We start from the raw sequence: 42,500 nt of genomic DNA, 5'->3' as shown, positions 1-42,500 counted from the left end.
GCCGGCGGGCGCCGTTGTCGTGTGGGTGTCTATGCTGTGCGGGCTGCCGTTGAGCGACCGGGTCTGTGCTCTACAGCGAGTCGATAAAGCGCTGCTGGGCGGCACGTCCCGCCTCGTCCCACTTAAAGACGCCGGCGTTGTCGAGCACGTGGCCAAACACCACGCCGACCTCCTCGTGCAGGATATCGATGGCGTTGTCGGCCGTAAGCTCGTCGGCGCGGCGGGCATAGACATCCTCGGCCCATGCGGCGTGGCTGCGGCAAAGGTCGTCGCCCTCGAGCGCGCCAGCAAGGTCGTAGCTGGCATCGGCCTTGGCTGCCAGCAAGTGCTCGCGGACAGCGCCGAGCTCGGGAACCAAGCGCGGCGGCAAAATGGCCAGGCCCATGACCTCGATCAGGCCGATGTTCTCCTTTTTAATATGGTGATACTCGGCATGCGGGTGGAATACGCCCAGCGGATGCTCATCGGTCGTGATGTTGCAGCGAAGCGCAAGATAGGCCTCGTAGATCTCGCCACCGGCGTTGCCGCGGGAGTCGACGCGGCGGATGACGGGCGTCACGGTGTTGTGCGCCACGCCATCCGCTGTGTGCGCGATGACGCCCACCGACTCATCGGTCCACTCGCGCCAGGCAAGGATAATCTTCTCGGCGGCGTCGAGCAGCTGGGCGCGGTCGTGCGAACGCAGTCGCAGCACCGAGAGCGGCCACTGCAACACGGTACCGCTGACCTGGTCAAAGCCGGGCACGCTAAACTGCGAGACCTCAGCGGCGTGCATCATGGGGAACTCGTGTGCGCCGCCCTGGAAGTGGTCGTGCGACAAGATCGAGCCGCCCACGATGGGCAGGTCGGCGTTGGAGCCAATAAAGTAGTGCGGGAACAGGTCCACAAAATCGAGCAGGCAGGTCAGACCCTTGCGGTCGACGTGCATCGGACGATGCTCGGAGCTCATAGCAATGCAGTGCTCGTTAAAGTACGCGTACGGGCTGTACTGGAAGCCCCAGCGCTCGCCGTCGAGCTGGATAGGGATAACTCGCAGGTTCTGACGGGCGGGATGGGCACCGCCGTCGGCTGCGGCGGAGCGTCCAGGGTAGCCCTCGTTCTCGATGCACAGCTGACAGGCGGGATACTTCTCGCTCGTGTTTTTGGCGGCACCGGCCGCGGCAATATCGCGCGGGTCCTTCTCAGGCTTGGACAGGTTGATGGTGATCTCCAGGTCGCCCCAGTTGGTGGGGGTGCTCCATTTGATATTGCGCGCGATGGCGGCGCGGCGCACGTAGCCGGCGTCGCAGCATAGACCGTAGAACCAGTCGGTTGCGGCGCGGGGCTCGTTGACACCAATGCGGCCGTTGAATTCCTCGTTTACAACCGAAGGCCTCGGCATCAGCACGCCCATGATGCGCATGGCGATGCGATCGCGGCCCGATGCCGTGTCCTCGGCGGCGCCGTTGGCAACGGCAGCCTCGGAAAGCGCGGCAAGCGTGCCTTCAAGGTCAAAGTTGGGGAGTGTATCGGGGTGCAAGAGCGAAATCTTCTCGGTCTTGAGCGCCCAGGCCATGTCGAGTGCGGGGCCCGTGGCGCCGATGCACTCCAGAATGGTGTTGTAGGCCCAGATGCGGTCGTCCTGTCCGATCATCGATCGGTGGATAGCATATTCGATGAGGCCCTGCGCAGCCTCGCGCGCGTCAGTCATTACAGCCATGCCGCGTAAGCCCCCTTGTCAGAAATTGCGTAGTGGCGGGCAGAGCCCTCGCCCAGCCAGCCGTTCATCTTGGCAATGAAGGTGTCGACCAGGTCGAGCGGCACGAAGGCCTGGATGGTGCCACCAAAGCCGCCGCCGTGGATGCGGACGGCGCCGCGGCCGTCGAGCACATGCTCGGCCAGTGCCAGGGCATACATCGAAGGCTGCTCGGAGCCCAGCTTGGCAACGACATTCTGCAGGTACATGGCAGAGCTGGCGCCGGACTCGCGCGTCAGGACCAGGAACTGATCGATGTCGCCGGCGTTGAGCGCTGCCCAGCGCTTGTCGACCAGGCCGTTTTCGTACCAGTAGTGAACGGCGCGCAGGCAGGCACGGTCGCCCAGCTTGGCGCGCAGCTCGGGGAGTTTGGCGTCAAAGTCCGCCACATTTACCTCGCACAGGCGCGCCTTGCCAAACTCGGCAGCGACGTCTTGCATCTCGCGTGGAACGGCGGCGTAGTCGTCGGTGGCGGCCACATGGTCGGCGCCAACCTTAACGAGCACGAGCGCATAGCCGTGATCCTCAAAGTTGAGTTCGAGCTTCTGGGTTTTAGGCTGAGCCTGGTCCTCAAAGTCCATGTAGGCAAGGCCGCCCAGGCACACAGCGGCCTGGTCCATCAGACCGCAGGGCTTACCATAGTAGTTGTTCTCGGTGCGCTGGCTCATCTGGGCGAGTGCGACGGGCTCGATGGCGGGTGCGCCCCAGAGGGTTTCCATGGCACGACCGTATGCGGCCTCGACAGCAGCAGAGCTGGAAAGGCCGCCGCCAGAGGGGACAGAGCAGGTGAAGGCGAAGTCGAAGCCCTGGGGCTCAACGTCCAGAGCAGCGATTTCGTGGGCCATGCCGCGGACGAGGCTCGCGGACGTGCCCTTCTCGGACGCTTGAATATCCAGCGTGTCGAGCGTGATCTCAAAGGCGGGGTAGCCCTCATCGGCAACGCGGACCTTGTTGGTGTCGGTTGCCACGGCGATGCCGTCAACGGCGACATCGAGCGAGCCGGCGATGACGTGGCCACCCTCGTGGTCGGTGTGGTTGCCACTGATCTCGGAACGGCCGGGCGCGTGCACGTAGAGCACCTGGCGGTCGCCGATGGGACCAAACTCCTCCTCAAACAGCTTGGTGAGCATGGCGAATGTCTTTTCGTCGGGGGTGGTCATGGGAGTCCTTTCCTTGGCGCGCACGGGTGAGTTTTGCGTCGTTATGAGTACGTTAACAACTTGAAGCGGCATGAACCAAGTGTTCTCGACACCGCACGTTACAGGCTATGTTAACGTACTCATAACACATCGCTTGTCACTTTTTGAGAATCTGGTAATCGGTAGAAATACAGCCGTGAACGGTACTGCCGTGTGGACTTATAAAGCAGAAGAGATTCAGATAGAAAAAGTAGAGTACGTTAACATGCGTCCGACGATAGCGGGCCTCGGCGCGGGGTGTATTTCTGTCCGGGCCGGCATGCACGCTATTCACATCTCGCAAGGGTGAAGGTGATCCTGTGGCAAGGCGCCCGTCCAACGATACCAGTTCGCGTCCGGTCTCCATGGCCGACGTCGCCCGCGCTGCCGGCGTTTCGCAGCAGACGGTTTCGCGCGTCGCCAACGGCTTGCCCAACGTTAACGAGCAGACGCGCCAGCGCGTGCAGGCCGCTATGCAAGAGCTCGGCTTTCGTCCGAGTTATGCCGGTCGCTCGCTGCGCGACGGCCGTTACCATTCGGTCGGCCTGTGCGTCAACGATGTCACCAAGTTTGGCAACCTCTCAATGATCGACGGCATCGCCAGCGCTGCTCGCGAGCATAATTGCGCTATCACGCTGGTCGAGATGTCCAAGACCGAGGAGTTTTCGCTTGCCGAGGCCACGCGTCGTATGGCGGCATTGCCGGTGGACGGCATCATCATCGGCATGAGTCGCATGGCACCCGATTTCGAGACGTTTGATCCACTGCCGGGCATTGGCACGGTCATCGTTACCATGTACGCGCACCCCCGGGTGACCACGGTCGATTCCGACCATTACGGCTGCTCGCTATTGCTTATGGATCACCTGTTTGAGCTGGGGCACGAGCAGATTCGCTATATCGGCGGCCCGTCGTTCTCGGTCGACGAGCAATTTCGTCGCGCCGGTTGGCAGGATGCGCTCGAGCGTAAACACATCGAGCCGGCAGAGCCGCTCGAGGGCGACTGGTCTGCCAACAGCGGCTACGAGGCCGGCAGGTACCTGGCCGAGCACGATCACACCATGACGGCGATCTATGCGGCAAACGATCAGATGGCAAATGGCGCGATTGCCGCGCTGCGTGATAGCGGCCTGCGCGTGCCCGAGGACGTGAGCGTGGTGGGCGTCGACGATTCGCTCGATGATTTTGTGGCACACAACGAGCTCACGACCGTGCGATTCGATCTACATCAGCGCGGACGCGAGGTGTTTGAGCATGCGGTTCCCGAGGCGGGTACGGCGGGCAAAAACGTTGCCATTCGTATTCCCGGTAAGCTCATCGTTCGACATAGTACGGCGGCACCGCGCGCATAGTTTTCGCAGGTCAACGGTAATATGTTGAACATCAATAACAATCGGTAAGGATGTCGGTAGATAGCTGTTGGGATGTAGCCGAGTGCTATGATAGACGGGCTCTTTTGTCTATCTAGGAGGCTTTGCCTGATGGAGATCACCAAGGATATCCGCTACATTGGCGTCGACGATCACGACATTGACCTGTTCGAGGGCCAGTACGACGTGTCCGAGAACGGTATGGCATATAACAGCTACGTTATCTTGGGCGACAAGATCGCTGTCGCCGATTCGGTCGACGGTGGCTTTGTCGACGAGTGGCTCGGCAACCTCGAGGCCGCGCTCGATGGCCGTACGCCCGACTACCTGGTTGTTCATCACATGGAGCCCGATCACTCCGCCGGTATCGCTGCCTTTATGGAGCGCTATCCCCAGGCACAGATTGTGGCCAGCGTGGGTGCTTTCCGCATGATGGTCAACTACTTTGGCACCGACTACCCCGAGCGTAAGATGGTCGTCAAAGATGGCGACGTGCTCGACCTGGGCGGCCACAGCCTGACGTTTGTCGGCGCCCCCAACGTTCACTGGCCCGAGGTACTCTTCTCCTACGAGTCCACCGATAAGGTGCTCTTTAGCGCCGACGGCTTTGGAAAGTTTGGCGCCAACGACATCGAGGACCCCGAGGGTTGGGCTTGCGAAGCGCGCCGCTACTACTTTGGCATCGTCGGTAAGTTCGGCAAGTTCGTGCAGGCCGTGCTCAAGAAGGCCGCCGATCTGGATATCCAGATCATCTGCCCGCTCCATGGTCCTGTGCTGACCGAGAACCTGGGCTACTACCTCGACACTTACAACACCTGGTCGAGCTACCAGCCCGAGGACGAGGGCATCACGATCGCCTATGCGAGTGTGTATGGCCATCTGAAGGCTGCCGTTGAGGAGCTCGCATCTGCGCTCGAGGCCCGCGGCCAGAAGGTCTCCGTCTTTGACTTGGCTCGCGACGATATGGCCGAGGCCGTTGAGGACGCGTTCCGCTATGACCGTCTGGTGCTCGCCTCCATTACCTATCAGGGCGAGATCTTCCCGTTCATGAGCACCTTTATCCACACGCTTGCCGGGCACGCCTATCAGAACCGTACGGTGGCACTCGTCGAGGCCGGCTCTTGGGCGCCCACCGCTGCCAAGGTTATGACCAAGGAACTCGAGGGCATGAAGGACATCACTCTGGCGCAGAACAAGGTGACCGTGCTGGGTTCGCTCAACGACGCCTCGCGCGCTCAGATCGAGGCCCTCGCCGACGAGCTTTCCAAGTAGCGATATTTCGCTTTTAACGAGCAAACCACCACAAAGGGGACAGGCACCTTTGTGGTGGTTTTTGTTTAAGCGCCGGCGATGACGAGATTTGGGCGGGCGTCGTCGACGATTTCGGCGATTGAGGCGGCGACGGCATGATCGGGGTCACGGTCCATCACGATGGCGTCGACGTCGGCGAGCTCGGCAAAGCGGTACATGCCACGTCCGTTGACCTTACTGGCGTCCATGAGGGCGACAGTTTGACGGGCGGCGCCGACCATAGCCGCTTTGGTCTCGGCCATCTGCGGAAAGTCGGTCGTAAAGCCGCAGCCGGGAACAAAAGCTCCAGGGCACATGACGGCAAGATCGGCGTAGACCATTTGGAGCGCCTGCATAGTGAGCGGTCCGTACAGATAACGATGGCCTTTGCGCAGCGCCCCGCCCGGCATGACGACATCGACTGAGGGCATGCTCTCGTCGATGTAATCGGCAATGGTAATGTCGGCCGTGATGACGGTGATACCGTTGCGCTGATCGAGGAGCCGGACGAACTCGAGCGCCGTGGTGCCCGAGTCGACGAGCAACGTGTCGCCGTCACCGACGAGCTCGATGGCGCTTTGCGCGATGGCCTGCTTGGCGGCGACGTTGACATTGATGCGGCGATCCTGCGTGGAGACGGTTAGGCGTTTGTGGAGCGACACAGCGCCGCCATGTGTACGGCGCAGCTTGCCTGCTTCGGCGAGCGCGTCCAGGTCGGCGCGGGCGGTGACGGAGGACACGCCAAAGGTCTGGGCGATTTCTGCTACCTGCACCGAGGCGTTATGCTCGAGCATTTCCATGATGGCGGCACGACGCTCATCGGCGAAGGCTCGGGTTGTTACATGGGCCATAGCTGCTCCATCCTCAACTGAAATTTGCAGGAATTGTGTTGAGTCCATTTTCGTTCATTTTCTTTTTGAGTAAGAAAACACCTTTCGATTACTTATCTTTTCTATAAAAGAAAGATGATTCGCTTGAAAACTGCAATGTTGTATAGAGGGATCCGGCGCGAATCCCTTCCGTTTGCTTTTCAAAAACGAGTGTCTTGACCTGTGTGCCGGTGATATCTCATACGTGCGACGCCGTCGATTTTCATACAATGGGCGCAGCAAAACGCAAGGTAATAGGCCTTGCGGACACGTACGCCCGATGTCCAGATGCGGGCGAGGGAGAGGAGCAAACGCTCATGGCACTTGTTACCACCGAAAAGATGCTCAAGGACGCTCAGGCCGGCCACTACGCTGTTGGCGCTTTCAACGTCGAGAACCTCGAGTTTGTTATGGCCGTTCTGGCCGCTGCCGAGGAGACCAAGTCCCCCGTCATCATGCAGACCACCCCGGGCACCATCAAGACCGCTGGTCTGGACTACTTCTACGGCATGGTCAAGGCTGCCGCCGAGCGCGCTTCCGTGCCCGTCGCTCTGCACCTCGATCACGGCGATGGCTATGACCGCTGCATGCAGGCTTTCCGCACGGGCTACACCTCTGTCATGATCGACGGTTCGCACGAGTCCTTCGAGGACAACATCGCCCTGACCAAGTCCGTCGCCGACGCTGGCCGCGCCATGGGCGTGCCCGTCGAGGCCGAGCTCGGTAAGGTTGGCGGCAAGGAGGACGACGGTCCCGCGGTTGAGGGCGAGAGCCCCTACACCGATCCTGCCGAGGCCAAGGAGTTCGTTGAGCGCACCGGCTGCACCTCGCTGGCCATTGGCGTTGGCACCAGCCACGGCGTTTACACGAGCGATCCGCATATCGAGCAGTCCGTGGTCAAGGCCATCCGCGACGCCGTCGACGTGCCGCTGGTTCTGCACGGCACCTCCGGTGTGCCCGATGAGCAGGTTGCCGAGGCTGTGAAGAACGGCATCTGCAAGGTTAACTACGCCACCGAGCTGCGTCAGGCCTACACCAAGGGCTTCATGGCCTACATGGCCGAGAACCCCGCCTGCTTCGATCCCAAGAAGCCGGCCAAGGAGGGCATGCGTGAGATCACCGAGCTGGTTAAGATCCGCATGACCAACCTCAACTCTGTGGGCAAAGCAGAGTAACAGCAAGGGTACTCCGACTCGCTACATATCCCGGGGAGGGACGAGGGCTTAGTTCCCCAATCGTCCTCGGGCATGCAAAAAGCCTCGCTGCGCACTTCGTGCGGCGAGGTTTTTTGCCCCCTGCGGAAAGATTGGGGAACTAAGCCCTCGTCCCTCCCAGGTTGACCTACTCGAGGTCGTCGCCCTTGTGGCGTTAGGGCGGAAAATAATAAGAAGCCTTCGCGCTGCGGAATGATTTTGGAAACTAAGTACGGGACCCGCCCAAACCGTCCTGCTCAATCGCCCTTGTGGCGTTGGGGCTGAAAGGGTGGGACGCGTGGGTTATTTGGTTGTTAGGGTTAGTAGGTCGTTGGGGGTTTTGAGGTTGTAGGTGGCGTTTGGGATATCTTGGTGTGATCCCCATGCTGCTCGGGCAAAACTGACCCCTGCCGAAGTTGCGCATTGTTCGTCGTAGACGGTGTCGCCAACGTAGACGACGTTGCCAGGATTCGCGCCCGTACGCCGGAGATATTCGAGCATGGGAGCGGGTGCGGGTTTATGTTCGGTTGTGTCTTCGACAAGGATGATGTGCTCAAAATACTTATCGAAACCAAGGGGTGCAATTTCTTTTGCGTATTCGTCGCGCGCACGTGAGGAGACGATGCCAAGTTTGCAGCCGCTATCGGCGAGTGTTGCGATGACTTCAAGCAAACCTGGAAACACGCTGATGGTGCTTTTAAAGCTGGCGGCAACTTGGCACCAGCGATCCAACGTTGCCTGCGAGTAGATTCCAAGTTTCTCAAGGGCATCCTTGCCGGGTATGCCGAGGGCAAATTCAAGCTCGTGTCGGGGGAGCGTTTTGCCGGTCTCTTCTTGGACAATCTGGACAAGCGATGATAGAACGCTTTCTTCTGTATCTGCCAATGTCCCATCAACGTCAAACACGATATAGTCAAAGTACTTCATATAGTAGCTCCTATCCGTTGTTTGCCTGCAAGTTTGATGCAGTGACAGAAGAAGGGCTAGCGGGATTTCTGTCTGGTACTATCGAGATTCTGCCTCGCTGCTCGATAGCTCGAAGGAGTGCATCCCATTTGTTCTTTAAATACCTGGCCAAGATGGCTTGCTGTTATAAATCCGCATTGGCGCGCGACTGTCTGTACCGTTCGCGTGGTGTGTGCCAAAAGTTCGCAAGCACGGTTTATGCGGTATGCGCGTAGATATGCCGCCGGGGTCGTTCCTGCACAAGTTTCGATAATGCGGTAACACTCTCTTTCGCTTACGCCGGCTGCAGATGCCATCTGGGGCACATCTATAGCGGCTGCATAGTTTGCGCGGATAAAGTCCAGGATTGCCTTGAACTGTACGTCGCGGCTGGTCATCCAAGAGGCGCCGTCGGAAGAAAAGAGCGGTTCGGTCTTGGCGTTAATCTGAATCCAGAGCTCTGACAAACTATTTCGAAGCGCCATCTCGTTCTGCGGCCGTTGAAGGTCGTGGCTAAAGGAGCTCTTCAGCAAATCGATAAAGGGCATATCGTCGGGATTGGTGGGCGACCATTTGAGCACATCGACGCCTCGACATTGAAGCAATGGGTTGATGTAGCGCTTTTGGAGACGTCCCGCGGGATCGCCGAGCATCGACGGCTGAAAGATATGCAGCATTTGAATGGCTGGTGCCGAATTGGGTGATTGCAGCGTGCTGTGCAAAACGCCGCCGTTGATAAAGCCGGCGGACCCTTCCTCAAAGCGTACGTGCTCATGAGCCGCGCGCGTTCGATAGTCAATCGCTCCCTGCTCCATGTAGAAAAGCTCAACTTCGGAATGCCAGTGCCAGGGGACGGAATTGCCCGGATAGCGAGCGAATTCTGCGCGTTCGGCAATATAGGGCCAGTCTTCGGCGGTCTCGGGAAACGCTTCCTCGCGTCCTCCGCGGTGCAATTCTATGTGATCCATGTTTCGCATGGCATCAGTATAAAGCGCGATGGGCTTAGATTGCTCTTGCCTGTTCGGGGAACGCCTTGTCTAGGGATGCTTGGAGCTTTTCGAAGGATGCTCGTAAGTTGAGGCTCTGATCGGCTGAGCGCTTGGTTTTTGTGGTGGGGGAGTCGAGGAGGCCGTTTCTCTGTGTCGGGGGGAAGGAGAAAAGGTTTGCATGATTTAGGGATGGCTGCTGTGCTGCGTCGTTGGAAGAATGCATGCTTATGCGGCCTCCTCGATGTCCACCAAAAGGTTGCGCTCGGGGTATGCTGCTAGGTCCCGTGCGTTGGCAGTATTATGCCGCGGCTGCTGCAAAGAAGCGCTAAAGAAAGGCTTAACCTGGTTTGGTGTTACGATGAAACCGCAGGTCAAGGCTATTGAGTAACACTTTTGAAAGGTTTTGAGCTTAAGGGCTTTCTAAGGTTTGTGGCGCGGATGTGGCTCGCCTGTGTGGGGCGTGTGGACGGCTCGTTCCTAGCGCTGCGGTGCGGCGGCGCGTACTTGTTCGATGACCTTTTCCATCGTGGCGTCGATGCGGTCTTTTTTGAGCTCGCATTCCCAGATGGTTATGGGCGTCCAGCCCATTTGAGTGAGCGCTGCCACGGCGGCGCGATCGCGTTCGACGTTGCGACGGAACTTTGCCTCCCAAAACTCAACGTTGCGCTTGGGCTGGCTCGGATTGCACTTGGGGCAGCGGTGCCAAAAGCAGCCGTTGACGAAGATGGCGATCTTGCGTCCGGGGAAGGCGATATCGGGCTTGCCGGGTACCTTCCATTCCAAACGATAGCCCGTAAGGCCCGCGGCGCGCAGGCGCTGGCGAACGAGCAGCTCGGGTTTGGTGTTCGCACGCTTGTTGCCCTTCATGGACTTTTTGATGGCGGCGCGACGGCGGACCAGTTCGCGCTCGTCAGCGGAGAGGTCCGAGGTATCGATGCCGTCGAGCAGGCCGGGCTTGGGACGCTTCTTGCTGCGGCGCTTAGGTGCGCGCTTGGGTTTGGTGGCGGGTTTGTCGGCTGTGTTGGGCACGGCGTCATCGGCGGAGCTTGTCTCGAGCCGGTCTTCCTTCAGCTCAATCAGGGCATCAATGAGCCCCTTGTCAGCGGGCATCCATTCCACCGTGGCAAGTGAGGTGCGTGGAATCCAGCGGATATCGAGCTGGCGGTCGTGCTTCTGGGGCTCATCGGATTCATCGGCGAGCGAGCAGTAGTAGCACTCCATGGAAAGATGAAAATCGGGGTAGTCATACTCAACGGTATAGAAATCGCGCAGGTTGGTGACTTTTACCTGCAGCTCTTCCATAAGTTCGCGTCGCACGGCGTCCTCGGGTGTCTCGCCGCGCATGAGCTTGCCGCCGGGAAACTCCCAAAGTCCCTGCATGTCGCCGTAGCCGCGCTGCACGGCAAGCAGCTCGTCAGATCCTTCCTTGCGAATGATCCCAGCGGCAACATGAACAGTCTTCAACAGGAGTCCTCTCTCAACATCAACACGTGACAGGGTAGCTACCCCTACCTTACACAACGGTAAGGCAAGCGTAAGCCATATCGATGGTAGCCGACTCATCTTCTTGCGACTATAGATGCCGTAGACTAATTGCAAGAAAGGACTCGGTATGCAAACCACGCACATGGCGACCCCGGTACTGGAGGTCGCGCATCTCGAAAAGGTATATGGAGCGCTGGGCAACGTGACCCGCGCGCTCAACGACGTCAGCTTTACGGTCAACCGCGGCGAATTTGTTGGCATCATGGGCGCTTCGGGCTCGGGCAAGTCGACGTTGCTCAACTGCGTGTCGACCATTGATAGCGCCACGAGTGGCACGATCCGCATCAACGGGCAGGACGTGACGCGCATGAAGCAGGCTAAGCTTTCGCAGTTCCGCCGCGAGGAGCTCGGCTTTATCTTCCAGGACTCCAACCTGCTCGATACGCTTACGGCACGCGAGAACATCGCCCTGCCGCTCACCATCGCCCGCACAAACTCGGCAGAGATCTCGACCCGCGTGCAGGATGTGGCAGCGCGCCTCTCCATCAGTCAGGTGCTCGACAAGTATCCCTACCAGATGTCCGGCGGTCAGCAGCAGCGCGTTGCCGCGGCTCGCGCGCTCGTCACCGACCCCACCATGATCATGGCCGACGAGCCCACCGGCGCCCTCGATTCTAAAAGCGCTCGTCTGCTGCTCGAGAGCCTGGAGGCCCTAAACCGCCGCCTACGCGCCACGGTGCTCATGGTCACGCACGACAGCTTTGCCGCCAGCTACACGAGCCGTGTGCTGTTTATCCGCGACGGCAAGATCTTCACCGAGCTGCGCCGCGGCGACACCGACCGCCGAGAGTTCTTCGACCGCATTATGGAGGTCGTTGCCATGATGGGCGGTGAGGGCTCCGATGCTCTGTAAACTCGCTTGGGGCAACGTCCGCCGTGCCGGCCGCGACTACCTCGTCTACCTTTTGACGCTCACCCTGGGCGTCACGGTCTTCTATGCCTTTAACACCATCTCGATGCAGGTCGACATCGCCGGCATCGATGAAGAGGGCTTGGCGCAGGTTATGGGCAGCATGCTCGGCGACCTGACGTACTTTTTGGCCGGTGTCATGGCCTTTTTGATGGTGTACGCCAATAACTTCATCATGAAACGCCGCAAAAAGGAGTTTGGCCTGTACCAGGTGCTCGGCATGGGGCGCGGGCGCGTCGCCACGATCATGGCGCTCGAGACGGTGATCGTCTCGGTGGTGGCCTTTGTCGCCGGCATTGTGCTGGGTGTGGGACTCTCCCAGCTCATGACGTTCTTTACGGCCTCGCTCTTTAAGACACAGATCGCCAATTTCCACTTCTTTTTCTCGGTGCATGCGTTCAATCTGACCCTTGCCTGCATGCTCGTAATGTTTGTGCTCACGCTACTGCTGAACCTTCGCGCCGTGCGTCGTACCAAACTCATCGAGCTTATGGGTGCCGAGCGTCGCAACGAGAGCATCAAGACACGCAACCCCTGGATCGCGATTGCCATCTTTGTCGTGGGCGTGGTGCTGGTGGGCGTGGCCTATTACCGCCTGCTGCGCGACGGGTTCCCGCTAACTGCGACGGACAGCAAGCTGCAAGAGGCCATGAGCCAGTTTGGCATTACGACCGCTATGGTTACAGTGGGCACCTTTGCGCTGTTCTGGGGACTCTCGGGCATGCTCATCAAGCTGCTGCAGAGCCTGCGCAGCGTGTATTGGCGCGGCCTCAACATGTTTACCGTGCGCCAGCTTGCGGCCAAGGTCAACACGGTGTGCTTTTCGATGGGCGTTATCGCGATGATCCTGTTTCTGGCCATTACCTCGGTGGCCTGCGGCATGTCGATCGCCAACGTGATGAACGAGAACCTGGAGCGCTATACGCCGGCGGATATGTCGCAGACGTATATCTATTACGCGTCCGATAGGCTCGACTACTACAAGAAGTATGTCAATCCTTCCGAGGCCGATCGCATGGTGCTGGCAGACGCAACGGTCGATTTGTACTCTGCATGGCACGGTGACCGTATCGATCCCGATAACGTTGCGGAAAGTATCAAGGGCAAGTCGGCAGATAATGGCAACGAGGCCGGAAAGAAGGTCAATATCGCCGATGTTGCCGGCGAGCATGTGCAGATTGATTCGTATCTGAGCTATACGCTTGGCGGCTCGGATCCTTCGGTGACGGCGGGCGAGATGTGCAAGGCCATGGGCGAAAAGCTCCCCAAGGCGCTCGAGGGTAGCAATGCCGATGATATGGGCCTGTTTGTGACGCCGGCGAGCCAGTACAACAAACTGCGCCAGATGATGGGCGAGGAGCCGGTGAACATTGGCCGCGACCAGTACTTGCTTACGTGCGATATGGGCGGCGAGTTGGGCGACCTGTACACCAAGTACATGGCTGGGGGCCATACCCTCACCTTGGGCGGACATGAGCTCAAGCCCGCAGCCGATAAGTCGGACGAGGACACGGCTGCCATCGCCAACTCGGCACTCGGCAGCAATCCCGGTACCGTGGTCGTAGCCGACGAGCTGCTGTCCCAGCTTAACCTGCAGCCGTATTCCAGTAATCTGCTCGTTAACTACAAGCAGGGGATGGATGTGACCAAGGCAGACGAGAGCATTAAATACACCATGCTCGACAATCTGCTCGTTGACGGCAAGGAGCCGGGGTCGTGGGGAATCTTCATGACACGCTCCGAGATCTATACGCAGGCGGCGCAGATGAACGGCATGATTAGCTATCTAGCCATCTATATTGGCTTTGTACTGGTCGTTGCATGTGCGGCAATTCTGTCGATCCAGCAGCTCTCCAATGTGGCCGACGGAAGCCGCAGCTATCGCGTGCTGGCGCAGATCGGCTGTGACGACCGCCAGATTCGCCATTCGGTGATGGCGCAGCAAGCGGTGTTCTTCCTGTTCCCGCTGACAGTGGGTCTGGCGCACTCCTTTGTGGCGCTCAAGGTGATCATCGAGCTGGTGAGCACGTTTGGCAACATGAGCATCGGCGGCACGGTGGGCCTCACATGTGCGATTTTCCTGGCAGCCTATGGCGGCTATTTCCTGGTGACCTACCTCATGAGCACCGGCATGGTGCGAGCCGCCATCGCCACCCGCTACAGCGAGTAGCAAGCGGGCAAAACCGTCGCAAAACCAACGCAAACAACCGCCGCGGAGGGAGTCGGCCCCCTTCCGCGGCGGTTTTTTTGTCTATCGGATGCCTCTCAGATGCAAGTGAGTAGACTTTTTTGGATCTGTCGAGCACACCACGACAAGTGCTCAATAAAACCGCAGGTCAGCGCTGTGGCGATTCGGGGTGTGCTCGGCCTCCTGCAAAAAGTCTACTCACTTGGTTTTGGCTGCTAGAAGACCGCCGTGAGGGAAGGCAACTTCCTCGCGGCGGTTGGCGTTCGCCCAGATAAAACCTGCCAAAACAAACCTGTCCCTTTTTAGCAGGTTATCGCTTCCAAAAGTGGAGGATCAGCGTGGTGCCTTTTGGTGGAGGGGGGATATTGATTAATTCGGGTAACATTTTTTTAACGCCGGGAACGATGTTAAAATACCCAAAATGCTATCTAGGAGCTTTGATTTTATGGCAACCGAGGCAGCTACCCTGCAAAACGTGACGCGCTCGTTCCTCTGGCATTCAATTATGTTGTTTATAGGGGCGGCTGGTCTGTATTGTGTGGCGCCAAGTATTTATACGGGCCTTTCTGGCACCGTTCTTATCGGTCTGCATCTGTTTTCGGGCTTCTGTGTGGGCCTCATCTCTCGCCCTGTGAGACCGGGTATTTCCAAAAGGCTTTTTGGACTTATGCTCGTAGACATTGCACTTCTTGTGATGTACACGATATCTCTTAATGTCTTTCATCAATTTCATGTTGTGGTTTCGGCGCTCGCGTTCATTTTGTTGTTACTAGCCCCCTTGCTTGTCGCTTGCTGTTCTTGGGTGCTTGGCGGTGAATTCGCAAACATACGTGCGGGATTAAAGGGGAAACATGTGGCCGATGGCTCTGCTCTCCACGGGTATCCTGAGCTCGCACTTTACAGCCCCGTTGTGCTCTTGATTGCTTTGCTTGTTGGCCTTCAGTTTCTTCTCGTCCCGTTGATGGACTCCATCGGTTCTTTCCTTTCCGTTAACGCCGAGATGGGGGTTGCTGCCTCGCTCGTCGAACCTCTTGCGTTTGGTAATGCCGCCGTTATTCTCGATACGGATTGTTTGTTTTCGCGCAATATAAACATCGGGGCTGTGCTCCTGAGCTTTGGTGGGCATCAAGAGATCGTATTGCTTCTGGTTACCGTTTTGGGCAGTATCCTTGCCAGGGCCATAACGCGATTTTTCCCCGACTTAACGAGCGCTTTTTCTGCGGCCGCCAAATTAGGAGGAAAACACTCTGCAGTTGCCGATATCCTTACGGCTTCGGGTTTTTCTCAAAGGGAGTCCGCGGTTTTCTCTATGAGGATAGAGGGAAAAACGTACGAGGAGATTGCTTCTGCCTTGGACATTTCCCCGTCTACTGCCCGTACCTATTTGTCGCGGGCCTTGACTAAAACCGGATATAAAAACATTTCAGAGGCGACGGCTGGACTTCTCTTGTCAAAGGATGCGTGGCATCTTGACGCAACAAAAGGCCATGATCACCGTTCAGAATCGCTGGGGTCCTCATCGTTCAATCAGAACTGCAGGATAGTCTTCGTCTGCTTCCTGTTTATGTATGCGTCTGGAATGGGCATCGAGGAAATCCTCGTATGCTTCGGCTTTGAGCATGATGCGATAATCCTATCGATAGCTATAGTGCTTGTGGCCCTGTGTTGCCGTGCGGCTATACGGTGGATGTCTGAAATGCACTTGTGCCTTTCGCCTGAACTCACCCTTTCTTCGGTGTCTGTGGGTGCTGGAGCAGCGTTCTGGGTTCACGATGTGGTAAGTCGACTGTACATTTTCTTTGAGTCCGTTGGGAGCGGTGAGGCCGTTGGCGGCCTTATGCCTGCCTTACGCGTGACTGCGTTCCTTGTCGTACTTATCCTTATGGCTAATTCGCTGCTATTCTTGCGTTCGAAAGATACGGTTCGGGTGGGTGATCGACGCGATACCGTGCGTGAGGCCTTCTTGAGGCTTGGTTTCACGCCGCTTTATGCCGATATCATGACATGCGTTTTTGATGGCAATAGAACCACCGAGATTTGCGCACATCTTAACGTTGCTCGGGGAACCGTCAAAGAGGCCAAGAGCAAGAGCTATGCCTTGCTTGGAGTTCACTCGGAGCGTGAACTTAGAGATAGGGTTTTTAGTCTTATGGCAGATGTTATAGAAAATAGCAGGTAGAAGCCTGTAGACAAATAAGATTGTAAATCCATCCTACACGTCTACAGACAGTTCTGACGATGAAGGCGATACTTCCGGACAACGGGTCCGACGACTCGTGTGTTGCGAACCGGAGGTGCTTGCTGTGAAGACCTGTGATTGCCTCACATATGTACGGCTTAATTTAGAAGTTCTTGCGCGCAACCGGGGAATTATGTTGCTGACGGCGCTGCTCGCGCTCGTATTCTGCATCCCGGTATTTCTATCCGTTCCAACGGGAGCAGATTATCTATATGGTAGAGCTTCCATCGAAGACCAGAGAGCCCTTTTGGTCTCTCAAGTCTCTGACGGCGTTTATGACACTGCCCCACAGGAGCTCAACAGCATCATTGCCGACGAAAGGGCGTGCCTTGATCGGGCGCTTGAAAGCAAGGCGGACTCCAGAGAGTATTACGATGCGATTGCCGATTACGACAATCTATTGCTCAAGGAATACCGACTCGGTTATTTGAATGGTGTTGATTCGGAGTTATCGCTTGAAGCCCAAGAACGTCTTCCCCGAGCCATATCGATGCTGGCCCATCCGGAATCGTACGACTCAACAACAAAAATGCCCGGGATGATCCTTCTCGCATATTATTGCGGCGCTGTTCCTGCAATAGCGTGGCTTTTGGTCCCGGTCCTCGTCCTCTATATGTCGCTTGAGGGGGATGGAAAGCGGTTCTACGATCGAGCGTTGTTGTCAAAGTTAGAGATGAATGCATGCCGCGTTCTCGTCTCTGGTATTGCATCGATGCTGGTTTTGGTTCTGGCGTTGGCTCCCTGTTTTGTATTGGCAACGGTGTTTAACGGTGTAGGTCAGACAGAGTACCCAGTCGTATTCATTCAGTATGGTGACGTAGTCGAAAGAACTGTGTTAGTTCAGCTAGGGCTATTTGCCGTCTTTGAAGCTGTGCTGTCGATGATGTTTGCTTGCTTGGGCGTGTGCGTGTACGCCGGAAGCAGAAACAGGGCCATTTCGTCCATGGTGATCGCTCTTGTGGGGGGCATAAGCCAGCTTCCGTTTTATGCGAGCAAAGATGCTCCATGGCATGCGTTGCTGCCGTATATGGTGTCGAGCTATTCTGCCTCTTCGTTTGCGCTCGGCGGCGCATCTTACGCCAATGGAGCGGAGGTATCTCTCGTTCCTGAAGCCAGTGCATCGCACTGCCTCTTTGCCGTGATGGGCGCGTTTGCTGTTTGCGCGTTGGGGGTCATTTCGTTTTCGCGTCTAAAAAGCAAGAATCGCTGGGCCTGGAACCATATTCGCCCGGATAGTTTGGGCGAGAAAAGCTTGCTCTCTCTGTCGCTGGATGCGTTGACGGTTGGAAAAAACCAGCTGGTAAAGGGATTGCAGTTTGATATGCCCGCTGGCCAGATATGGGGTCTTGTCGCGCCAAATGGACATGGCAAGACTACGCTACTGAATACTCTTTGGGGAGATGCTGGGCCATCAGTGCGCGTGTCAGGTTCTCTCTGTTTTCATGCAAAAGTATGCGTCGACCGTGAGGAAATGAGAAAGGTATTCTTTTTGGTTCCGAATAGGCCGTCGCTATTGATTCCATACATGACCGTCGCTTTTCATCTCGACCGATGCAGGAGAATTTGGCATTCACCTCGCACTTTGGACCAAGTGCTTGATCGCTTTGACTTGACTGGGTTGAAGAATACGCCCGTATCTAGGCTGTCTGATGGAAATAGACAATTACTTAATGTCGCGATGGCGTATATGTCCTATTGCGAAGTCGTCCTTTTGGATGAGCCCATGAATGCACTTGATGTGAGACACGTTGCGATTGTTTCGAATGCTCTTAGAGATGAAGCGGGTAGAGGAGCACATGTCATTATCTCTTCTCATCTTATCGGAAACCTCGAATCGCTCTGCGATGCCTCCGTATTGCTCACAGGGGATGACTCGCGTGTCGTTACCAGAGAAATGGGAGGTGATTCGAAGTGGATCGGTAATGTATACGCGCAGCTTTTCAAGACGAACGACAGTAAAACTAGGAAAGGAAGATAACCATGAAACGCAATGTACGAAGAACTTTGTGAAGGCAATGTTCGCATGTTTTATGCTTACCCTGTCGATGGTCACAATTCCCGTTTGTGCGACGGCGAAACCAGATGCAGGTTCTGTCGCGCCTTGTCGTCTTGTGACAGCGGACGTCTTGGACACTTACAAGTCGTTCTCCACTGCGAACCACCCGAGCGAGAATGTTGATTGTTTCGACCAGACATACAAGAGGCTGTCTTTCAAAACTTCGTATTCTCGTACGGGGCAAACGATTCTCTATACGGGTGCCGCGTTAAGCCCACGCGGCAACGGGATGCCCGGGTTTGAGACAAAATATCAGTGCACATATCGTACCTGGTAGACAACTCTAGGATCGGATCTCTCCGAATAACTTTGTGGCGGACTTGTTTAACGCTACCGCTCCTTCGTTTATCTCAATCTGTAACATCTGACTGGCAAAAACGCTTCTACCTGTTACAGATTGAGATTAGTCGACGCGCGTTCTGTAACTCGTCTCGATCTGTAACAGTAAGACGGCGATTTGGTCTCCATATGTTACAGATTGAGACGAAAGAAAGCGTGAGCTAGAAAACCGCCGCGAGGGAAAGTAGCTCCCTCGCGGCGGTTTTTGGCGTTTACCCAGATAAAACCTGCCAAAATAAACCTGTCCCTTTTTGGCAGGTTATCGCTTCCAAAAGTGGAGGATGAGCGTCGTGCGGTTTTGCTGTTCGGTTTTGACCAGGATGTTGTGGATGTGGGTCTTGACGGTGCCCACGGCAAGGAAGAGCTCGTCAGCGATCTCTTGGTTCGATTTGCCCAGTACGACCAGACGCATAACTTCGGTCTCACGGTTGGAGAGCTTGTAGGCGTTGCGATAGAAGGGCATCTGCTCTTCGATGTGTCGATCAAGATCGCTGACGTTCTTTTCCTCGGGCGCCTCCTGCATGCGAATCGAAAGCACGTGATAGGCGTAGATAATGAGCAGGATCGCAAAGTAACACGCAAAGATGTTCTCGCTAAAGTTGCGCTCGGATAGGTACAGCTGCAGCCAGGAGGGCGCCAAGCTCATGGGGACCACCAGAATGTTGTAGAAATCCTCGGCAACGATGCAACCGACCAGAATAGCGCCGATAATCAGGTGCTTTCGTTGGTTGTTAACGCGTGCCTTCAGCTCGACTTGTGTGCTCTTGCGTGCCGTCCAAAAGATATATAGCCCCACGAAAACAAGGAATACCTGACGCATCGTGTAGTAGAGCCATTGATGAATGGGGCCGTAGGGGACAGCGACGATAATCAGCAGCTCGCTCAGCAAGAACGTTGCGACGGGAATGACAAACTGCTTTTTTGAATGCTTGTCGAGCAAATCCATGGCAATGAGCCAAATAAAAGCCTGCGAAGCGGTCGCCACAAAGGTCCGCAACACAGGCATGGTAATTGAGTAATAGTCGCTGGCTGGAAAACTCTGGTTTTGCAGCGTGTATTCAAAAAAGAAAATCTCGGTCATCTCGATGGCATAGCAGATAAATACGCCGCTGCCATAGATAAAGAAGCGTCGACGGGACGAGGCATAGGCGGCAAGCGAGAGCACCGCCGTCACAATACAGATCACGAGTATCGCTAGGGTATAGAAGAACATCAGGGTGTTCATCTGTCACCGTCCCATCTCATTTATTCTATGGCCGAGTTCTGTATACCTTGTGGGATATAGACGTCTCAACCCTTCGTTTCATTGTGGATTAGGCGCCGAGATACAGCATAGCCGTATACCGTTCGTGGTTCTAGATGGTAAACCCCCTGTAAACTCTTGACCTGCGGGTTTATATTGGTTTAGAGGGGGTGTAACTCCGTGAACGGTCTTTAATCCCGAATAAACTAGGTAAAAATTGCATACGGGTGAATGATGGTCTTGTCAACACGAGGCGTGATGTTCGAGCGCCTCATAGTAATAGTCGGCAAGACCGGCGGAAAGGAAATCGACATGGCACTGCCTAAGGATTTCATCGACACCAACGACTTCACCAAAGAGCAGATCCTGGCTATCGAGGATCTTGGCCTGGCAATGAAGAAGGCCATCAAGGTTGACGGTTATTATCCGCACCTGCTCCGCAACAAGAGCCTTGGCATGATCTTCCAGCAGGTCTCCACCCGCACTCGTCTTTCCTTCGAGACCGCTATGACCGACCTCGGCGGCCATGCTCAGTTCTATGGCCCTGGCACCATCCAGCTCGGCGGCCACGAGTCCCTGGGCGACACCGCTCGCGTTATGGGCTCGCTGCTCGACATCATGATGGCTCGCGTTGACCGTCACAAGGACGTCGTCGGCCTCGCCGAGGGCTCCGCTGTGCCCGTCATCAACGGCATGTCCGAGTTCAACCATCCCACGCAGGAGATGGGCGACCTCATGACCATGCTCGAGAACCTCCCCGAGGGCAAGAAGATCGAGGACTGCACTCTGGCCTTCATCGGCGACGCCACCCAGGTCTGCGTCTCCCTCATGTTCATCGCTTCCAAGGTCGGCATGAAGTTTGTCCAGTTTGGACCTAAGGGCCACCAGATCCCCGACGGCGGCCTGCACGTTGGCACCGTCGAGGAGCGCGCCGAGTTCGGCAAGCAGATGATGGCCATCGCCGAGGAGAATTGCAAGGTCTCCGGCGGCTCGGTCGTCATCTCCGACGACATCGAGTGCATCAAGGGCGCCGACTTCATCTACACCGACGTGTGGTATGGCCTGTACGACGAGGAGGTCTCGGGCGAGAACTACATGGACGTGTTCTATCCCAAGTATCAGGTCACCATGGACATGATGAACTTCGCCGGCCCCAACTCCAAGTTCATGCACTGCCTGCCGGCCACCCGCAACGAGGAGGTCGTCGACGAGGTCATGGACGATCCCGAGCGCTCCCTGTGCTGGGTCGAGGCCGAGAACCGCAAGCACTCCATCCGTGCTCTCCTTGCCGCCCTGGGCAAGCGCACCCCGCTCAACGACGAGGGTGTCGAGTACTCCGCCAAGGCTGAGCTCCACGCCGCTCTCGAGGCTCTCGAGCAGCTCTAAGCCTCAAGGCTTCTAAAAGCACGTTTGCGGGCGGCGGATGCTCGTCTCCTGTCGCCCGCTCACCGAGGCCCAAGCAATTGCCTTAATACCTTAGGGCCTCGGATCTGTCCAAGACTGAGCGAAGGAGCTCATCATGAGCGACGGAAAGAAAAAGCTTTCCTTCTTGACGGTCATTTCGACCATCATCTGCGTCGTCTTCGTTTGCGAGGCCGCCGCTCCTGCTGCTGCCATTGGCAACCAGCAGTTCTTCTGGTGGATCTTCCTGATCCTGACCTTCCTGCTTCCCTACGGCATGGTTGTCGCCGAGCTCGGTACCACCTATGACGGCGAGGGCGGCATTTACGACTGGGTACGCGATGGCCTGGGCGACAAATGGGGCGCCCGCATCTCGTACTACTACTGGGTCAACTACCCGCTGTGGATCGCCTCGCTGGCTACCATGTTCCCCGACATTTTGGGCATGGTCTTTGGCGTCGAGTTCAACTTGATCGCCAAGATGGGTATCGATCTTGCCTTTGTGTGGATCGTCTACCTCATGGGCCGCTCCAAGGCGGCCGACTCCGAGTGGGTCCTTAACGGTGGCGCCATCATCAAGGTCGCCGTCGCCGTTATCGTTGGCGCTTTGGGCATTTGGTATGCCATGGAGAACGGTTTTGCGAACGACATGTCCGCTGCCACCTTCCTGCCCGAGCTCACCAACACCAACGCTCTCGGCTACCTGTCGATCATCATCTTTAACTTCATGGGCTTCGAGGTCATCTGCACCATGACCGACGACATGGCCGATCCCGCTCGCGATATCCCCAAGGCTATCATCGTCGGTGGCCTGTCCATCGCCGTGATCTACCTGTTCGCTGGCTTTGGCATCGGCGCCGCCGTGCCGGCCGACTCCATCGATCCCGACTACGGCATGATCGTCGCAGTCCAGACCATGGTGGGCGACTCCATGATCTTTAAGGTCATCTGCATCGCCTTCCTGATCACCCTGTTCGCCAACATGGCCGCTTGGTCCTTCGGCGTTAACTCCGTTGCTCGCTACGCTGCCGAGCACGGCAACATGCCCAAGGTCTTCGCCTCGATGATTTCGGATGACGACATGCCCAACGGCGCCAACCTGGTCAACGCCGTCGTTGCCTCCCTGGTGCTGTGCCTGCAGCTCGTTCCCATCGACGCCATCTCCAACGGCGTCTTCTGGATGCTCTTCGGCACCTCCGTCGTCTTCCTGCTGCTGACCTACATCCCGATGTTCCCGGCGTTCCTCAACCTTCGCAAGAACGACCCCGACCGCGAGCGCATCTTCACGTTCCCGTTTAAGGGTGCCATGATGAAGGTCATGCTGGCCATCCCTTGCATCGAGCTGATCCTGGCCATCGTTGCAACGCTGGTGCCGCTCTCTGCCGCTGAAATTGGCGACAAGCTCCCGATGATCGTTATCTTCATCGTGCTTCTGCTCATCGGCGAGGTTGTCCGCGTCGTCAGCGCTAAGGGCCGCGAGACCGAGTACAAGGGCCTCACTCCCGAGCTGGCAGCTCAGCGTCTCGCTGAGGAGGCTGCCGAGGCCGAGGAGAACTAGAGCTCCCGGATTCGGGGCTCCAACCTTCCAATTGTCTAACCATTCCTTGGGGCGGGTGCGAGCGATAGCTCCGGTAACCACCGCCCGCCCCAACCTCTCTCTTTCGTATCCTTCGTGCGTTTTGTCTCCACGCACTTGGTTACGTTGCCGCTCGTCGGTGCGGCTCCGTGAAAACCGGCACCGGGCGCCCCGACCTTTGCCGGGGGACGGGCGCCCACTATCTCTTGGTTTTAGGCTGCGGGTAATCCGCCCGCGGCAAACGATCGTTCGATTTGGAGGAAATCTTATGCGTACGATCACCGAGTCCGAGTCCACCCCCAAGGCCGACGGCTTCTTTATGCCCGCCGAGTTCGCCCCGCAGGATCGCGTGTGGATGGGCTGGCCCCACCGCACCGACACCTGGGCCCACGGCGCCAAGCCGGCTCAGAAGCAGTATGCCGCCATCGCCCGCGCCATCTCCGAGTTCACCCCGGTCTATATGTGCGCCAACCAGGTCGACTATGCCAACTGCAAGGCCGTCTTCGAGAACGACGAGAACGTCACCGTTATCGAGATGACCACCGACGACGCTTGGTTCCGCGACACTGCCGCCACCTACGTCATCAACGGCAAGGGTGAGAAGCGTGCCAACCACTGGCACTTCAACGCCTACGGCGGTCTCGTCGATGGCCTCTATTTCCCGTGGGACAAGGACGAGCAGATCGCCCTTAAGATGGCTGAGCTCTCCGGCTGCCGTCGCTACCGTCCCGATGACATGATTCTCGAGGGCGGCTCCATCACCGTCGACGGCGAGGGCACCCTTGTCGTGACCGACCAGTGCCTGCTTTCCCCGGGCCGCACCTGCTCTGCGGTGCTCGAGGAGGAAGAGGATCCCGAGTCCATCTGGCCCAAGTTCCACAAGAAGTTTGAGCCCTGGAGCGAGGAGCTTCGCGCCTACATGGACGAGCACCTCAAGGATTACCTGGGTGTCGAGAAGGTCATCTGGGTCAAGGAGGGCATCGACCCCGAGGAGACCAACGGCCACATCGACGACGTCGCCACGTTCATCGCCCCGGGCGTCATGGCCTGCATCTGGACCGACGATCCCGAGTATCCGTTCTACGAGCAGTGCCACGCTGCCTACGAGACCCTCTCCAACGCCGTTGACGCCAAGGGCCGCAAGATGAAGGTCTACAAGCTCTGCATGCCCGTGAACCCGCTGTTCATGGACCAGGCTTCCTGCGACACCATCGACGCCGACGAGAACGCCGAGCCGCGCGTTCCCGACGAGCCGCTGATCGCCTCCTACATGAACTACCTGGTCACCAACCACGGCGTTATCGTCCCGCAGTACGGCGACGAGAACGACCAGCTGGCCGTCGACACGCTCCAGAAGATCTACGACGAGGTCTGGGGCGAGGGCGTCTACAAGTGCGTCGGCGTCCAGTCCGAGCAGGTCGTCTTCGGTGGCGGCAACATCCACTGCATTACCCAGCAGGAGCCCTCGGCGTAACTCAGGCACGCCACCTTGGCGTTCACTCGTCGCTTACGTAGCGTCAGTACGCTACGCTCCTCGTTCGCGCCAATCTGGCGCACCTGAGCACGCCGAGTAAACGTCTGACTTTCCGAGCCGTGATGCTTCGGGAACCCAGCCGATCAATCGGACGGTCGGTGAATCGGACCATCTCGGGGCATTGATGGTCGGTTTATTCGATGTCTTGGTCGGTTGGGTTTTTCTTTGGGCACTCCGTTGCCTCCACTTCGGAGTGCCCTTTTCTTTGATTGAGTACGCGTCTGGCCTGGGATTTTTTGCGGGTTAGGCCAATTGTTCGCTTGAATTTCCCAGGTCAGACGCGTCTTCAATTGCCGAAAGTTATCGGTCGTGAACGCGGCCGTTTTGATCGGAGTATCTATGTACCAGCGTATCGTTATCTACACGCGCCTGTTCCGCGAGCGTTGGTCCAACAAATGCATCCTCTCCTCTCTCTGGGATGGCACCTGCACCGGTGACGCGGCCTGCAACCCTACCTTGGGCTGCGCCTTCGGTACAGATGCCATCCTTTTTGCTGTAGGGGGCGCGCGCCATGGCAGGTAAAAAGTTCTCCCTGATCGAGGTCATCCTTTCGGTTATCTGCGTCGTGTTTACCATCGAGGCGGCGGCTCCGGCATCTGCCATGGGTAACGTACAGTTCTTCTGGTGGATTTTCCTTATCATTACGTTTTTGCTTCCCTATGGTCTGGTGGTGGCCGAGCTGGGTACGGCGTTTGATTCCGAGGGCGGCCTGTACGATTGGGTTCGCTTGGGCCTGGGCGACCGTTGGGGCGCCCGTTGCTCTTGGTGCTACTGGGTTAGCTTTCCGCTGTGGGTGGCAAGTATCGCCTGCATGTTCCCCAGTGTCATTAATGCGGTGTGGGGTATCGAGTTTTCACTCGGGATCCGAATTGCCATCGAGATTGCCTTTGTGTGGGGCGTCACGGTCATGGCAATGCAGCCGGTGGCGGAGGCCGATTGGGTTATGGACGGCGGCGCCGTCATCAAGGTGCTCATTACCGCTGCGGTGGGAATCGTCGGCATTTGGTTTGCCTGCAATAACGGCTTTGCCAACGACATGTCGTTTAAGACCTTCATTCCAGATCTGGGCGACACCAATTCGTTGACGTACCTATCGATTATCCTGTTCAACTTTATGGGCTTCGAAGTGGTCGCGACCTTTGCCAGCACGATGAAGAACCCGTCGCGTGATATCCCCAAGGCGGTTATTGCCGGTGGCGTGGCCATTGCGGCGATCTACATCATCTGTGGCATTGGCATTGGAGCCGCGGTTCCCACCGAGCAGCTTTCACTCGATTCGGGCATTGTGGACGCAGTCGCCGCTATGGTGGGGCGCACCCACCCGCTGACGATGGTCGTGGGCGTGGCCTTTTTGGTGACGCTGTTCGCCAATATGATCTGCTGGAGCTTTGGCGTCAACAACGTAGCGAGCTATGCCGCACGTCACGGCAACATGCCGCGCCCCTTTGCGCTGGTGTCCAAAAAGACCGGCATGCCCAACGGCTCGGCGCTCATTAACGGCTGTTTTGCCAGTCTGGTGCTGCTGCTCCAGATTCCGCTGGGTGAGGGTTCCGACGTCTTTTGGGTCTTCTTCTCGATGAACGTCGTCTTTCTGCTCATGAGCTATATTCCCATGTTCCCAGCGTTTTGGCGTCTGCGCAAGCACGATAATCGCTCGCGTGTGTTCCGTGCGCCTTTCGAGGGCAAGGTGCTCGCGGTGGCGCTTGCGATTCCCGTGGTGGAGCTCGTGCTTTCGATTGTTGCTACGATTGTGCCGCTCAACAGCTCACCTGCCGAGATGGCAAAGTTGCCGATTCTCGCGGGCGTAGTGATTGGCCTGTTATTGGGCGAGGTTTCGCGCCTCATATCGCGCCGCGGCCGAAGCGTCGACAATCCCGGCGTTGGTGCACGGGGGTCAGGTTACTTTGCACCAAAACAGTAAGCGCCGCGAGTTACGCAGCGCTTGGTGCATCTTGGATTACTGTTCGCGGTGCTCGGGATCGGAAACGAGCTTAGGCGCAAAGTAGGGGACGTGGCCCAGGTACGGGCGGCTGTCCGAACGCTCCTCGGCGATGCAGGGGACCTCATCGTAAGTAAGTGAGTCGCTCAGGTGGGCGATGGCCTTGGCGGCAGGAGCGACGAGCATCTTGAGCGGTGCGATAGGCGCCATGGCATCTCCTTTCATCGGTGAGACACAGCTTGTTTATCTAAACGATACAGTACGTTTAATCGGTGAGTCTAATCTTGCGGCAAAGAATCTGTCAACATCCTCACGGCATCTAGACAGGGGAGGCGGGCATGAGTTTCGCGTTCTATATCTACACCACGATTATCATGGGTGTGGCTCTGGTGACCAGTGCCGTGGCGTTGGTGGTTTGGCTCATGACGCGCCGTCGCGACAGCCTGGTGGCCGCGGCGGGCTTTTTGCTCTACATGCTCGATATGTCGGTCATTTTTTTTGACGAGTACAATCGGCTCAAATACGACTACGCTGTTACCTTTAGCGAGCCGTTGCAGCACCCCTTGCTGCGCTGCGTGCTCGGTATTGCCATCTATGCCTGCGTGGTACTGTGGATGTTTGCGCGCTTGCGCAAAAGGCCGACGTCGCGCATGCTCGGACTTGCTATCGTGCCGTTTTCAATCTTGCAATTGGTGCTGGTGCCTCGCAGCGGTGCTGCCGGAGAGATGCAGCAGTATCTCTTTTGGCTCACGCGTGACCTGGGCAATGTAGGATGTCTTGCCTATGCCGCCTGGCATTACCGGCACAGGGCCACGCGTGTTGAGAAACTCGACCTCGACCGCTCAAAGCTCTTTTGGAAGGTGGCACTCGTTCTTGCGTTTTGCGTAATCGCCGAGGACACCTACATGATTTTGCTCTGCCGCCCCGACTCTCAAAACCCCGTCATCAGCCTCTTTTTGTGGTATCTGTCCGAGCGCAATATCTCCGAAAACGTGCTGCTCGTGGTATGCGCGGTCCAACTCTTTTGCCAGTTTAGCCATATCCTGCGCGTGTATGCCCGTCATCCGCGTGCCGATGAGGACGTAGCGGCCGAGAGCGCACGCTCTGGGGACGATCTAGCATCACGCGTTGTGATCTATGCCGATGCCCATAAGCTGTCGCGGCGCGAACAGGAGGTGCTCACGCTGGTGCTGAAGGGCAACGACGCCCAAAACATCGCCAGTGAGTTGGTCATCAGCCCTGGCACTGTCAAGGCGCACTTGCATCGCATCTACGTTAAAAGCGGTGTCTCCAACCGAGATGACCTCATAGATGCCTTTTGGCGTTCCTAGTCCTATTCTTCCTTGCATGCGGGTCCTGCCGTGTGGGCGGGCACGCCGTTGGGCGTAATGACGCGGTAATAATCTCAGACAATAAACCTGCAGGTAAAGCGTGTAAACCTGCTTAAACTGACCGTTTGCGGTCCCTGGCCTTGGCACGGATTTGCCCCTGTGTATCAATGGGTGTAGCGCGAAGCCGCGGACGTGGGACAGACGTCCGAGCACGGCTTGTAGGCACGCGCCGATGCGGGAGCGCTACGCTCCCAACCGAGTGCCCACGCGGGCGGTGCGTCCGCGTTGCAACCAAAGATGCCTGAGGAGGCTCACATGGACAAGGCTGATGTAGTTATCAAGAGCAACGCCGTCTTTACCGGCGATGGGCTCGAGCCGTTTAAGGGCGGCGTTGCCGTGCGCGGTGATAAGATTGTTGCCTGCGGTGACGATGCTCACCTGACACCGTTTATCGGTCCCGATACCGAGGTGCGCGACTTTGGCGACCAGCTCGTCATGCCCGGCCTGATCGACTCGCACACGCATTTTGCCCAGGGCGCGTTTATGACCGACCCCGATTTTGCCGTCAACCTCATCGACTGCACCAGTTTTGAGATGGCGATGGAACGTGTCGTGGCGTTTGCGGCCGACCATCCCGATAACGAGTGGATTCTGGGCTGCCAGATTATCCAGTTCCAGTGGGATATCCCCGAGATGCCCACAGCCGCGATGATCGATGAGTACATATCGGACCGCCCGGTCTTTCTGCAGCAGGTTGACCTGCATACCTTTAGTGCCAATACCTGCGCCATCAACAAGGTGGGAGTAACTTCGCAGACGCCCGATCCCGCAGGCGGCAAGATCCTTAAGGATGCCGAGGGCAATCTGACGGGCGTGTTTTCCAACAACGCCGGCGTCTTCTTTATGGACGAGGTCTACGACCCAGCGCCCGAGGTTGTTGACGCGTCGTTTGCAAAAACCGCCCGGCGCGCCAATGCCCTGGGAATCACTACGGTCGGCATGGTCAATCCTACGTTTGTGAGCATGGAAAACCCGTATGCGGTGTTGGCAGGTCTTAATGCCAAGGGCGACTTGCCACTGCGCGTGTTCCTGTACACCGACCTGTTCGAAAACGAGTCCTTAACGCTCGAGCAGATCAAGGAGAAATACGCCTTCCCGGGTACGCAGGTGGGGTGGCACGGCTTTAAGCAGTTCCTTGATGGCGTGTGCTCCGACCACACCGCCTGGATGCTTGAACCCTATAGCAATGCGCCCGATACCTGCGGTGAGCCCGCGGAGGAGCCAGAGCGCATCCGCGCTGCCATCCTCAGGGCGCAAGAATGGGGTGTTGACACGCGCATCCATACGATCGGTGATCGCTCGGTGCGTTTTGTGCTCGATTGTTTTGAGGAGGGCGAGCGCTTGCATGGCAAGCGGGATTGTCGCCACTCCATGGAGCACAACGAGACGGTTGAGCCCGAGGATCTGCCGCGCTATGCCGAGCTGGGTATATGCCCTGGCATGCAGCCGTGGCACATGCTGCTCGATATGGCTGACCTTGCCAAGGACGATGCCGTGGGCCCCGAGCGTGCTGCGCTTTCGTGGCCCCTGCATAGCCTGCTTGCCAGCGGTGCCGTGGTGCACCTGGGCAGTGACTTCCCCGTTGTGGGCTTGGAGCCCATGGAGGAGGTGTACGGCGCGGTCTTCCGCATGCTCGAGGATGGCTCCAACCCCGAGGGCTGGTTCCCCCAGGAGCGCATTACCATGGCCGAGGCTCTGCGCGCCTACACCTACGGCAGCGCCTACGCCATGCATGCCGAGGATCGCATCGGTACGCTCGCATGCGGCAAACAGGCTGATATCTGTGTGCTCGACCGTAACCTCTTTGACTGCGAACCGGCTGAGGTCCTCGAGGCCACGGCGTCTCTCACGATGATTGCCGGCAAGGTGGTCTACGAGGCCTAGCGGGGCTGCTGCATCGCTGGGCGGTGCCGCAGCCTGTGCGTGCCGCCCATCCATTCATGCATCCATTCATCAATCTCTCATGGAAAGGGGAGAACAATGGCAGAAGAAACGACCGCCGCTGTTGAGGAGGAGCGTGAGCTTGCCTCGCAGCCGATTCCCGGCCTGGTGCGCAAGTACACCATCATCACCGGCCAGGGTATGCTCGCCCAGATTATCATGGTGGTCCTTGAGGGCCTCGTGATGGGTTGGGGCCTGGGTGCACACGGCCTGGCCTGTGTTTCGATCATCATGTCGGTCGAGTACATTAACCTGGCCTTTGGCAACCTGTTTGGCACCGGCGTGCCCGCCGTGGTGGGCAACCTTTTGGGTGCCGGCGACATTAAGGGCGCCAGCAAGGCGTTTAGCCAGGGTTTTTGGCTTACCACGATTGTGAGTGTGCTGCTTGCTGTGGTGATGGCTGTGTTTACCGAGCCCATCTGCGCATTCTTCGGCGCCACGCCCGACATCATGGCCGATACCGTTGCCGGCGTGCGCACCTTCTCCGTGCTGCTGCCGCTCACGGTCATTGGTCAGATGGTCACCGCCGTCATGCGTGTGGACGAGAAGGTTCAGATCCAGGCCAACCTCATGACCGTGTCTGCCATCGTCGCTATCTGCTGGCTTGCGCTTTCCACGTTTGTGCTCAAGCTTGGCGTTATGGGAGCTGGTGTGTACTACGGTCTTTCCATCGGTATCTGGGCCATCGGTATCTTCTGGTTCATCGGCGGTAAGAAGTCGCAGCTCCAGATCAGCGCCGCCGACCTCAAACTCGACATGGCCATCTGCGGCCAGATCATCAAGATTGGTTTCCCGTTCTTTTTGGTGCAAGCTGCCACGTTCATCTTCAACACCGTTGCCAACTCGTTGCTTGGCCAGCTCGGCGGCGACATGGGTTCGCTCTACATCGCGGCCTTTGGTGTGATCAACGGCTACATCCTCTACATTACCATGATGGTCGCCCAGTGCTTCTCGTACGGCCTGCAGCCCATTGCCGCCTTCAACGCCGGCGCCAAGGCGTGGGCGCGCCTCAAGGAAACGCTCTCCTGCACGCTTAAGTACCAGGTCGTGACGCTTGCTGCGGTGTCTGCTGTGCTATGGGTGGCCGCAACGCCGGTCTGCGCCTTTTTTGCTGGTAGCGATCCGGCGCTCGTCGAGGTTGCCGCCAACGCCACGCGCATCGTTATCCTGGCCGTGGCCCTGGGCTATCTTGCCATGACCATGTCGATGTACTTCCAGGCGGTTGAGAAGGTGGGTATCGCCACGTTCACCGGTCTGCTCCGCTACGTGATCTGCTCCGTGCCGCTTATGTACCTGCTTGGCAACATGATGGGCGTTCAGGGTGTCTGGTTTGCCTTGGTGGCGGCTGACGCCATCACTGGTCTTATCTCCATCGCCCTCGCCGTCCGCGAATCCAAGCGACTTGCCACGCTCTAGACTCGGACACGGCCGGCCCGCGATAGTCGAATAAGTCAACTCGCCTGCAAGCCACCACAATGGGGACAGTTCCCATTGTGGTGGCTATTGTTATTTAGGGTCTGAGATTTCGGCTCTATAAATAACGTTTTTGAACTGGGCTACTAAAAGATTGTGGAAAACACTACTACAAGATTATGGAAAACGCTACTGCAAGATTATGGCAAATGATACTATACGATTATGGTAACAGCGTTATAAGGGGCGTTGATATGGCCGAGTACATTAACAGGGATTTGCATGAGTTGCTCATTCGCATGGCGGGTTGGTTTCCTGTTGTGTCGTTGACGGGGCCTAGGCAGAGCGGTAAGTCTACGCTGGTTAGGCATGCCTTTCCCGACTATTCCTATGTCACGCTTGAGGACCCCCAAACGAGGCGCGCGGCCTTGGAGGATCCGGTGAGTTTTATCCGCAACCGAAAGGGCGGACTCATCATCGATGAGGCGCAATACGCCCCGGATTTGTTCTCGATGATTCAGGTTGTTTCGGATGAGCGGGGAGACGCCGGTCAATACATCCTTACGGGATCGCAAAACTTTTTGATGATGAAAAGCATCGGCCAGTCTCTTGCCGGGCGAGTCGGGATCTTAAAATTGCTGCCATTTTCGTTTCGAGAAGCGGAGAGGGGCCAGCAGGGGCAGTTGGAAGTGGATTTGTTTGCGCTCGAAGGGGGATACCCTCGCCTGCGTTCCGCCGGAATGCCGTCCTCGGTTTATTTCCCCAGCTATATTGATACCTATGTTGAGCGCGATGTTGTGGGCTTGCTTGACGTGCGCAATAAAGCAGAGTTTCATAAGTTTCTGTCCATAATTGCCCAGAGCGCCGGTGCTCTCATTAATATATCTTCGCTTTCTCGAGATACGGGTGTGAACGTATCGACCATTAAAAGCTGGTTGTCTATCCTGGAGCAGAGCTACCTGACGTTTTCACTGCAGCCCTATTATGCAAATGCCAGGAAACGTTTGACTAAAACGCCCAAGCTTTATTTTTACGACACGGGGCTGCTCTGCTACTTGCTCAAAATTGGATCACTGGAGCAACTTTTGGAGAGCCCTTATCTGGGGGCAGTTTTCGAAAACCTCATCGTTTCCGAAACGGCGAAGAGCCATCTCAACGTGGGCGAGAATCCCGAGTTGTATTTCTATAGGGACGACGGCAAGCGAGAAATCGATTTGCTCGACTGCACAAACTCAGGGAGGCCCAAGGCTATCGAAATAAAATCATCCAGAACGTATCACGATAAGTACGCCCGCCATTTACAGGCTGTATGCGATGAGATCGACATTGCAAAAGATGCGCGCTATGTTGTGGCCCGCGTGGATTCAACGTATGAGTCGAAAGACTGTAGCGTGGTCTCGGCGCGTGATTGGCTTTTGCGATAACAAGTTCGGCGTATTAACAACTGCCGCGAAGAGGATCGGACCCCTTTCGCGGCGGTTTTTTGCCGATCCGGTGCGCCTCAGATGCAAGTGAGTAGGCTTTTTTGGATCTGTCGAGCACACCGCGACAAACGCTAAATAAAACCGCAGGTCAGAGCTGTGGCGTTTTGGAGTGTGCTCGGCCTCCTGCAAAAGGTCTACTCACTTGGTTTTTCGGCGAGAAGGCCGCCGCAAGGGCAAGCAGCTCTCCTCACGGCGGTTGGCGTTTGCCCAGATAAAACCTGCCAAAATAAACCTGTCCCTTTTGGCGTGGCTGATTGGTTTGGGCTGTTTTGGAGAAAGCCCATGAGGCGGCACTCAGGCTAATCCTGCGTGTCGCCTCCGTACATGTAGACGATAAAGCCGTCGCCGGTGTCTTGGCTGTGATCCTCCAGGATGCGTTTCATGTTGAGGTGCTCGTAGAACTGCCAGTCAGAGTTGCAGTCGCTCATCAGGAAGAACTTGGTGCACCCGGCTTTGGCGAGTTCGGCGCGCGCAAGGTCGATGAGCTCGCGGCCGAGTCCCTTGCCCTGCCACTCGGGCACAATGATGATCAGGTTGAGCTGGCCCTGGGCATACTCGTCGCCCGTGGCGGCAAAGCGATCGGCCGTGGCCTTTTCGCGACTGTCGCCAAAGAGCGAGCCCTCGAGTTTGGCATCGGCGGTCTTTGCCATCTCGGTTGCCTGGGCGAACATCTCGTCGTAGCAGGGTACCCACGTGGGGTTGGTACGCGGCTTGCCGTCCTCGAAGATACCGATGCAGCAGGCGGCGATAATGCGGCCCTCTGCCTCGGCGACGAGCGCGATGGGGGAGCGCTGCAGCTGCATGGCAATGTTGAAGCGCGCGCAGAAATCGGCAGCTTCGACGTCGCCGCGGTTGCGCAGCGTGTTGCACCACAGCTGGTTGTAGATGGCGGCGATGCCAGCCAGGTCGTCGAGCGTGGCGGCGCGCAGGGTTACGTTGTCAAGGCTCATGGAGGCTCCTTCCAAGGTGGGTCAGGCCACCTCTGAGTGTGACATGGGCGCACCGCTGCCGCATCAACCATTCGGTAGACGAGCTTCGATCTCTCGGGGACGGAGGAAAAGGGGCCACGAGCGAGGATTTTCGGACGCTTGCTCGACGAGAGTGGATAATCTCCCGCTTTTAGCGCGAACATAGGTCAAAAACGGGAGATTATCCACTCTCGTTGGAAGCGCCCGAAAATCCTCGCTCGTTATCCATTCCCTTTTTGGCTGGTTGTGCTTGCACTTTAGCGTGCGACAGCGGATAATGCCGAGCATTCGACAATGTTCTCGTTGCCATCAATTGATTGAGGAGGCCCCGCATGGCCATGGAATTTAAACGCAGGCTGCCGATCCCCATGGAGATCCGCGAGGAAATGCCGCTTTCCGCCGAGCTTACCGCTAAGAAGCAGGCATTCGACGCCGAGGTCGCCAAGGTCTTTACCGGCGAGGACGCGCGCAAGGTGCTCATCATCGGACCGTGCTCTGCCGACCGCGAGGACTCGGTCCTCGAGTACATGAACCGCCTGGCCAAAACCGCCGAGGAGGTCAAGGACAAGCTCATCATCATTCCGCGCGTCTACACCAACAAGCCGCGTACTAAGGGCACTGGCTACAAGGGCCTGCTGCACAACCCCGACCCCGAGGCGCCCGATGACCTGCTCGAGGGCGTTAAGGCCATCCGCCACATGCACCTGCGCGTCATCGAGGAGACTGGCTTCTTCACTGCCGACGAGATGCTCTACCCGTCCAACTACCAGTACCTCGTCGACCTGTTGAGCTACGTCGCCGTGGGTGCGCGCTCGGTCGAAAACCAGGAGCATCGCCTGGTGTCGAGTGGCATTTCGGTGCCGGTGGGTATGAAGAACCCCACTGCCGGTTCCACCACCGTCATGCTCAATTCCATCTACGCCGCCCAGGCGCATCAGAGCTTTATCTTCCGCAACTGGGAGGTCGAGTGCGACGGCAACCCGCTCGCGCATGCCGTCATGCGCGGCTACATCGGCCTCGACGGTCGTACCTACCCCAATTACCACTACGAGCACCTGGAGCGTCTGGCCGAGCGCTATACCGAGCACGCCGGCTATGCCAATCCGGCAGCGGTCATCGACTGCAACCACGACAACTCGGGCAAGCGTCCGCTGGAGCAGTATCGCATTTGCAAGGAGGTGCTCGACAGCTGCCGCCGCAACGAAGCCATTTCAAGGCTGGTCAAGGGCTTTATGATCGAGTCCTACCTTGAGGACGGCAACCAGCCGGTCGACGGCGGTGTCTTTGGCAAGTCGATCACCGATCCGTGCCTGGGCTGGGAAAAGACCGACTACCTCATTCACGAGATCGCGGAGCGGGTTTAGTTACGCGGGTTTTCGCTGACTCTGCCAAGACATCGGCGGTCCCGTTGCTGCCGGGCACTCATTGGGGACAGACTTAAATGAGTGCTCGCAGAATGAGAGTGGATAATCTCCCGTTTTTAAGTAGTCGTTGGGGACGTTCTTGTTTGACTGGTCGTTTAAGAACGTCCCCAATGACTACCCTGTTGGCCTTTTCCAGGCCCTGTGGGCAAAAAATGGCAAATATGAGTACTGTTGCTATCGTAGTGTCATATTGCCGGCATAAGATAATAGACATAACAGAAAATATGTTCATTAACCTTAACACATATAAGCCCGCTATAGAACTATTTGAGTAATTTAGGGGCGCTTGCAAGCCGTGCGGGCAGCATATGGGGCTGTTTTGGCTGTTACTAAAAAGGTAACAGTACTCATATTTGCCATTTTTTGCCCACAGGGGCTGGAAAGGACCGTCAATTCGGCTCCAGGGGATGCGGCCCAAGGGCCGCAGAACGAAAAATGGGGGCGCTGGTTGTCCTGCGCCCCCATTCTTTGGGTATTGCGGTTGTTTGCCGCCGGTTTTACGCCGCCTCGTCGAACTGCGAGTTGTACAGGTCGGCGTAGAAGCCGCCTTGGGCGAGCAGTTCGTCGTGCGTGCCCTTCTCGACGATGTCGCCGTCGCGGATCACCAGGATGACGTCGGCGTTTCGGATCGTGGACAGGCGATGCGCAATGACAAAGCTGGTGCGGCCCTGCATCAGCGCATCCATGGCGCGCTGGATGAGCTCCTCGGTGCGGGTGTCCACGTTGGAAGTCGCCTCGTCCAGGATGAGTGCCGGACGGTCGGCCAAAATGGCGCGGGCAATGGTCACGAGCTGGCGCTGGCCCTGCGACAGGTTGGTGCCTTCCTCGTTGATCATAAAGTCGTAGCCGCCGGCGAGCGTATGGATAAAGTGATCGCAGCGTGCGGCGCGTGCAGCGGCCTCAACCTCGGCGTCGGTCGCATCGGGGCGTCCGTAGCGGATGTTCTCGCGGATGGTGCCGTTAAACAGCCAGGTGTCCTGCAGCACCATGGCAAACTCGCCGCGCAGCGCCGCGCGGTCCCAGTCGCGCACGTCGACGCCTTCGACGCGCAGCGAACCGCCGTCCACGTCGTAAAAGCGCTGCAGCAGCTTAATGAGCGTGGTCTTGCCGGCGCCGGTGGGGCCGACGATGGCAATGGTTTGGCCGGGCTGCGCCTCGCAGCTAAAGTCGTGGATGATGGTCTTGTCGGGCGTGTAGCCAAACTTGACGTGGTCGAACTCAACGTGGCCGGGGCGCTTCTCGGGAATCTGGGCGTCGGCCTTCTGCTCCTCCTCGGGCGCGGCGAGGAACTCAAAGACGCGCTCGGTGGCAGCGGCCATCGACTGCATCGTGTTGCTCACGTTGCCCAGCTGCTGCACCGGCTGCGTAAAGTTGCGCACGTACTGGATAAAGCTCTGGATGTCGCCGGGCGTGGCGTTGCCGGTCAGCGCGAGCTGCGCACCCACCACGACGACGCCCACGTAGCCCATGTTGCCCACCAGACTCATAAGCGGCATCATCAGGCCCGACAGGAACTGCGAGCGCCAGCCGCTAATAAAGAGGCGGTCGTTTTGACGGTCGAACTCCTCGATTGAGGCCTCGGCGCGGTCGAACACCTGAATGACATTCTGGCCGGCAAAGTCCTCCTCGATAATGCCGTTGACAGCGCCCAGGACTTGCTGTTGCTCGCGGAAGTACGGCTGCGAGAAGTGAATCATCACGGTCAGGATAATCGCGGCTGCCGGCAGCGTGAGCACGGTGACGCCGGTGAGCGGCAGACTGATCGACAGCATCATGACGAGCACGCCGATAATCTGCGTGACAGACGTGATGAGCTGCGTCACGCTCTGGTTGAGCGACTGGCCGAGCGTATCGACGTCGTTGGTGATGCGACTGAGTACGTCGCCCTTGCTGTGGCCGTTGAAGTAACTCATCGGAACGACGGCGATCTTGGCGGCGATCTCCTTGCGCATGCGATAACAAATCTTTTGCGTGACGCCGGTCATGAGCCAGCCTTGGATCAGGCTGCAGGCAGAGCTCGCCAGATACAGACAGAGCAAAAAGCCGAGCGTCTTGGCGATCCAGGCAAAGTCGACATCGCCGGTGCCGTTGACCTTGGCAACCAAGCCCTCGAACAGCTTAGTCGTAACCTGGCCGAGCACCTTGGGCCCCACAATGTTAAAGATGACCGAGCACACGGCAAAGGCGACGGCGGCAAACACGGCAATCTTGTGCTGGCCGATATAGCCGAGCAGCTGCCTCATGGTGCCCTTAAAGTCCTTGGCCTTTTCGCCACGGCGCATGCCACCCATGCGGCCCATGGGACCACGCTGGCGGGTGGGCTTGGGAATCTGAGTCTTGGTCTCGTCTGCCATTAGCGCTCGCCTCCTTCCATGACGGCTGCAATTTCTTCTTGGGTAAGCCCCAGCTCCTCGGCGGAAAGCTGCGACTGTGCAATCTCCAGGTACGCCGGGCAGCCGTGCAGCAGCTCCTCGTGCGTGCCGGTGCCCACTACGTGACCGTCGTCGAGCACGATGATCTGGTCGGCGTGCATGATGGTCGCGATGCGCTGGGCCACGACCACGAGTGCGGCGTCGGTGACGTTTTTGGCCAGCTCCTCGCGCAGGCGCGCGTCGGTCTTGTAGTCGAGGGCGCTAAACGAGTCATCGAACACCACGACCTCGGGCTTTTTGGCCAACGCGCGGGCAATGGCCAGGCGTTGGCGCTGACCACCCGAAATATTGGAGCCGCCCTGGCTGATGGGGGAGTCGTAGCCGCCCTCGCGCTCGGCGATAAAGTCCTCGGCCTGGGCGATGCGTGCCGCCTGGCGCATATCATCATCGCTCACCATGTCGCCGGCAAACTTGAGGTTGCTCTCGACGGTGCCCGAGAACAGGCGACCCTGCTGCGGGATGTAACCAATGCGGTGGCGCAGCTCGGAAAGGGTCATGTCGCGCACGTCGATGCCGTCGAGCGAAATGCTGCCGCCCGTGACGTCGTACAGGCGCGGAATCAGCTGCACGAGCGTGGACTTGCCCGAACCCGTTGAGCCAATGATGCCGAGCATCTGGCCGGCATGTGTGGTGAAGTTCACGCCGCTGATGACATCGGCGCGGGCATCGGGGTACTGGAAGCTCACGTCGCGGAAGGTGAGCTCACCGCGCGGCGCGCTGGCTGCGGGCAGTTTGGGCGAGGCAGGGTCGTTGATGCTCGTGGGGCAGGTGATGACCTCTTCCACGCGCTCTGCTGCGACCTCGGCGCGGGGCAGGATAACCGAAACCATGGTGAGGATCATAAACGCCATGACGATCTGCATGGTGTAGGAGATGAACGCCATCATGTTGCCGACCTGCATCACGCCGTCGGACACGCCCTGCGCGCCAAACCAGACGATAAGCACGGTGATGCAGTTCATGACGAGCATCATGAGCGGCATCATAAAGCTCATGGCGCGGTTGGTGTAGAGCTGCGTGGTCATCAGGTCGAGGGACGCCTGGTCAAAGCGCTCGAGCTCATGCTCCTCGCGGTTAAACGAGCGGATGGGCATAAGGCCGTCGAGCAGCTCGCGGGCGGTAAGGTTCACGCGGTCCACAAAGCTCTGCATCTTTTTGAACTTGGGCATGGTGAGGCCCATAAGCACGCCGACGACGGCCGAGACCGCGATGATGGCCACGGCGATGGTCCACTCCAGGCCGGTGTGGTTGGCCAGGACGCGCATGACGGCGACGATGCCCATGACGGGCGCCATGAGGCACATGCGGATAAACAGGGTTGCGGCCATCTGAATCTGCTGAATGTCGTTGGTGCAGCGAGTGATGAGCGAGGCCTGGCTAAACTTGCCCACCTCGGCCGGCGAGAAGTGCATGACCTTGTTGAAGGTCTCGCGGCGCAGGTCGCGTGCGATGGAACAGGCGGTGCGCGAGGCCACGGCGCCGGTTAGGATGGTGGCGACCAGTGAGATCAGGCACAGACCAAACATCGTGGTCGCCATGCGGCCCAGGTAGGCGTTCTGCACGTCGGCGGGGTCGATACCCTGCGCCTTGTACTCGTCTTGCACATAGCTCACGGCGCGTTGGGTCACGATGGAGCCCGACATGGAGCCCATTTTGTCCGCCATTTCATTGGCGCCCTCGACGAGCTTGCTTTGGTCTACCAGACCGCCCTCGACACCTAGGCGCAGACTCTTCATGGTGATCTTGCCGCCGTCGGCATCAATCTGCTTTTGCATGTTTTGCGCCGCTGTGGCCTTCTGCTGCATCTCGGCGAGCTGCTCGGGCGTCATTGCCGCCATCTGCTCGGGGGTGGGCATGGCCTGGGCGCCGCCGCCATTGCTTGCCTCGGTGGATGCGCCGGTCATGTCGCCCATGGAGCTGGCGTCGATGCCCTGGTTGAGAGAAAGGACGACGGTCTCGGGCAGGCTCATAATGTCGGCAATCTTGCCGCCATCGGCACGCTCTTCCTCGGTGCCCTTGTACGTTCGAATGCCTTTTTTGTCAGCCTTGCTAAACACGGCCTCCACAGCTTTGGCGTCCTTGGTGCTCATAAAGAGCTCAAGGTCATCGAGTGATTCGGCACGAATGGTGTCGGGCACGGGCGAGGCGATGCCGCCTTGCTGTACGCCCACGTCGACGATGTCGCTCATGTAGGTAGGCAGTGCCAGATCGGCGTTGCAGCTGATTACGATAAGTACGATAGCTGTGAACAGTGCCAGGACATGCTTTTTAAAGAGCTTGAGAATCCTCACTCGGCATCTCTCCTTTCTTGATTGCGGTCGATAATTTCGTTGAAACGCCTTAGAAGGCGCACCATCTCTTGGGTATCTGTTTCGCCGAGCTGCTCGAGGAAGGCCGCGGTGCGCTCCTCGAATTCCCGACGTTTGATTTCGAGATTCTGGAATCCCTTATCGGTCATCGTGACGTGTACACGACGACGGTCGGTCTTTGAGTGCTCGCGCTCGACCCAGCCCTTGGCTTCGAGAGTGCGTAAGATATTGGCGATGCGGGCACTCGAGACCCAGGCGCGATTTGCGAGTTCGCTCGGCGTGAGCGAACCGCCAGCGAGCATGAGGGCGCGCATGACAGCCATCTCGCCGCCGAGAGCTTTGTCCGCAGAGCGTGAAATGCGATGATGCATGCTGCCAAACTCAGTTAAGAGCTGACGCCCAAGCTCATGGAAATCGGTATCTTCCACCGAAAACCCCTAACACTAGAAACTATTTTCGGTGAAAGATGATACCCGCATATTCGGGCCTCATTCAGTGGGCAATATAAAGAGCGCATAAAGAGTTAAAAAATTCAATTGCTGAAGCGTTTCAAAGAACTATTATGCCCGCGGTTAGGCGAGGGGTTGTCACCACCATGACGACTGGGACTCATTTATCGCCACGTGCGATGCTCCAACTTCCCGCAAGGAGACACCTTATATAAAGGGGGATGGAGTCATGGCATTTGACTTCACGGGCAAGACCGCGATTGTCACGGGTGGCACTCAGGGCATTGGCCTCGAGATCGCCAAGGGCATCGTCGCGGGCGGCGGACACGTCGCGCTCATCGCAAGGAACGCTGCCAAGGGCGAGGCCGCTGTGGCCGAGCTTGGCGAGGGCAACAAGTTCTATCAGCTCGATGTTGCCGATGCGCCTAAGGCGCGTGAGACCGTCGAGCAGATTTTTACGGACCTGCCGCAAACCAACATCCTGATCAACTGCGCTGGCGTCATCAGCACCAAGAAGTTCGACGAGATCGATGACACCGAGTGGCGTCGCACCATCGACATCAACCTCAACGGCACCTTTACCATGATGAACGCCGTGTACCCGCACTTTAAGGCGGCCCATGCCGGCACTATCGTCAACGTGAGCTCTGTTGCTGGCAAGATCGGCGGCGGCCTGCTCGGCACAGCCGCCTACGCCAGCTCCAAGGCCGGTGTTAACGGTCTAACCAAGGCAGTCGCCAAGGAAGGCGGCAAGTTTGGCGTCCGCTGCAACGCCGTGTGCCCGTCACTTACCCTTACCGATATGACCTCGATTCTCTCTGACGAGAACTCTCAGCGCATCATCAACGGTATTCCTCTGGGCCGCGCCGCCCAGGCCAGCGAGCCTGCGCAGATGGTGCTGTTCTTCGCTTCCGACCTCGCCAGCTTCGTGAACGGCGAGATCGGCGACTGCGACGGCGGCATCGTCCTGGACGGGTAATACCCCACGACGATTATTCGGCGACGGTTCCTGCGACTCGGGACCGTCGCCTTCTTTCTGACATAGGCGCGTGCGGCTACGATTCGCATGCATCCAAAGGAGATATATATGAGTGAATCGACTGCGGTGGAGGCGCCGGCGGCAAAGGAGCCGTTCTTTAAGATGTCCTCCATCCCGGGTGCCAATATTTTGGTGCCGCTTTTGTTGGGCTGCCTGCTCAACACGCTGTTCCCCGACCTGTTCAAAACGCTCGGCAGCTTTACGCTCGGCATGACCCAGCAGGGCGCAGGCCCGCTTGTTGGCGCTTTTTTGCTCATCGTCGGTACGACGATTTCGTTTAAGAGCGCTCCTGCCGCCGCTGCCCGCGGCGCCATCATCATCGCCGTCAAGCAGATCGTGGTCGTTGCCGTGTCGCTGCTCATCCTTTATGTATTCAACGACAACCTGTTTGGCATCTCTGCCATGGTGATGCTGGCCGCTTGCACCGGCGCCAACAACGCTATGTACGCTGGTCTGATGGGCACCATGGGCAATGAGGCCGAGCGTGGCGCCGTCGCCATCACCACGCTGGTTGTCGGCCCTCCGGTCACGATGATCGTGCTCGGCGCTGCCGGTCAGGCTCCGATCGGCTGGTCGCTCGTGGGCGCCATCCTGCCGATCGTCGTCGGCATTATTCTGGGTAACCTCTTCCCCAGCTTTAAGAAGATGATGGCACCGGCACTTTCCGCCATCATCGTGCTCGTCTTCTTTGCCATGGGCTCGACCATGACCTTTGGCCAGCTCATTAATGGTGGTCTTCCCGGTATTCTGCTCGGCGTGATCTGCTCGGTGGTCTTTGCAATTCCCGTTATCGCGGTCGATAAGCTCACAGGCGGTACGGGTGTCGCAGGTGCGGCCATTTCGAGCTGCGCCGGAGCCAATGTGGCCACGCCTGCTGCCATGGCAAGCGTCAACGAGGCCTTGTACGGCGGTGTGGTGCTCGCGACGGCCACGGCACAGGTTGCTGCCTGTGCAATCGTGACTGCTATTTTGACCCCGCTGGTCACCAGCTGGTGCTACAAGCATTTTGAGGGCCAGCAGAGCAACAGCAAGGCAACGACCGACAAGGCCGCCTCAGCCGCCTAATGCCAAGCGGCAATCAAAGCTAAAAACTAGTCACGCCACAGGGCGG

31 protein-coding genes are annotated in these 42,500 nt (G+C 57.8%); 19 read left to right on the top strand and 12 right to left on the bottom strand.

Features of this window, described 5'->3' with window-relative positions; all coding sequences use genetic code 11:
- Positions 1-70 precede the first annotated feature (70 nt).
- Positions 71-1,699, bottom strand: a complete 1,629-nt coding sequence (locus tag DXC67_RS01160) for a UDP-glucose--hexose-1-phosphate uridylyltransferase (RefSeq protein WP_369831352.1) — start codon at positions 1,697-1,699, stop codon at positions 71-73.
- Positions 1,690-2,895, bottom strand: a complete 1,206-nt coding sequence (locus DXC67_RS01155; protein ID WP_199409679.1) for a galactokinase family protein — start codon at positions 2,893-2,895, stop codon at positions 1,690-1,692. Before DXC67_RS01155 ends, DXC67_RS01160 begins: the two co-directional genes overlap by 10 nt.
- 383 nt (positions 2,896-3,278) lie before the next feature.
- Here DXC67_RS01155 and DXC67_RS01150 point away from each other — a divergent pair, with 383 nt between their 5' ends.
- Entirely contained in the window at positions 3,279-4,265 is a 987-nt protein-coding gene (locus DXC67_RS01150) for a LacI family DNA-binding transcriptional regulator (RefSeq protein WP_117637127.1), read from the top strand.
- Positions 4,266-4,394: 129 nt separating this feature from the next.
- Entirely contained in the window at positions 4,395-5,555 is a 1,161-nt protein-coding gene (locus DXC67_RS01145; RefSeq protein ID WP_233503116.1) for an FprA family A-type flavoprotein, read from the top strand.
- Positions 5,556-5,620: 65 nt separating this feature from the next.
- Here the strand turns inward: DXC67_RS01145 and DXC67_RS01140 are convergent, their stop codons facing one another.
- Positions 5,621-6,424 (bottom strand): DeoR/GlpR family DNA-binding transcription regulator, encoded by an 804-nt coding sequence (locus tag DXC67_RS01140; protein ID WP_117637040.1) that lies wholly within the window; start codon positions 6,422-6,424, stop codon positions 5,621-5,623.
- Between the two features lie 335 nt (positions 6,425-6,759).
- Between DXC67_RS01140 and DXC67_RS01135 the strand changes: the two genes are divergently transcribed.
- Positions 6,760-7,617, top strand: coding sequence for a class II fructose-bisphosphate aldolase (locus DXC67_RS01135; protein WP_022095149.1), 858 nt, complete (start codon positions 6,760-6,762; stop codon positions 7,615-7,617).
- A gap of 321 nt (positions 7,618-7,938) precedes the next feature.
- Here the strand turns inward: DXC67_RS01135 and DXC67_RS01130 are convergent, their stop codons facing one another.
- The 3 genes from DXC67_RS01130 to vsr all read right to left on the bottom strand — a co-directional run bounded on the left by DXC67_RS01130 (position 7,939) and on the right by vsr (position 11,033).
- Positions 7,939-8,562 (bottom strand): HAD family hydrolase, encoded by a 624-nt coding sequence (locus DXC67_RS01130; RefSeq protein WP_117637039.1) that lies wholly within the window; start codon positions 8,560-8,562, stop codon positions 7,939-7,941.
- 56 nt (positions 8,563-8,618) lie between these two features.
- Positions 8,619-9,548 carry an AraC family transcriptional regulator gene (locus DXC67_RS01125; protein WP_158551261.1) on the bottom strand — a complete coding sequence of 310 codons (930 nt, stop codon included), beginning with the start codon at positions 9,546-9,548 and terminating at the stop codon, positions 8,619-8,621.
- 498 nt (positions 9,549-10,046) lie between these two features.
- Positions 10,047-11,033 (bottom strand): DNA mismatch endonuclease Vsr, encoded by a 987-nt coding sequence (vsr, locus tag DXC67_RS10550; protein WP_233503115.1) that lies wholly within the window; start codon positions 11,031-11,033, stop codon positions 10,047-10,049.
- Between the two features lie 148 nt (positions 11,034-11,181).
- On the opposite strand from vsr, the gene DXC67_RS01105 reads away from it, so the two are divergent.
- The 4 genes from DXC67_RS01105 (at position 11,182) to DXC67_RS01090 (ending at position 18,429) form a co-directional block, all read left to right on the top strand.
- Positions 11,182-11,967 (top strand): ABC transporter ATP-binding protein, encoded by a 786-nt coding sequence (locus tag DXC67_RS01105; protein ID WP_006234847.1) that lies wholly within the window; start codon positions 11,182-11,184, stop codon positions 11,965-11,967.
- Positions 11,957-14,194, top strand: coding sequence for an FtsX-like permease family protein (locus DXC67_RS01100; protein WP_117637036.1), 2,238 nt, complete (start codon positions 11,957-11,959; stop codon positions 14,192-14,194). The genes DXC67_RS01105 and DXC67_RS01100 overlap by 11 nt, the downstream gene beginning before the upstream one ends.
- Before the next feature lie 463 nt (positions 14,195-14,657).
- Positions 14,658-16,391, top strand: coding sequence for a LuxR C-terminal-related transcriptional regulator (locus DXC67_RS01095; protein WP_199410548.1), 1,734 nt, complete (start codon positions 14,658-14,660; stop codon positions 16,389-16,391).
- Positions 16,392-16,515: 124 nt separating this feature from the next.
- A complete protein-coding gene (locus tag DXC67_RS01090; RefSeq protein WP_147327732.1) occupies positions 16,516-18,429 on the top strand; it encodes an ATP-binding cassette domain-containing protein in 1,914 nt (637 codons plus the stop codon).
- A 676-nt stretch (positions 18,430-19,105) separates the two neighbouring features.
- Here DXC67_RS01090 and DXC67_RS01085 read toward each other — a convergent pair.
- Positions 19,106-20,071, bottom strand: a complete 966-nt coding sequence (locus DXC67_RS01085; RefSeq protein WP_117637034.1) for a response regulator transcription factor — start codon at positions 20,069-20,071, stop codon at positions 19,106-19,108.
- A gap of 330 nt (positions 20,072-20,401) precedes the next feature.
- Here DXC67_RS01085 and ptcA point away from each other — a divergent pair, with 330 nt between their 5' ends.
- From ptcA to DXC67_RS01060, 5 genes are all read left to right on the top strand, one after another.
- The gene (gene ptcA / locus DXC67_RS01080; RefSeq protein ID WP_117583532.1) at positions 20,402-21,475 is read left to right on the top strand and encodes a putrescine carbamoyltransferase; all 1,074 of its coding nucleotides are present in this window, start codon (positions 20,402-20,404) and stop codon (positions 21,473-21,475) included.
- A gap of 133 nt (positions 21,476-21,608) precedes the next feature.
- Positions 21,609-23,048: an APC family permease gene (locus tag DXC67_RS01075; RefSeq protein WP_117583531.1), complete on the top strand. Its 1,440-nt coding sequence runs from the start codon at positions 21,609-21,611 to the stop codon at positions 23,046-23,048.
- Positions 23,049-23,334: 286 nt separating this feature from the next.
- A complete protein-coding gene (locus tag DXC67_RS01070; RefSeq protein WP_117635777.1) occupies positions 23,335-24,540 on the top strand; it encodes an agmatine deiminase family protein in 1,206 nt (401 codons plus the stop codon).
- A 399-nt stretch (positions 24,541-24,939) separates the two neighbouring features.
- A complete protein-coding gene (locus DXC67_RS01065) occupies positions 24,940-25,122 on the top strand; it encodes a hypothetical protein (protein ID WP_117637033.1) in 183 nt (60 codons plus the stop codon).
- Complete coding sequence (locus DXC67_RS01060; protein ID WP_117637032.1) at positions 25,112-26,521, top strand: APC family permease; 1,410 nt, start codon at positions 25,112-25,114, stop codon at positions 26,519-26,521. The genes DXC67_RS01065 and DXC67_RS01060 overlap by 11 nt, the downstream gene beginning before the upstream one ends.
- 36 nt (positions 26,522-26,557) lie before the next feature.
- On the opposite strand, the gene DXC67_RS01055 is transcribed toward DXC67_RS01060, so the two are convergent.
- Positions 26,558-26,749, bottom strand: coding sequence for a hypothetical protein (locus DXC67_RS01055; protein WP_117564706.1), 192 nt, complete (start codon positions 26,747-26,749; stop codon positions 26,558-26,560).
- Between the two features lie 128 nt (positions 26,750-26,877).
- Between DXC67_RS01055 and DXC67_RS01050 the strand changes: the two genes are divergently transcribed.
- The 4 genes from DXC67_RS01050 (at position 26,878) to DXC67_RS01035 (ending at position 32,708) form a co-directional block, all read left to right on the top strand.
- The gene (locus tag DXC67_RS01050; RefSeq protein ID WP_117637031.1) at positions 26,878-27,870 is read left to right on the top strand and encodes a helix-turn-helix transcriptional regulator; all 993 of its coding nucleotides are present in this window, start codon (positions 26,878-26,880) and stop codon (positions 27,868-27,870) included.
- 315 nt (positions 27,871-28,185) lie between these two features.
- Positions 28,186-29,814: an amidohydrolase gene (locus DXC67_RS01045; RefSeq protein WP_158551260.1), complete on the top strand. Its 1,629-nt coding sequence runs from the start codon at positions 28,186-28,188 to the stop codon at positions 29,812-29,814.
- Positions 29,815-29,910: 96 nt separating this feature from the next.
- The gene (locus tag DXC67_RS01040) at positions 29,911-31,287 is read left to right on the top strand and encodes an MATE family efflux transporter (protein WP_089572364.1); all 1,377 of its coding nucleotides are present in this window, start codon (positions 29,911-29,913) and stop codon (positions 31,285-31,287) included.
- 251 nt (positions 31,288-31,538) lie between these two features.
- Positions 31,539-32,708 carry an ATP-binding protein gene (locus tag DXC67_RS01035; protein WP_199408051.1) on the top strand — a complete coding sequence of 390 codons (1,170 nt, stop codon included), beginning with the start codon at positions 31,539-31,541 and terminating at the stop codon, positions 32,706-32,708.
- A gap of 359 nt (positions 32,709-33,067) precedes the next feature.
- Here DXC67_RS01035 and DXC67_RS01030 read toward each other — a convergent pair whose 3' ends face one another.
- The gene (locus DXC67_RS01030) at positions 33,068-33,718 is read right to left on the bottom strand and encodes a GNAT family N-acetyltransferase (RefSeq protein WP_089572363.1); all 651 of its coding nucleotides are present in this window, start codon (positions 33,716-33,718) and stop codon (positions 33,068-33,070) included.
- A gap of 350 nt (positions 33,719-34,068) precedes the next feature.
- On the opposite strand from DXC67_RS01030, the gene DXC67_RS01025 reads away from it, so the two are divergent.
- Positions 34,069-35,100, top strand: coding sequence for a 3-deoxy-7-phosphoheptulonate synthase (locus DXC67_RS01025; RefSeq protein WP_089572362.1), 1,032 nt, complete (start codon positions 34,069-34,071; stop codon positions 35,098-35,100).
- A gap of 557 nt (positions 35,101-35,657) precedes the next feature.
- On the opposite strand, the gene DXC67_RS01015 is transcribed toward DXC67_RS01025, so the two are convergent.
- The 3 genes from DXC67_RS01015 to DXC67_RS01005 are packed head-to-tail and all read right to left on the bottom strand — an operon-like array spanning position 35,658 to position 40,329.
- Complete coding sequence (locus tag DXC67_RS01015; RefSeq protein WP_117637028.1) at positions 35,658-37,514, bottom strand: ABC transporter ATP-binding protein; 1,857 nt, start codon at positions 37,512-37,514, stop codon at positions 35,658-35,660.
- Positions 37,514-39,883, bottom strand: coding sequence for an ABC transporter ATP-binding protein (locus tag DXC67_RS01010; RefSeq protein WP_117637027.1), 2,370 nt, complete (start codon positions 39,881-39,883; stop codon positions 37,514-37,516). The genes DXC67_RS01015 and DXC67_RS01010 overlap by 1 nt, the downstream gene beginning before the upstream one ends.
- Positions 39,880-40,329, bottom strand: coding sequence for a MarR family winged helix-turn-helix transcriptional regulator (locus tag DXC67_RS01005; RefSeq protein WP_117637026.1), 450 nt, complete (start codon positions 40,327-40,329; stop codon positions 39,880-39,882). The genes DXC67_RS01010 and DXC67_RS01005 overlap by 4 nt, the downstream gene beginning before the upstream one ends.
- Before the next feature lie 250 nt (positions 40,330-40,579).
- On the opposite strand from DXC67_RS01005, the gene DXC67_RS01000 reads away from it, so the two are divergent.
- Positions 40,580-41,329: an SDR family NAD(P)-dependent oxidoreductase gene (locus tag DXC67_RS01000; RefSeq protein ID WP_006234857.1), complete on the top strand. Its 750-nt coding sequence runs from the start codon at positions 40,580-40,582 to the stop codon at positions 41,327-41,329.
- A 108-nt stretch (positions 41,330-41,437) separates the two neighbouring features.
- Positions 41,438-42,454, top strand: a complete 1,017-nt coding sequence (locus DXC67_RS00995) for a 2-keto-3-deoxygluconate permease (protein WP_117790516.1) — start codon at positions 41,438-41,440, stop codon at positions 42,452-42,454.
- Positions 42,455-42,500: the final 46 nt, after the last annotated feature.

This window comes from Collinsella sp. TF07-1 (assembly GCF_003437235.1).
Classification (GTDB): Bacteria; Actinomycetota; Coriobacteriia; order Coriobacteriales; family Coriobacteriaceae; genus Collinsella.
This window is presented reverse-complemented; position numbering and strand designations above follow the sequence as displayed.

Excerpts from the sequence above, each read along its gene's own strand:
- DXC67_RS01025 (WP_089572362.1), top strand. The coding sequence starts at position 34,069 with ATGGCCATGGAATTTAAACGCAGGCTGCCGATCCCCATGGAGATCCGC.
- DXC67_RS01160 (WP_369831352.1), bottom strand. The coding sequence starts at position 1,699 with ATGGCTGTAATGACTGACGCGCGCGAGGCTGCGCAGGGCCTCATCGAA.
- DXC67_RS01085 (WP_117637034.1), bottom strand. The coding sequence starts at position 20,071 with ATGAACACCCTGATGTTCTTCTATACCCTAGCGATACTCGTGATCTGT.
- DXC67_RS01140 (WP_117637040.1), bottom strand. The coding sequence starts at position 6,424 with ATGGCCCATGTAACAACCCGAGCCTTCGCCGATGAGCGTCGTGCCGCC.
- DXC67_RS01040 (WP_089572364.1), top strand. The coding sequence starts at position 29,911 with ATGGCAGAAGAAACGACCGCCGCTGTTGAGGAGGAGCGTGAGCTTGCC.
- DXC67_RS01125 (WP_158551261.1), bottom strand. The coding sequence starts at position 9,548 with ATGGATCACATAGAATTGCACCGCGGAGGACGCGAGGAAGCGTTTCCC.
- DXC67_RS01145 (WP_233503116.1), top strand. The coding sequence starts at position 4,395 with ATGGAGATCACCAAGGATATCCGCTACATTGGCGTCGACGATCACGAC.
- DXC67_RS01150 (WP_117637127.1), top strand. The coding sequence starts at position 3,279 with ATGGCCGACGTCGCCCGCGCTGCCGGCGTTTCGCAGCAGACGGTTTCG.
- DXC67_RS01045 (WP_158551260.1), top strand. The coding sequence starts at position 28,186 with ATGGACAAGGCTGATGTAGTTATCAAGAGCAACGCCGTCTTTACCGGC.
- DXC67_RS01100 (WP_117637036.1), top strand. The coding sequence starts at position 11,957 with ATGCTCTGTAAACTCGCTTGGGGCAACGTCCGCCGTGCCGGCCGCGAC.
- DXC67_RS01135 (WP_022095149.1), top strand. The coding sequence starts at position 6,760 with ATGGCACTTGTTACCACCGAAAAGATGCTCAAGGACGCTCAGGCCGGC.
- DXC67_RS01105 (WP_006234847.1), top strand. The coding sequence starts at position 11,182 with ATGCAAACCACGCACATGGCGACCCCGGTACTGGAGGTCGCGCATCTC.
- DXC67_RS00995 (WP_117790516.1), top strand. The coding sequence starts at position 41,438 with ATGAGTGAATCGACTGCGGTGGAGGCGCCGGCGGCAAAGGAGCCGTTC.
- DXC67_RS01065 (WP_117637033.1), top strand. The coding sequence starts at position 24,940 with ATGTACCAGCGTATCGTTATCTACACGCGCCTGTTCCGCGAGCGTTGG.
- ptcA (WP_117583532.1), top strand. The coding sequence starts at position 20,402 with ATGGCACTGCCTAAGGATTTCATCGACACCAACGACTTCACCAAAGAG.
- DXC67_RS01015 (WP_117637028.1), bottom strand. The coding sequence starts at position 37,514 with ATGGCAGACGAGACCAAGACTCAGATTCCCAAGCCCACCCGCCAGCGT.
- DXC67_RS01075 (WP_117583531.1), top strand. The coding sequence starts at position 21,609 with ATGAGCGACGGAAAGAAAAAGCTTTCCTTCTTGACGGTCATTTCGACC.
- DXC67_RS01130 (WP_117637039.1), bottom strand. The coding sequence starts at position 8,562 with ATGAAGTACTTTGACTATATCGTGTTTGACGTTGATGGGACATTGGCA.
- DXC67_RS01155 (WP_199409679.1), bottom strand. The coding sequence starts at position 2,895 with ATGACCACCCCCGACGAAAAGACATTCGCCATGCTCACCAAGCTGTTT.
- DXC67_RS01060 (WP_117637032.1), top strand. The coding sequence starts at position 25,112 with ATGGCAGGTAAAAAGTTCTCCCTGATCGAGGTCATCCTTTCGGTTATC.
- DXC67_RS01000 (WP_006234857.1), top strand. The coding sequence starts at position 40,580 with ATGGCATTTGACTTCACGGGCAAGACCGCGATTGTCACGGGTGGCACT.
- DXC67_RS01050 (WP_117637031.1), top strand. The coding sequence starts at position 26,878 with ATGAGTTTCGCGTTCTATATCTACACCACGATTATCATGGGTGTGGCT.
- DXC67_RS01095 (WP_199410548.1), top strand. The coding sequence starts at position 14,658 with ATGGCAACCGAGGCAGCTACCCTGCAAAACGTGACGCGCTCGTTCCTC.
- DXC67_RS01070 (WP_117635777.1), top strand. The coding sequence starts at position 23,335 with ATGCGTACGATCACCGAGTCCGAGTCCACCCCCAAGGCCGACGGCTTC.
- DXC67_RS01030 (WP_089572363.1), bottom strand. The coding sequence starts at position 33,718 with ATGAGCCTTGACAACGTAACCCTGCGCGCCGCCACGCTCGACGACCTG.
- DXC67_RS01055 (WP_117564706.1), bottom strand. The coding sequence starts at position 26,749 with ATGGCGCCTATCGCACCGCTCAAGATGCTCGTCGCTCCTGCCGCCAAG.
- DXC67_RS01035 (WP_199408051.1), top strand. The coding sequence starts at position 31,539 with ATGGCCGAGTACATTAACAGGGATTTGCATGAGTTGCTCATTCGCATG.